The organism is Streptomyces sp. DH41, from assembly GCF_029813785.1.
GTDB lineage: Bacteria > Actinomycetota > Actinomycetes > Streptomycetales > Streptomycetaceae > Streptomyces.
On the sequence record NZ_JARVKY010000013.1, the window covers coordinates 1 to 57127 of the forward strand.

Sequence of the window (57127 nt, forward strand, 5' to 3'; positions counted from 1 at the left end):
CCCCGGGCCGCCGCCCTCTTGCCTGCCCGCCCACGCGATCGCCGTCACCGGGCCCCGGACGGCGCCGGCAGCCGTGCGCCCGGCTTGTGCACCGGGATCTTCTCGCCGTCCGAGCCCACGACCGTCCGGTCGCCGAGCGGCTCGTCCAGCCGCACCGTCCGCTCATACTCCTTGGCGATCAGGATGCAGACCTTCTCCGGACGCGGGGTCTCGGTCACCGTGACCGTCACCTTGCCCCCGCTCTCCTTCGCCGTGGCCTCGTAGTCGGAGCACACCCCGCCCGTGAAGTGCGCGGTCAGCTCCCCGCCCTCGGCCGTGTAGCCGCTCACCCGTACGTCCCGCGGGTCAGCCGGAGCCGAGGACGGCTCGTCGGACGGGGACGGTGAGGGCGAGGCGGGGGCCGCGGTGGTCAGGTACTTCGGGTCGACCGCCGGATAGGTGACCGTGACGGCGTCCTCCGTGCCCGGCGCCCGCACCTCGAACAGCCAGGACGGCACCAGCGTCTGCCGCCCCCGCACCGGATGCGCGGCCAGCCCGAACACCGCGTCCTCGACCGTGACCGTCCGCTTCCGCGGCTTGTCCGGTGTGCCCGTCGGCAGTGCGCAGGGCAGATCCGCGCCGTCCTGGTGCGGGACCGGGCTCGCGCAGCCGCCGATGCCGGACCCGGCACCGCCGCCCGGCGTGTTCAGCAGCGCCAGCGTCTCCTCGGCGCCCAGGACGGGGTACGTGTCCCCCTTGACCGGCGTCTTCACCTGGCCGCTGCCGCCGACCACGTCGCCCCGCGCGCCGACGACCACACCGGTGGTCCAGCCGTACGTGGGCAGCCCGCCGACCTCGGGTTCGGCGTTCACGGCCCGCCGGGCGCCCATGACCTGGCCCGCGTCCAGCTTGGCGTCGTCCTGGCCCAGCGCCTTGAGGACCGGCGCCGCCGCCTTCTTCGCGGCCGCCTCGCTCACCGGGCTCCCGTCGGCGGACGGGGCCTTGCACACGGCGCCCTTCGCGCAGTCGTCGGTGCCGGGCGTGTAGCGGTGGAAGGTCCAGGTGCCCGGCGCCTGCCGGTTCACCGTGAGCAGGGGCCCGGAACCGTCCTTGGCGTTGCCGACCTTCCAGGCCCCGCCCTGGACCCGGGGCGCCCCGTCGACTCCCAGGGCCTCGGCCAGCCGGGCCACCTCCGCCTCGGCGACCTCGCCCTCCGCCCGGTACACGGGCGCCGAGCCGGGCCCCTCGGGGAGGGTGCCGTCGGCGCGGTAGGTGACGCCGTACGGGTCGGGTTCGCCGGGCGCGATGCCGTTCGTGCCGTCCTGGCCGCCCGGGGAGGGCGCCCCGTGGCCGTCCAGGGCGAGCGGCGGGGGAGTGTCGTCGCCCGATGCCCCGGACGCCGTACCGCCGCCCGCGCCGCCACCGGAGGCGGACGCGGCCAGATAGGCCCCGCCGGTCCCCACGAGCAGCACGGCGGCGGCCACGGACGCGACGGCGACGGCCGGACGCCGCCGCGCGGGGCGCCCGGTGCCGGCCTCGTCGGCGGCGGTGGCGTCGTCGTTGTCGGGTCGCTCGGTGTTCACCGCATCGCTCCTTCGGCTGTTACTGGGGACAGCGATGGGACGCGGTGGAGGTGGATCCGGTTCCCGGCGACGCCACGCGTCGCCCGAACGGCCGCGAGGCCGCCCGGCGGCGCTCAGTCGCCGTAGTCCGACATGGCGTCCAGCAACCGGGCCGACGTCTGCGGCACTCGCACGCCGTGCAGGAGCGAGACGGGGACGGGGCGGGCGGAGACCTTCACCGGAGCCTCCCAGCGCGGGGCCATCCGGGCGCAGTCGCCGCGCAGCGACGCCAGGTCGCCGTCCAGGTCGGCCGGGGCGGGGTCGGCGGTCCTCAGGTTCGTCATAACAGAACCGTAGGCACGTTCCGGACCGCGAAGAAAGTTGTACTACCGGGTAGTTTTGCCTGCTTCGGGCCGGGGGCACTCCCGGGTAGCGTGAACTGTCAACCCGCCTCCCCCTCAGGAGAGAGTCCACGCCGTGCGCATCGCAGTCACCGGCTCCATCGCCACCGACCACCTCATGACCTTCCCCGGTCGCTTCTCCGACCAGCTCGTCGCGGACCAGCTGCACACGGTCTCGCTCTCCTTCCTGGTCGACCAGCTCGACGTACGCCGGGGCGGCGTCGCCGCGAACATCGCCTTCGGCATGGGCCAGCTCGGCACCCGGCCGATCCTGGTCGGCGCCGCCGGCTCGGACTTCGACGAGTACCGGGCCTGGCTGGACCGGCACGGCGTCGACACCGGCTCGGTGCGCATCTCCGAGACCCTGCACACCGCCCGCTTCGTGTGCACCACCGACGCCGACCACAACCAGATCGGCTCCTTCTACACGGGCGCGATGAGCGAGGCCCGCCTCATCGAGCTCAAGACCGTCGCCGACCGGGTCGGCGGCCTCGACCTGGTCTCCATCGGCGCCGACGACCCGGAGGCGATGCTCCGGCACACCGAGGAGTGCCGCACGCGGTCCATCCCGTTCGCCGCCGACTTCTCCCAGCAGATCGCCCGGATGAACGGCGACGAGATCCGGATACTGCTGGACGGCGCGACCTACCTCTTCTCCAACGAGTACGAGAAGGGGCTCATCGAGACCAAGACCGGCTGGAGCGACGAGGAGATCCTCGGCCGCGTCGGCCACCGCGTCACCACCCTCGGCGCGCGGGGCGTCCGCATCGAGCGGGCCGGCGAGGAGACCATCGAGGTCGGCGTCCCGGACGAGGAGCGCAAGGCCGACCCCACGGGTGTCGGCGACGCCTTCCGCGCGGGGTTCCTGTCGGGACTGGCCTGGGGAGTGTCCCTGGAGCGGGCCGCGCAGGTCGGGTGCATGCTGGCCACCCTGGTCATCGAGACGGTGGGTACGCAGGAGTACCAGCTGCGGCGGGTGCACTTCATGGAGCGGTTCACCAAGGCGTACGGCGACGAGGCGGCGGCCGAGGTCCAGGGGCACCTGGGCTGAGCCGTCGGTCGCGGGTGCGCGGGGCCGGCCCGGCTCACGCGGCGAAGCCGCGTACGGGCACGGCCCCGCACCCTGGAACACGCCGGGCGGGGTCGGCCCAGGCGCCCACGGGCGGGGTCAGCCGGCCCGGCGCACCACGTAGGCCGTTCCCCGGTCCGCCCGCTCCTCGCCCACGTACTCCTGCCCCCGCATCTCGCACCACGCCGGGATGTCCAGCCGGGCCGCCTCGTCGTCGGACAGGACGCGGACCGTGCCGCCGACGGGTACGTCGCCGATGACCTTGGCCAGTTCGATCACCGGAATCGGGCAGCGCCGGCCCAGCGCGTCCACGACCAGGTCCGCTCCCGCCTCCCGGGGGGCCTCCCCGGCCACCGGCGCCCCCAGCTTCTCCCGCACCGCGGCCACCGTGCCCGGCAGCACCTCCAGGAACCGCTCGACGTCCTCGGCCGGTGTCCCCGGCGGCAGCGACACCCGGACGTTGCCCTCGCTGAGCACCCCCATCGCCTTCAGGACGTGACTCGGCATCAGGGTGCTGCTGGTGCACGACGAGCCTGAGGAGACCGAGAAGCCCGCACGGTCCAGCTCGTGCAGCAGGGTCTCCCCGTCGACATAGAGACACGAGAAGGTGACGGTGCCGGGCAGCCGGCGCACCGGGTCGCCGACCACCTCCACATCCGGGACCAGGGACGGCACCCGGGTACGGATCCGCTCCGTCAGTTCCCGCAGCCGGGCCGCCTCCCCGGCCGCCTCGGCCCGAACCGCCCGCAGCGACGCCGCCGCGGCCACGATCGCCGGCAGGTTCTCGAAGCCGGGAGCACGGCCCGACTCCCGTTCGTCCCCGGGCCCTTGCGGCGCGAACCGCACACCCTTGCGTACGACGAGCAGCCCGACCCCCGAGGGACCGCCCCACTTGTGGGCGCTCGCGGTGAGCAGCGACCAGCCGCCCGCCACCTCCCCCCAGCCCAGCGACTGGGCCGCGTCCACCAGCAGCGGCACGCCCGCCGCCCGGCAGACCTCGGCCACGTCCGCCACCGGCTGCTCGGTGCCCACCTCGTGGTTGGCCGACTGGAGACAGGCCAGCGCGGTGTCGCCGCGCAGGGCAGCCGCGTACGCCCCCGGGTCCACCGCCCCCGTCCGGTCCACGGCGACCTGGGTGAGCGTCCCGCCGCCGGCCTCGTGCGCTTCGGCCGCATGCAGTACGGAGGAGTGTTCGACGGCGGACACGATCAGGTGCGCTCCCGCGCGGCGCCGCCCGGCCAGCGCCCCCGCGACGCCCGAATGCACCGCCCGCGTCCCCGAAGGAGTGAACACCAACTCGTCCGCCCGGCACCCCACCGCCTCGGCCGCCGCCTCCCGCGCCGCGTCGAGCAGCAACCGCGCCCGCCGCCCCTCCCGGTACAGCCGCGCGGGATCGGCCCACCCCTCGTCGAGGGAGGCCAACAGGGCCTGGCGGGCGACGGGGTGGAGGGGAGCGGCGGAAGCAGCGTCGAAGTAGGCCACACGGCAACGCTATGACGTCCGGCGGGGGGATGCCGACCAGGGGCGCCGGACCGCGCCGATGTCCGGCTCCGCCGCGCGGGCGCGAGCGGCCGCGACGCACCGTCAGCCGCCGGACAACCCCCGGTCCCGGCTCCGTGGGCGCCCGAACCCACCCTTGGGAGTGACCGACGGCGCGTATGCCACCCTCCCCGCGAACCCCCGGAGGGCGTCGGCTAGGGTTTGGTCCGCATAAACATCAAACCCCTGCCCGACGCAGGGCGGCGACCGACCAGCGAGAAGGCCGCAGCCGAACAGCGCGGGCGAGACTCTCGGGAAGGCGCTACGTGAGTCCCAACGGCTCCGACCGCTCGCCGCGGCGCCCCATGCGGCGGAAGCTGCTGCAGGCACTGACCGCGGGCCTGGTCCTGGCGACCGCCACCGGTTGCACATGGGAGGACTTCCCCCGCCTCGGCATGCCCACCCCCACCACGGAAGAGGCTCCGCGGATCCTCTCCCTGTGGCAGGGGTCGTGGGCTGCCGCGCTGGTTACCGGCGTGCTGGTGTGGGGCCTGATCCTGTGGAGTGTCTTCTTCCACAGGCGCACCCGCACCAAGGTCGAGGTCCCTCCGCAGAACAGGTACAACCTGCCCATCGAGGCGCTGTACACCATCGTTCCACTCGTCATCGTCTCGGTGCTGTTCTACTTCACCGCCCGTGACGAGTCCGAACTCATGAGCCTGGAGGACAAGCCCGACGTCACGGTCAACGTGGTCGGCTTCCAGTGGAGCTGGTGCTTCAACCACGTCGAGAGCGTCGAAGGTTCCTCCGGCGACGCCAAGACCTCCAAGGAACTGGCCGCTATCCCGGACCGGTTCAAGAAGGACTTCCCGGCGAACGCCGGCGGCGTCTACGACTGCGGTGTCCCGGGCACGCGGAACCCCCAGAACAACAACCCGGGCCCGACCCTCTGGCTCCCCAAGGGCAAGAAGGTCCGCTTCGTCCTGACCTCGCGTGACGTCATCCACTCCTTCTGGGTGGTGCCGTTCCTCATGAAGCAGGACGTCATTCCGGGCCACACCAACGCCTTCGAGGTGACCCCCAACAGGGAGGGCACCTTCATGGGCAAGTGCGCCGAGCTGTGCGGCGTGGACCACTCCCGGATGCTGTTCAACGTCAAGGTCGTCTCCCCGGAGCGCTACGAGCAGCACCTCCAGGACCTCGCGAAGAAGGGGCAGACCGGTTACGTTCCCGCAGGCATCGCGCAGACGAGCCACGAGAAGAACCGGGAGACGAACAACCTGTGAGCATCCTCAATGAACCCCAGGGTGCCTCGGCAGCGGAGGACTCGTACGAGAACGAGCTGCCGGTACGGCGCAAGCAGCCCGGCAACGTCGTGATCAAGTGGTTGACGACCACCGACCACAAGACGATCGGCACGCTGTATCTGGTGACGTCGTTCGCGTTCTTCGTGATCGGCGGCGTGATGGCGCTGCTCATGCGCGCCGAGCTGGCCCGTCCGGGCCTGCAGATCATGTCGAACGAGCAGTTCAACCAGTCGTTCACGATGCACGGCACGATCATGCTGCTGATGTTCGCGACGCCGCTGTTCTCGGGCTTCGCGAACTGGATCATGCCGCTGCAGATCGGCGCACCGGACGTGGCCTTCCCCCGGCTGAACATGTTCGCCTACTGGCTGTACCTGTTCGGCTCGCTCATCGCGGTGGGCGGCTTCCTGACCCCGCAGGGCGCGGCCGACTTCGGCTGGTTCGCCTACTCCCCGCTGTCCGACGCGGTGCACTCGCCCGGCATCGGCGGTGACCTGTGGATCATGGGTCTGGCCTTCTCCGGCTTCGGCACGATCCTCGGCTCGGTCAACTTCATCACCACGATCATCTGCATGCGCGCGCCCGGCATGACGATGTTCCGCATGCCGATCTTCACCTGGAACGTGCTGCTGACCGGTGTGCTGGTCCTGCTCGCCTTCCCGGTGCTGGCCGCGGCCCTGTTCGCCCTGGAGGCGGACCGCAAGTTCGGTGCGCACATCTTCGACTCGGCCAACGGCGGAGCGTTGCTGTGGCAACACTTGTTCTGGTTCTTCGGGCATCCAGAGGTGTACATCATCGCGTTGCCGTTCTTCGGCATCGTCAGTGAGATCATCCCGGTCTTCTCCCGCAAGCCGATCTTCGGCTACATGGGTCTGATCGCCGCGACGATCGCGATCGCCGGTCTGTCGGTGACGGTGTGGGCCCACCACATGTACGTCACGGGCGGCGTGTTGTTGCCGTTCTTCTCCTTCATGACCTTCCTGATCGCGGTCCCGACCGGTGTGAAGTTCTTCAACTGGATCGGCACCATGTGGAAGGGGTCGTTGTCCTTCGAGACACCGATGCTCTGGTCCACCGGCTTCCTGATCACCTTCCTCTTCGGTGGTCTGACCGGTGTCATCCTGGCCTCGCCGCCGCTGGACTTCCACGTCTCGGACTCGTACTTCGTGGTGGCGCACTTCCACTACGTGGTGTTCGGCACCGTGGTGTTCGCGATGTTCGCCGGCTTCCACTTCTGGTGGCCGAAGTTCACCGGCAAGCTGCTGGACGAGCGGCTGGGCAAGATCACCTTCTGGACGCTGTTCATCGGCTTCCACGGCACCTTCCTGGTCCAGCACTGGCTGGGCGCCGAGGGCATGCCGCGCCGGTACGCCGACTACCTGGCGGCCGACGGTTTCACCGCCCTGAACACGATCTCGACGATCAGCTCGTTCCTGCTCGGCATGTCGCTGCTGCCGTTCTTCTACAACATCTGGAAGACGGCCAAGTACGGCAAGAAGGTCGAGGTGGACGACCCGTGGGGCTACGGCCGTTCGCTGGAGTGGGCGACCTCCTGCCCGCCGCCGCGGCACAACTTCCTCACGCTGCCGCGCATCCGCAGTGAATCCCCCGCCTTCGACCTGCACCACCCCGAGATCTCCGCGCTCGACCAGCTCGAGAACGTCGGTCACGGTGAGAAGGCACTCGCCGGCGGCAAGGAGGCCGGGAAGTGAAGATCCAGGGCAAGCTCTTCATCTGGCTGAGCGTCTTCATCCTGGCCGTCGCGATCGTCTACGGCTACTGGTCGATGGAGCCGGTCGGCACCACGGCCCTCTTCATGGCCTTCGGCCTGGCCATCATGATCGGCTTCTACCTGGCCTTCACGGCCAGGCGGGTCGACGCGGGCGCCCAGGACAACAAGGAAGCGGACGTCGCGGACGACGCCGGCGAGATCGGGTTCTTCAGCCCGCACAGCTGGCAGCCGCTGGCGCTCGGGATCGGCGGAGCCTTCGCCTTCCTGGGCGTGGCGGTCGGCTGGTGGCTGCTGTACTTCTCGGCACCGATCCTGCTGATCGGCCTGTTCGGCTGGGTCTTCGAGTACTACCGCGGTGAGAACCGCACCCAGTAGCACGCGCCGAGCGCCGAGGGGCCCGGACACTCCGTCAGGAGCGTCCGGGCCCCTTCGTCTGCCGTGCCCGCCTCACTCGTCCGGGTTACCCGCCGTGCCGCCATTGACGCCGCTCCCTAGCGTGAGGTCATGAGCAACACGGTTCACTTCCAGGCGCGGGGGCGTACGGTCGTCGGCTGCACCCTGCTGGTGATCGCCCTCGGCGCGAGCGTCACCGCCTGCACCGGCGGCGACGACGACCCGCTGTCCGCCGCGCCGTACGACGCGGCCGGGCAGATCTCCTTCAACGGCCCCACCGAGGCCGGGAAGAAGGCCGACCCGGACAAGCCCCTGGAGGTCGTCGCCGAGGGCGCCGACGGGCGCATCACGGACGTCACGGCCATGGACGCGGCGGGCCGCCACGTCGCGGGCGAACTCTCCGCCGACGGAGCCCGCTGGCACAGCACCTCCCCGCTGGCCGCCGGCGCCCGCTACACGGTGCGGGTCAGCACCGAGGACGGCGACGGCGCGCCCGGCCGCAAGGTCCTCACCTTCGAGACCGGCCGGCCCAGCACCAAGAAGACCCTGGACGTCTCCTTCGGGCCCGATGCGGGCGCGTACGGCGTCGGGCAGCCCGTCACCGCCGAACTCAGCCAGCCGGTCCGGGACAGCGCCCAGCGAGCCATAGTGGAGCGTGCCCTGAAGGTGGACTCCACGCCCGCGGTGGAGGGCGCCTGGCACTGGGTGGACGACAAGAAGCTCCACTACCGGCCCAAGGAGTACTGGCCCTCCCACGCCACCGTCCAGGTCCGCAGCACCCTCGACGGCATCAAGATCGGCGACCGGATGTGGGGCGGCACCGCCAAGCCCCTCACCATCACCACGGACGACCGCGTCGTGGCCGTGACCGACGCCGCCGCGCACACGCTCACGCTCTACCGGGACGGCGAGGAGGTCAGGCAGATGCCCGTCACCGCGGGCAAGCCCGGCTTCGAGACCCGCAACGGCGTCAAGGTCGTCCTGGCCAAGGAACCCTTCGTACGCATGCGCAGCAGCACCGTCGGCATCGCCGAGGGCTCCTCCGAGTCGTACGACCTGCCCGTGTACTTCGCCACCCGGGTCACCTGGAGCGGCGAGTACGTGCACGCCGCCCCGTGGTCCGTCGGCTCCCAGGGCGCGGCCAACGTCAGCCACGGCTGCGTCGGCATGAGCACCGCCGACGCGGAGTGGTTCTTCGACGCCGTGCAGGAGGGCGACCTCGTCGAGGTCGTCAACTCCGGTGGCGAGACGATGGAACCCTTCGGCAACGGCTTCGGCGACTGGAACCTCGACTGGACCGAATGGCGCACGGGAAGCGCCCTTACGAGTGGTACCCCGAACGGCCAGGGCACGGCGGAGCAGGCCAGGCTGAGGCCGCAGAGCGTGTGAGCGCGCCCCGGCGGCGGCGCGCCCCCGGCCCCCGCCAGGGGCCCCTAGACGCCCTCCAGCCTCTTCTGGCGCAGCAGTGAGGCCAGCGCGCCCGCGAACTCCACGGGCTCCACCGGCAGCGTCACAGCCGCCTCCGCCCGGCTCCACGTCGCCAGCCACGCGTCCTGCGGCCGGGCGATGAGCAGCAGCACCGGCGGGCACCGGAAGACCTCGTCCTTGATCTGACGGCACAGGCCCATGCCCCCCATGGGGACCGCCTCGCCGTCGAAGACGCAGACGTCGATCCCGCCCTTGTCCAGCTCCTTGAGCGCGGCGGCCGCAGTGGCGCACTCCACGAACTCGACCACGGGCACGTCCGGAGCCGGCCGGCGACCGGTCGCCAGCCGCACCTGCTCGCGGGTGTTGGAGTCGTCGCTGTAGACCAGCACCGTGGCGGTCGGCTGCATGCTTCCTCCGATACGCAGTGAAACAGTCGTAGCCCGTCGCGCCGGATGCTACTCCCTCGAACACCTCGTCAACACTGGTTCGGACAGGGCTTCGACACGGCTTCGAGGGCCCGTTCGATGGGCCATACGGGCAGTACAGACGGTGCGGACACTCCGAACGGCACCCCCCGGGGTGAGGGCGGGATAAGCGACCGACATAATGTCGGTCGTGGCGACAGCAACGACAGTAGAAACCGGGCACGCGCACCCGTCGGTCAACCGGCCGAACCTCACCAGCGTCGGAACCATCATCTGGTTGAGTTCCGAGCTGATGTTCTTCGCGGCCCTCTTCGCGATGTACTTCACCCTGCGATCGGTGACCGGCCCGGACTTCTGGTCCGAGAAGGCCGACGCGCTGAACCTTCCGTTCTCCGCGACGAACACCACGATCCTGGTGCTTTCCTCCCTCACCTGTCAGCTCGGCGTGTTCGCGGCCGAGCGCGGTGACGTGAAGAAGCTCCGGATGTGGTTCATCGTCACCTTCGTGATGGGTGCGATCTTCATCGGCGGTCAGGTGTTCGAGTACACCGAGCTGGTCAAGCACGAGGGCCTCTCGCTCTCGTCGGACCCGTACGGCTCGGTGTTCTACCTGACCACCGGCTTCCACGGACTGCACGTGACGGGCGGCCTCATCGCCTTCCTGCTGGTCCTCGGCCGCACCTACGCGGCCCGGAGGTTCACCCACGAGCAGGCGACCGCCGCCATCGTCGTGTCCTATTACTGGCACTTCGTCGATGTGGTCTGGATCGGCCTGTTCGCCACGATCTACCTGATCAAGTAGTCGCGGCGCGCACCCGCGCAACACCAGAAGCATCGACAGCATCGACGCAGAAGATCCTGACACCGGGGTAATCCGTGAAAAAGCTCTCCGCACGACGACGCCACCCGCTGGCGGCGCTCGTCGTCCTACTCCTCGCGCTGGCATGCACAGGGGGGCTGTACGCCGCGTTCGCACCCGCGAGCAAGGCGCAGGCCGATGAAACCGCCCAGTCCCTCGCCATCGACGAGGGCAAGAAGCTCTACGCCGTCGGCTGTGCCAGTTGCCACGGCACCGGGGGTCAGGGCACCACCGACGGTCCGAGCCTGGTAGGCGTCGGCGCCGCCGCCGTCGACTTCCAGGTGGGCACCGGACGTATGCCGGCCCAGCAGCCCGGCGCACAGGTCCCGCGCAAGAAGGTGATCTACTCCCAGGCCGAGATCGACCAGCTGGCGGCCTTCGTCGCCTCGCTGGGCGCCGGCCCGGCCGTCCCGTCGGCGGAGAAGTACGGCCCCCAGGGCGCGGACATCGCCAAGGGCGGTGAGCTGTTCCGCAACAACTGCGCGCAGTGCCACAACTTCACCGGCAAGGGTGGCGCGCTGACGCACGGCAAGTACGCGCCGAGCCTCGAGGACGTCGACCCGAAGCACATCTACGAGGCCATGCAGACCGGCCCGCAGAACATGCCTTCCTTCCCCGACAGCACGCTGACGGAGCAGAACAAGAAGGACATCATCGCCTACCTGGACGCGGTCAACTCGGACGACACCGTGAACCCCGGCGGTCTCTCGCTCGGCGGCCTCGGGCCGGTCAGTGAGGGCCTCTTCGGCTGGATCTTCGGTCTCGGTGGCTGCATCGCCGTCGCCGTGTGGGTCGCCGCTCGGACCGCAAAGGCCAAGAAGTCATGAGTAGCCAAGACATTCCAGAAGAGAACCTGCCGGCAGAGCAGGGCGGCACGCACGGCGTGCCGAAGCCCGCGGACGAGAAGCACCCGTTCGCGGACCCGGGGCTGCCGCCCCACGAGCACCGGATCCAGGACATCGACGAGCGGGCCGCCAAGCGGTCCGAGCGCACGGTCGCCCTGCTGTTCACGCTGTCGATGCTGGCCACCATCGGCTTCATCGCCTCCTTCGTGGCGATCCCGCACGACAAGTCGATCTACGTCTGGCCGCTCGGGCACATCAACGCGATGAACCTCGCGCTGGGCCTGACCCTCGGCGTGGCGCTGTTCGCCATCGGCGCGGGCGCCGTCCACTGGGCGCGCACCCTGATGTCCGACGAGGAGGTCGCCGACGAGCGGCACCCGATCGAGGCGTCGCCCGAGACCCGCGCGAAGGTCCACGCGGACTTCAAGCAGGGCGCCAAGGAATCCGTGATCGGCCGGCGCAAGCTGATCCGCAACACGATGTTCGGCGCGCTGACGCTGGTGCCGCTCTCCGGCGTCGTCCTGCTGCGCGACCTCGGCCCGCTGCCCGGGACGAAGCTCCGCCACACGCTGTGGTCCAAGGGCAAGCTGCTCGTCAACATGAACACGAACGAGCCGATGCGTCCGTCGGACATCGCGGTCGGTTCCCTCACCTTCGCCAAGCCCGAGGGCCTGGAGGAGCACGACCACGGCTTCCAGAACGAGATCGCCAAGGCGGCCCTGATGATCATCCGGCTGGAGCCGGAGGCCATCAAGGACAAGCAGGAACTCGAGTGGTCGCACGAGGGCGTCGTGGCGTACTCGAAGATCTGCACCCACGTCGGGTGCCCGATCTCCCTGTACGAGCAGCAGACGCACCACGCGCTGTGCCCGTGCCACCAGTCCACCTTCGACCTTGCCGACGGTGCCCGGGTGATCTTCGGTCCCGCCGGCCACCCGCTGCCGCAGCTGCGGATCGGCGTGAACGACGAGGGTTACCTCGAAGCGCTCAGCGACTTCGAGGAGCCCGTCGGTCCTGCATTCTGGGAGCGCGGATGAGTACTGCAGCGAGCAACCCGAACCCGTCCGCCGGCGCGTCGGCGGACCGATCGCGCGGAAAGGCCCCGGCCGGCGAACGTGTCGCCGACTGGGCCGACGGCAGGCTCGGGATCTACTCCCTGGCCAAGGCCAACATGCGCAAGATCTTCCCGGACCACTGGTCCTTCATGCTGGGCGAGATCTGCCTCTACAGCTTCATCATCATCATCCTCACGGGTGTGTACCTGACGCTGTTCTTCCACCCGTCCATGAACGAGGTGGAGTACCACGGCTCGTACGTCCCGATGCAGGGACAGCTGATGAGTGAGGCGTACAAGTCGACGCTCGACATCAGCTTCGACATCCGGGGTGGTCTGCTGATCCGGCAGATCCACCACTGGGCGGCGATCATCTTCCTCGCCGGCATGTTCGTGCACATGATGCGCGTCTTCTTCACCGGCGCGTTCCGCAAGCCGCGTGAGATCAACTGGCTGTTCGGCTTCCTGCTGTTCGTCCTGGGCATGTTCACCGGTTTCACCGGCTACTCGCTCCCGGACGACCTGCTCTCCGGCACCGGTGTCCGCTTCACGCAGGGCGCGATCCTGTCCGTGCCGATCGTCGGTACGTACATCTCGATGTTCCTGTTCGGCGGGGAGTTCCCGGGGACCGACTTCGTCGCCCGGTTCTACTCGATCCACATCCTGCTGTTGCCGGGCATCATGCTCGGGCTCGTGGTCGGCCACCTGATCCTGGTCTTCTACCACAAGCACACGCAGTTCGCGGGTCCCGGCAAGACCAACAAGAACGTCGTCGGCATGCCGCTGCTGCCGGTGTACATGGCGAAGGCCGGAGGCTTCTTCTTCCTGGTCTTCGGTGTGATCGCGGCCATCGCCGGCCTCGTGGCGGTCAACCCGATCTGGGCCATCGGCCCCTACCGGCCCGACATGGTCTCCACGGGCGCCCAGCCCGACTGGTACATGGGCTTCGCCGAGGGTCTGGTCCGGGCGATGCCCGGCTGGGAGATCAACTTCTGGGGTCACACACTGGTCCTGGGTGTCTTCATCCCACTGGTGATCTTCGGTATCTTCCTGATGCTGATCGCGCTGTATCCGTTCATCGAGTCCTGGGTGACCGGGGACAAGCGCGAGCACCACATCCTGGACCGTCCGCGCAACGCCCCGACCCGCACCGCGTTCGGTGTGGCCTGGGTCACCGCCTACATGATCATGCTGATCGGCGGTGGCAACGACATCGTCGCCACCCACTTCCACCTGTCGATCAACGCGGTCACCTGGTTCGTGCGGATCGGGTTCTTCGTCGGACCGGTCATCGCCTTCGTCGTCACCAAGCGGATCTGCCTCGGCCTGCAGCGCCGGGACAAGGAGAAGGTGCTGCACGGCCGCGAGTCGGGCATCATCAAGCGCCTGCCGCACGGTGAGTTCATCGAGGTGCACGAGCCGCTCAGCCAGGAGCAGCTGCACACGCTCACGGCCCACGAGCAGTACAAGCCGGCCGAGATCGGCCCGACGGTCGACGAGAACGGCGTCGAGCGCAAGGTGAAGAGCACCGAGAAGCTCCGCGCCAAGCTCAGCGAGGCCTACTACGGCGAGGACGCGCAGATTCCGAAGCCGACTGTCGAGGAGTACAAGGAGATCACGAGCGGCCACGGCCACCACTGACCCTCCAGCGTCGCCACACGACGGCCGAAGGGCCCCGTCCGTTCCTCGGACGGGGCCCTTCGACGTGCCCGGCGCTGGATAGGGTGGGACCACGGTCCCTTTCCACCACACACACGATGCAGGAGCGGCTCATGAGCGCTGTGACCCCCGCTGGAGGCGACACCGCGGCGGGCCGCTCCTGGCCCGCCGTGCTGAACAAACTGCTGGACGGCCACGACCTCTCCGCGGACGACACCGCGTGGGCGCTGGACGTCATCATGCGCGGCGAGGCGACCGACGCGCAGATCGCCGGCTTCGCGGTGGGCCTCCGGTTCAAGGGGGAGACGGTCGAGGAGATCTCCGGCCTCGTCCGCACCATGTACGCCCACGCCAACGTGATCGAGGTGCCGGGGGAGACGGTCGACATCGTCGGTACCGGTGGCGACGGCGCGAAGACCGTCAACATCTCCACCATGTCGGCGATCGTCGTGGCCGGTACGGGCGCCAAGGTCGTCAAGCACGGCAACCGGGCCGCCTCCTCGGCGTCCGGGGCCTCCGACGTCCTGGAGAAGCTCGGGGTCAACCTGGAGCTGACGCCGAAGCGGGTGGCGGAGGTCGCCGAGGAGGCCGGCATCACCTTCTGCTTCGCCGTGAAGTTCCACCCGTCGCTGCGCCACGTGGCGGCGGCCCGCGGCCAGCTGGGCATCCGCACGGTGTTCAACTTCCTGGGCCCGCTGACCAACCCCGCCAGGGTGAAGTCCCAGGCGATCGGGGTCGCGCACGCCCGGATGGCGCCGATCATCGCCGGTGTCTTCGCCGAGCGCGGCCACTCGTCGCTGGTGTTCCGCGGTGACGACGGCCTCGACGAGCTGACCACCACGGCCACCTCCAGGGTCTGGGTGGTGCGGGACGGCCGGGTGACCGAGGAGAGCTTCGACCCGCGCGACGTCGGCCTCGAACTGGTGCCGGTCGAGGCGCTGCGCGGCGCCGACGCCTCCTACAACGCCGACGTCGCCCGCCGTCTGCTGGCCGGCGAGCGGGGCCCCGTACGGGACGCGGTGCTGCTGAACTCGGCGGCGGCCCTGGTGGCCCTGGCGCCCGGCGAGGCGCCGCTGACCGAGCAGCTCCGGGCCGGCATGGACCGGGCCGCCGAGGCGATCGACTCGGGCGCCGCCAAGCGGGTGCTGGACCGCTGGGTGGCCGTGAGCAACGCGTAACGCCCTCTCGTGTGACGTGCGTCCCGCGATCCGGACTCGGGTTGCGGGGCGCCGATCACTTCCCATAGGTTTTCCGACAGGTCATGAGTGACAGTCATGAGGCCCCGGCCGACTGTCCGGCAACCCTCCGTCCGTGGCGGGGTGCCCCGGGTGAAGACCAGGTCGTGGACAGCAAGGTCCACGGCAAGCGCGGACCCCTCGCACTCTTCCGAGTGATCAGCCCAGGGGTCCTGGTCGTTCGAGGGAGCCTCCCGTGAACCAGCGAATGCGATAGGGCCGCAGAGCCCCGCCTCCGCACCCCCCTTTCTTCTCCGTCCTCACGCTCGAGCCGCCGCGGTTCGCGTGGTGACGGCACCTGCCTTCACGGGAGTACACCCATGTCCGTCTCCACCGCTGCCGTCGACCAGTCCCTTTGTGCCCCTCTGCCGGTTCTGGGACGAGATGTCACCGTCCCGCTCGTCACCGGCGGCGAGGTCACGTACGCCGCGCTCGACTACGCCGCCAGCGCGCCCGCGCTCCAGCGGGTCTGGGACGACGTGGCGGCCTACGCCCCGTACTACGGCAGCGTGCACCGGGGCGCCGGATACCTGTCGCAGCTGTCGACCGACCTGTTCGAGAACGCCCGGACGACCGTCGCCGGGTTCCTCGGCTGCCGGGAGGGGGACCAGGTGGTCTTCACCCGGTCCACCACCGACTCCCTCAACCTGCTCGCGGGCGCGCTGCCCGCCGGCTGCCGGGTCTTCGTCTTCGAGACCGAGCACCATGCCTCGCTGCTGCCCTGGCGCGGGGCCGACGTGACCTGTCTGGACGCCCCGCGCACCCCGGCGCAGGCCGTGGAGACGCTGGAGCGCGCCCTCGCCGCCCGTGAGCCGTACGGGCCCGCCCTGGTCTGCGTCACCGGCGCCTCCAACGTCACCGGTGAGCTGTGGCCGGTGCGCGAACTGGCCGCCGCCGCGCACGCGCACGGCGCCCGGATCGTCCTGGACGCCGCCCAGCTCGCCCCGCACCACCCGGTTTCCGTGGCCGACCTGGACGTGGACTGGGTCGCCTTCTCCGGACACAAGCTGTACGCCCCCTTCGGCTCCGGGGTGCTGGCCGGCCGCGCCGACTGGCTGCGCGAGGCGGAGCCCTACCTCGCCGGGGGCGGCGCCAGCCGCAGCGTCACCCGGCGCGCCGACGGGGGCGTGGACGTCGAGTGGCACGACAGCGCCGCCCGGCACGAGGCCGGGTCGCCCAACGTCATCGGCGCCTACGCCGTCGCCTCCGCCTGCAAGGCGCTCACCGAGGCCGGGTTCGACACCCTGGTCGCCCGCGAGGAGCAGCTGATCCGGAGGGTACGGGAGGGTCTCGCCGAGGTGCCCGAGGTGCGGATCCTCTCCCTCTTCGGAGACGACGCCCCCCGCGTCGGTGTGCTCTCCTTCGTCGTCGAGGGCTGGAACAGCTCGCACTTCGCCGCCGCGCTCTCCGCCGAGTACGGCATCGGTGTGCGCGACGGTCTGTTCTGCGCCCACCCGCTGGTGCGCACCCTGCTCGGCGGCGACCCGCAGGCGCAGGGCGAGTGCGGCGCCCCCGAGGCGGCGCCCGGCGAGAAGTCCCTCAACGCCATCCGCGTGAGCTTCGGCGCGGGCACCCCGGACGAGCACGTCGAGCGGTTCACGCACGCCGTGCGGGAGCTGGTGAGCGAGGGTGCCCGGTGGAACTACCGCACCGAGGACGGCCGTTGCGTGCCCGACACCACCTCCGCCGACACCACCTCAGCCGACACCACCTCTGCCGACACCCTCTCCGAAGCGGCCGGCGCCTCCGCCGGCTGAGCGGCCCGGCCCGGCAGCCGTGACCCCAGCACGATCATGCGCAGCGCCCGCTCCGTGGCGTCCGTGAGCAGCTCGGCGGCGCGCAGCAGCGCGTCCGCCAGGGCCATCGGCGCCGGCATGATGCCGTGGCAGGCGTCCACCCCCGGCACGTCGTGGGCGCCCTCGCCGAGCGTGCCGGCCAGGGCGAGGACGGGACGGCCGTAGAGCTTGGCGCGGCGGGCCACCTCGGCGGGGACCTTGCCGCGCGGCGTCTGGTGGTCCAGCGCCCCCTCGGCGGTGAGCACGAGGTCGGCGCGGGCCAGGCGGGCGTCCAGGTCGAGGTGGTCGAGCAGCACGTCGAAGCGGGGCAGCAGCCGGGCCCCGACGGCGGCCAGCCCCGCGCCCAGCCCGCCGGAGGCGCCGGTGCCGGGGCCGTGGCGCAGGTCGGTGCCGGTGACACCGAGGTCGCGGGTCAGGACGCGCGCCCAGTTCTCCAGCCCGGCCGACAACTCCTCGACCTGTGCGGGCGTCGCCCCCTTCTGCGGGCCGAACACCCGGGCCACGCCGCGTTCTCCGCACAGTACGTTGAACGGGTTGCAGGCGACGAGCAGTTCGGTGTCCTTCAGCCGGGAGTCCAGCCCCGACGGGTCGATGCGGGCGAGGCGGGTCAGCTCCCGTCCGCCGGGCGGCAGTTCGAAGCCGTCCGCGTCCAGCAGCCGGGCCCCGAGCGCCTGGAGCGCGCCCGCGCCCCCGTCCGACGTACCCGAGTCGCCGCAGCCGATCAGGATCCGCCGCACGCCGGTGTCGAGCGCGGCGCGGAGCAGCTCGCCGACGCCGTACGTCGTCGTGGCGCCCGGGTCGCGCAGGGCGCGGGGGACCAGGGACAGTCCCGCTACGGCCGCCATCTCCACCACCGCCGTGTCCCGGGCGCCGAGCAGCGCGAAATGGGTGCCGACGGGTTCGCCGACCGGCCCGGTGGCGGCCAGCGCGACCAGCCGCCCACCGGTCGCGGCGGCCAGCGCGACGGCCGTGCCCTCGCCGCCGTCGACGAGCGGGATCAGGTCGATCTCGGCATCCGGCAGGACCCGGCGGACGCCCGCCGCGATGGCGTCGGCGGCGGCCTGGGCGGACAGGGACTCCTTGAAGCCGCTGGGGGCCACCACGACACGGTTCAGCACGGAGGGCACGGAGGGCACGGCGGGCACAGCGGTCACGGCCGACACGGCGGGCACAGCGGTCACGGCCGACACGGCGGGCACAGCGGTCACGGCGGGCACGGCGGATACAGCGGGTACGGCGGGTACGGCGGATACGGCGGGCATGGCGGACATGAAGGGCTCCTTCAACGGGTCACGGGTACGCCGAGCAGCGGCCAGACGGCGGCGGCGAAGAACAGCACGAGCGCGGCGGTCAGCGGTGCCAGGACGGCGGACAGCCGCAGCAGGTCGCGCGGGGTGTAGGTGGGGGTGCCGGGGATGTCGGAGAAAAGCGTGACCGGCTTGGCGGAGGCCGGGAGGGTGTGGCAGAAGCCGGCGGCGGCGGTGGACGCGAGCGCGGCGGTGACCGGGTTGACCCCGGCGCCCACGGCCGCGGCGATGACCAGCGGGACCAGCACGGAGGAGCGGGCCGAGCGGGACTGGAGGACCAGGTGGGCCGCCGTACTGACCGCGATCACGATCCCGAGGAAGACGGCCGGCGCGACCCCCGCGGGCAGCCCCGACACCAGCCACTTCGCCGCGCCGGAGTCGGCGAGCGCGACGCCCATCGCCATGGTCGCCGCCATGAACAGCAGCAGCGACCAGGGGACGGTCTTCAGCGCGTCCTTGAGCCGCACGGTGCCGAGCGCGGGGGAGGAGGCGACGACCGCACCGATCAGCGCCACCACAGCGGGCGAGACATGGTGCAGGGGCTCGCTGCACCACAGGGTCACCACCGTGGCCAGCAGCGCGGCGCAGCGCTTCTCCGCCTGCGTCCAGGGGCCGGTGACCGGGCTCTCGGTGTGCCGCTGTATCTCCTCGGCGGTGATGCGCACCGGGCCCTTGCGCTCCGCCCGCCGGGTGGTCGTCAGCAGGACCGTCTCGGCGGCCAGATGGGAGGAGGTCACCGCCAGCGGCAGACCGAGCAGCAGCCACTGGGTGAAGCCGATCCGGTCGCCGGTCGACTCCCACAGCACCGACACGGTGATCAGATGGGCGCCCGCGCCGATCAGGGTCGCCACCGCCGACAGAAGGATCACGGTCGGAAACAGCAACGCGAGCATCACGACCAGTCGCTTCCGGTCGGCGAGGGCCTTGGCGAGGGCGAGGAACACCGGCAGCGCGAGCGCCGCCCGGCCCGACGTGGCCGGCACCGCGAACGCGGTGACGACCAGCGCGGCCGTCGTCAGGTGCACCAACTGCCGTACGTTGCGCGCCCCGCCGACCAGGAAGGCCGCCGCCCGCCCCGCGAGCCCGGTCCGGGCCACCGCCGCCGCCAGCACGAAGGCGCAGATCAGCAGCCACACCGTGTCGTCGCCGAGGGTGCCGAAGAGGGTGTCGCTGCTGATCACGCCGGTCGCGGTCAGCGCCAGTCCGGCGCCCAGCGCGATGTAGGTGTCGTCGATCGGCGTACCGATCCAGGCGCAGGTGGCCAGCGCGAACACGGCGAGGGTGAGGCGCGCGTCGCCGCCGAGGGCGGGGAAGTTGGCGGGTACCGCCAGCAGCGCGCACAGGGACAGCGCCACGCACAGGGCCGCCGCGAGGCGGAGGTTCAACGTCACGTCATCGAGGGTTCTCCCGGGCGGTGAGCCCTCAATGAGTCCGACATGAAGGAAACTTCACCAAATGCCGCCCGGTGGGCCGATACGTACGTCAGCCCGGCAGCCGGTACCCCATGCCCCGTACCGTCTGCACCCGCTGCGCCCCCAGCTTCTTGCGCAGCGCCCGCACGTACACGTCCACGATGTTGGAGCCGGGGTCGAAGTCGTAGCCCCACACGTGCGACAGGATCTGCTCCCGGGACAGGACCTGTCCCGGATGCCGCAGGAACAGCTCGAGCAGCACGAACTCACGGGCCGTCAGGTCCACCAGCCGGTCCGCGGCACGGGCCCGGCGGGTACGCAGGTCCAGGGAGAGGTCGCCCGACCTCAGCACCGTCACCTCGGGCGCCCTGGCCGCCGTACGCAACCGCAGCCGTACCCGGGCGAGCAGTTCCTCGAACCGGAACGGCTTGGTCATCCAGTCGTCGGCGCCGCCCTCCAGGCCGGCCACCGTGTCCCGTACGGAGTCCCGCGCGGTCAGCACGATCACCGGGGTCGTCACCCGGGACTCGCGCAGCTCGCGCAGGACCGTGAAGCCGTCCCGGCCGGGGAGCCCGATGTCCAGGACGACCAGGTCGAAGCCGCCGGTGAGGGCGTACTCGTAGGCGGCGTCGCCGTCGGCGACGGCGGTGGTGGTGAAGCCGTTGGCGCGCAGGCCCTTCTCGACGAAGGAGGCGATGCGCTCCTCGTCCTCGACGATGAGGATGCGGTTCATGGGCGTGCCTCTTCCGGAGTCAGTCCAGTGTCAGTACGAAGGTGGCGCCGCCACCCTCGGTGGTGCGCAGGGCGACCCGCCCGCCGTGGCCCTCCGCGATCGCCTTGACGATCGACAGTCCGAGCCCGGCACCGCTCCCGCGCGCCCCGCGCCGGGCCGTGCCGCGCCGGAACCGCTCGAAGACGACCTCGGCGTCCTGCGGCTGGACGCCGGGCCCGGAGTCGGCGACGTACAGCTCGACGCGGGTGCCGTCGGCGCGGGAGCCGATGCGGATGGTCTGGCCGGTGGTGGTGTGCTGCACGGCGTTCTGCGCGAGCTGCACCATGGCCTGCGTGATCCGCTGGGGGTCCAGCCGGGCCTCGCGGTCGGCGACCCCGTCCAGCACCCAGTCCCGGTCGCCGAGGGTGCGGGCCTTGACGTAGACGTCGGCGGTGAGTTCGGCGAGCTGGACCGGCTCGGGCGTGACGAAGTCGGGGCGTTCGGCCTTGGCGAGCAGCAGCAGGTCCTCGACGATGCGGCTCATCCGGTCCAGTTCGTCGGTGACGAGGCGGACGGTCTCCTCGCGTTCCGCCGGGTCGTCGCCCATCAGTTCCAGGTGGCCGCGGACGATGGTGATCGGGGTGCGCAGTTCGTGGCTCGCGTCGTCGACGAACCGGCGCTGGGTGGCGAAGGCGCGTTCCAGCCGGTCGAGCATGGCGTTGAACGTCTCGGCGAGCGCGGCCACGTCGTCGTGTCCGTGCACCGGGATGCGCCGCGTCAGGTCCTGCTCGGTGAGCTGCGCGGCGGTGGTCCGCACCAGCCGGACCGGTTTGAGGATCCGGCCCGCGACCACCCAGGCGATGCCGGTGGTCATCAGCAGGGCGACTCCGGAGATGGCGAGCAGGACGCGGAACACCTCGTTGGCGCGCGCCTGTTCCCGCCCGGGATGGAAGGCGACCACGAACGCGGCCGCCGGTTCGCCGCCGTACCGGGCGACGGTGACCTTGGCCCAGCGGATGTCCCCCTGCGGCCGCTCCAGGGTGCCGGTGGAGTCGGGCGAGGCGTAGATGCGGCGCCTGGCGTCGGCGTCCTTGTGCAGGGGCAGGGCGACCGGGATCTCGCGCTGCTGGATGATCTGGGTGGGCCTGCTGCCCTTCTCGCCCACCAGGCCGACCAGTTCCTCGTCCAGGTCGGCGTACTGCCTCTCCAGGAAGACCCGCAGCAGCCGCCCCGGGTCGGTGAACGGGCGGCCGGTCTCCGGGTCGAAGCCCTGCTCCTCGAAGTTGGCGAACTCGCCGGCCTCCTGCGCGAGCAGGCCGTTGATCCGCTGGTCGGTGTCGTGCAGCAGGATCGACCGGGTGGTCGCGGCCACCGAGGCGAGGGCGACCGCCATCACGAGCAGCAGCCAGAGCAGGATGCGGACACGGGCCGAGATCCGGCGGCGCTCGCGGTCAGCCGTCGTCGCCGGATCCGTCGTCGGCGCCCGAGTCGTCCCCGGTGTCCCTGGTGTCCTGGCCTCGGTCGTCGTCATCGTCGTCATCCGGAGGGCTGTCGGTCACCGGTGGCCGGGTCACCACCTGGTCGCTGGGCGTCGGTGCGGGCGAGGAGGAGGTGGGGGTCGGCGTCGGGGAGCCGCTCTCCAGCTCCACCTTGGCCGGGACCTTGGGTTCCTGCGGACTGTCGGTGAGGGCGAAACTGGTCGCGGCGATGCCGAGCGGGATCAGGACGACGGCCGCCAGGGCCGCCATCCGGCGAGAGAAGACCATGTCCCCGATCCTGCGCCCGGTACCCGTCGTCCCGGATGAGTCCGCGATGAAGAACTCTTCATCAGCGTCCGCCGGACGTCGGTACCGGTCGTCAGTTGTCGAGCCCGATGGCGAACGCCGCCTCCAGGTCGTGCTGTGAGTACGTCCGGAACGCCACGTGCGTGTCCGTGCCCTCCACGCCCGGGATCTTGCTGATCCGGCCGGGGATGACCTCTGCCAGGTCCTCGTGTTCGTTCACCCGCACCATGGCGATCAGGTCGTAGGTGCCGGTGACGGAGAAGACCTCGCTGACGCTCTCCAGCGCGGCGATCTGCTCCGCGATCTCTGGGATCCGGTCCACGCTGGTCTTGATGAGGACGATCGCGCTGATCACGGCTGTTTCTCTCCCTCGGGGGCCGCCACTGGAACGCTCTTCACTTTAGAGCCTCCCCGGCGGACCATGCCGCGGGCGCGGGGTCTGGCACACACATCTGCGGCGTTGTCGTCACTCTCCCCCACTCTCGGCTTCGCTCGAGCGGGAGGGGCCCCCATCGCTCCGCGTCGACTCCCTCCTCCGCCTTGCAGCTGCACGCACCAGACCCCGCTCACCGGCGCGGACAGGCTTCCGTTGCTTACCCGCGGCCTGGTCCGCCGGGCAGGCTCTAGTCGTACGCCCGAACCGCACCCACGCGAAGACGAAGCCCAGCCCGAAGCCCACCAGGTGTGCGAGGTACGCCACCCCCGGGCCGTCGCCGGCCTGCCCCGCCGCCAGCCACTGCAGGGCCGCCCAGAACGGCAGCACGACCCAGGCGGGGAAGCGCAGCGGCAGGAAGAAGAGGAAGGGCAGGAGGCTGGTCACCCGGGCGTGCGGGAAGAGGAAGAGGAACGCACCGAGGATCGCGGAGATCGCCCCCGAGGCGCCGACCAGGGACTGCTGGGAGTGGGCGTTGGCCCCCGCGTAGCCGAGCAGGGCCAGGTAGCCGCAGCCGAGGTAGAACAGGGCGAACTGGAGCCGGCCCATCCGTTCCTCGGTCATCGCGCCGAAGACGTAGAGGAAGAGCATGTTGCCCAGCAGGTGCACCCAGCTGCCGTGGACGAACAGTGCCGTGGCGGGGGTGAGCGCGGACCCGGGGGAGTCCTCGAACAGTTCTGCGGGGATCACGCCCCACCGCCGGAAGTGGGCGCGCTGCGCGGCCAGCAGTTCCTCCCCGGTGCCGTACGCCGGATTCAGACCCGCCGCCGGGCTGAGCAGGAACAGCAGGCAGCACAGGGTGATCAGCCCGTACGTCACCGGCGCGGACCGGCCTCGGGCCGTGCGGGCCGTGCGGGCCGTGCCGAGCGTCCTGACCGTGCCGAGGGCCGCCGTGCGCCAGTTGCGGATCATGTACACAGAGCATGACGTAACGGGACGCAACCGCCCAGGCCGCCTCGCCGCCGTGGACACGCGGGCGTCGGGTACCCGCCAGGCCGTAGGGTTACGAGCCACACGCGCCGGGAAGACCGGCGGGTCACCGACACCGGAAGAGAGCGAACAGCCACGATGACGGTTCCCCAGCCGACCGACACGACGCGGTGGCGCTGCACCCTCTGCGGCAACCTCACCCGCTTCGACGTGACCCGGGCCTCGAAGGTCGTCGAGTACGTGCACCTCGATCTGGCCGGTGAGCCGAAGGTCGAGGAGCGCGAGGTACTCAGTGAGACCATCGAGTCGGTGCGGTGCCGCTGGTGCAACGCCGTGGACCAGGTGGAACTCGTGGACAGGCCGGGTGCCGCCTCCTGATGACGGGAGCGGCCCCCGCATGAGGTGATCCCGAGCGGGATCGCGCAGAGGCATTGGGGTGACGGATGGTGGAGACACAGGGCGGGGAGCCGGGCGACGGCGCCGCCGAGGTGCTCGACCGGCCGCTGCCCGACGGCGTACGCCGCAGGGTCGTGCAGATCGTGTCCGACGGCTTCGGCGGACTCACCCTCGGCGAACTGCCCGCACAGCTGAGACAGTACGCCCGGTTCACCCCGAACCGCAGGGCCAAGTTCGCCGGCAACGCCATGGCCGCCGCCGTGGAGAGCGACCCCCTGTTCCGCCAGCGCATCGGCGAGAAGCTCCGGGAGGCCCAGGCCGAACTGGCCGGCGCCCTGGACGCGGGTTCCCCGCCGCCGGCCGCGGACCCGCTCGACGTGGCGGCGGCGGCCTACGTGCTGCGACCGCACGGCTGGGTCAAGCTGGTGACCGCCGCCGGCGAGGAGGCGCAGCGCGCCGACGCCGAGCGTGCCGGTGAGGAGAGCCGCGCGGAACTGGAGCGGCTGCACGAGGAGCTGGCCCGGGCCCGGGAACACACCAGGACCGAGACCGAGCGGCTGCGCGCCGAACTGGACGCGGCGAAGAAGGAGGGCGAGTCTCTGCACCGCAAGCTGCGCTCCGCCCTCAGCGACGTCAAGCGCGGTGAGGCCGCGCTGCGCAGGATCCGGTCCGAGATCGACGCCGTCCGCGCCGAGGGGCACGCCCAGGTGTCCGCCGCCGAGAGCGAGACCCGGCGGCTCAAGACCCGGCTCGGGGAGGCGGAGGCCGCCCTGGAGGCCACCCGCAAGGCTGCCCGCGAGGGACGCAGCGTCGAGGACATGCGGGTGCGGCTGCTGCTGGACACCCTGCTGGACGCGACGCAGGGGCTGCGCCGGGAACTCGCGCTGCCCCCGGTGTCGGTGCGGCCCGCCGAGACGGTGGACGCGGTCGAGCCCGGCCGGATGACCCCCAAGGACATCGCCGCCCGCGCCCTGTCCGAGAACGACCCCGCGATCCTCGACCAGTTGCTCGCACTGCCGCAGGCGCACCTGGTCGTCGACGGCTACAACGTCACCAAGACCGGCTATCCGCAGATGCCGCTGGAGAAGCAGCGGCTCAGACTGCTCGGCCAGCTCTCCCAGCTCGCCGCGCAGACCGGCGCCGAGATGACCTGCGTCTTCGACGGCGCCGAACTGGCGGCGCCGGTGCTGCTCGCGCCGCCGCGCGGGGTGCGGGTGCTGTTCTCCAAGCCCGGCATCACCGCCGACGAGCTGATCCGCCAGCTGGTGCGGGCCGAACCGCCGGGCCGACCCGTCATCGTCGTCTCCACCGACCGGGAGGTCGCCGACGGCGTGGCCCGGGCGGGCGCGCGGCCGGTGGCGTCCGTAGTGCTCCTGAAGCGGCTTTCCTAGCCTCTGCGTCACTTCCGTCCCAAGCGCAACGTAGGGGCTCTATGCCCCAATTGACGGAACCGTCACGCAACGTAGCGTCAGGAGAGGGTCACCGCAGGTGAGTTGTGGCAAAGAATGCGGTGCGTAACCGGCCTTTTTCGGCGGAGGATTTGAACTGATCACGAGTGGGTCACTAGGGTCAGCCATCGAACCCTCGAACGGGTGATCCCTCTCAAGAAGGAGCTCGTCTCCGTGGCGTCCCACCGTCGTCCCAAGCAGCCGAGCCGCACGCGTGTGACCGTGCTCACCACCGCTGCCGCCGCCGCCGTCGCTCTCAGCTCGCAGGCCGCCAACGCCGCTCCGAGCGAGAAGCCGAGCAAGGACGAGGTCAAGGCCAAGGTCGACAAGCTCTACACGGAGGCCGAGCAGGCCACCGAGAAGTACAACGGAGCCAAGGAGAAGCAGGAGAAACTCCAGAAGGAGATCTCCACCATCCAGGACAACGTCGCCCGCGGCCAGGAGGAGCTCAACGAGCTGCGCGACGGCCTCGGTTCGATGGCCAGCTCCCAGTACCGCTCCGGCGGCATCGACCCCTCCCTCCAGCTGTTCCTGTCGGCCGACCCGGAGAACTACCTGGACAAGGCCTCCGCGCTCGACCAGCTCAGCGGTCAGCAGGTCGAGACGCTGAAGAAGGTCCAGGAGAAGCAGCGCGACCTCGCCCAGCAGCGTGCCGAGGCCGGCGAGAAGCTCAAGGACCTCGCCTCCACCCGCACCGAACTGGGCAAGAAGAAGAAGGAAGTCCAGGGCAAGCTCTCCTCCGCGCAGAAGCTGCTCAACACGCTCACCGCGGCGGAGAAGGCGGCCCTCCAGCAGGAGGAGCAGCGCTCCACCCGCAGCAGCGAGCGCGAGGTCCTCTCCAGCTCCGGGACCCCCTCCGGGAAGCCCGCCTCCGGCCGGGCCGCCGCCGCCTTCGCCGCCGCCCAGAGCAAGATAGGCACGCCCTACGTCTACGGCGCCACCGGCCCGTCCTCCTTCGACTGCTCGGGTCTGACCTCCTGGGCCTACGCCCAGGCCGGCGTCGGCATCCCGCGCACCTCCGAGGCGCAGACCGGCGCCGGGACGCGCATCTCCTCGATGAGCCAGCTGCAGGTCGGCGACCTGGTCTTCTTCTTCAACGACCTGCACCACGTCGGCCTCTACGCCGGCAACGGCCAGGTCCTGCACGCGCCGCGCACCGGCACGGTCGTCCGCTACGAGTCGATGAGCACCATCGGCGGCCCGTTCATGTTCGGCGTCCGGGTCTGACCCGAGGCCGCCGAACCCGACGGGCAGGCCTGCCCCGCACCCCGCACACGATCCGAAGTCGTCCTCGTCGTACCGCCCGTTCGGGCGAATCACGGCACGGCCTTCTGACCCCCCGCCCCGCCGGTGACCTGCGTCAGCGGCGGGGCGTCGTGCTGCGCGGCCCCCGAGGTCGTTGGCCGGTGCCCCGCCACGGGGTTACTGTCTGCCGCGTTTCCCTGTCCGCCAGCGGAAGGAGTGCGGCTTCCCGTGGGGTCCCATCGCCGCCTTGCACCAACCGGGTTCGACCGCGGCGCCGTCGCCGCCGTCGGCCTGCTGTCCGTCGCCGCCGCAGTCCTGGGCGCCGTACCGGCCACGGCCACCCCGCACGACGACCGGCGGGCGGAGGTGGACCGGCTCCACACGGAGGCGGAGCAGGCGACCGAGGCCTACAACAAGGCGGACGCGCGCACCGACGCCCTGCGCGAGGAGGTCAGCGCCGCGCAGGACGACATCGCGCGGCAGCAGGGGCGGATCAACACCATGCGGGACGCGCTCGGTTCGCTCGCCGGTGCCCAGTACCGCTCCGGCGGCATCGACCCGTCACTGGCGCTGCTGCTCTCCGCCGACCCGGACGACTACCTGGACAAGGCCTCCGTGCTCGACCGGATCACCACCCACCAGGCCGGTGAGCTGAAGAAGCTCCAGGGGGCCATGGTCGACCTCGCCCAGGACCGCGCCGAGGCCGGCCGGAAACTCACCGAGCTGGAGAAGGGCCGCAAGGCCGTCGCCGCCCACAAGAAGACCGTGGAGCAGAAGCTCGCCAAGGCCCGCGAGCTGCTCAACGCCCTCCCGGACGAGGAGCGCGCCGCCTACGACCGCGGTTCCCGCTCCGGCCGCACCGACCTGACCGGTGCCGGTCCGGGCTCCGGTCCCGGCGAGGCCGCTCCCGCCTCCGGCCGCGCGGCGGCGGCCGTCGCCGCCGCCCGCTCCGCCCTCGGCAAGCCCTACGTCTGGGGCGCCAACGGGCCCACCGGCTTCGACTGCTCGGGCCTGACCCAGTGGTCGTACGCCCAGGCCGGCATCGGCCTGCCGCGCACCTCGCAGGCGCAGTCCGGCGCCGGGCAGCGGGTGTCCCTGGCCCAGGCGCGACCCGGGGACCTGGTCGCCTACCGGGACGACGCCAGCCACATCGGCATGTACGTCGGCAACGGCCAGGTGATCCACGCGCCCTATCCCGGCGCGCCCGTGCGCTACGACCCGGTCGGCATGATGCCGGTCTCCTCGGTCACCCGGGTCTGACCTTCGCCTCCCCGGTCCCCTGCCCCCGGCGGTCCGGCGCCCGTACGATCGGGAAGATGGCTGGTCGAACGCGGGTGTCGGGTTCCTCGGTGGTGGCGCTGTGCCTGCTGCTCGTCTCCCTCGTGGCCTGCGGCGGCCGGACCGCCGCCGACCCCGCCCGCGCTCAGGTGCAGCGGGTGCTGGACCGGCGGGCGGCGGCCGTCCTCGACCAGGACCGGACCGCCTACGCGCGCACGGGCACCGGCGTCGGCTTCGACAACCTGAGCGCGGTGCCGCTGGCCGCGTGGTCGTACCGGGTGACCGACGTGGACCGCACCGGTGACACCGCCACCGCCGGCGTCGAACTCCGCTACCGCGTCGAGGGCTACGACCGGGGCCCCGTCACCGCCGCCCGCACCGTGCGGCTGAGCAGGGACGGCCCGGAGGGGCGGTGGTCCGTCGACTCCGAGAGGCCCGCGAAGGAGTCCGGCCAGCAGCCGTGGGACCAGGGCGTGGTCGAGGTCGTCCGGGGGACGCACAGCCTCGTGCTCGGCGTCGGGCAGTCCACAGGGGCGCTGCGCGGCTACGCGGACCTGGCCGACCGGGCGGTGCCCGCCGTGTCGGACGCCTGGGACGGCGACTGGGCCCGCCGGGTCGTCGTACTGGTCCCGAAGTCGCTGGAGGGGATGGCGGGCCTGCTCGGGTCCCCCGCCTCGTCCTACCGGGGCATCGCCGCCGTCACCACCGGCGAGACGGGCGGCCGGGAGCGGGCCCCGGCGGACCGGATCATCGTCAACCCCGACGCGTACGGGCTGCTCGGCAGCCTCGGCAAGCAGGTCGTGCTCACCCACGAGACCACCCACGTCGCCACCCGCGCCGACACCACCGCCGCCACCCCGCTGTGGCTGTCCGAGGGCTACGCCGACTGGGCCGGCTACCGCGACAGCGGCCGTACCCCCGCCCAGGCCGCCCCCGAGACGGCTGGCGCGGTCCGGGAGGGCCGGCTCCCCGCGGGGCTGCCGACCGACGAGGACTTCGGCTTCACCGCCGACGCGGACGAGCTCGCCCGCGCCTACGAGGGCGGCTGGCTGGCCTGCCGGATGATCGCCGACCAGTGGGGCGAGGACCGCCTGGACGCCTTCTACCGCGCCGTGGGCGCGCACGACGACCGCGCGGGTGCGGTCGAGGACGCGATGAACGAGGTGCTCGGGACGGAGCCGGAGGACTTCACGGCGCGGTGGCGGGAGTATCTGCGGGCGGAGTTCGACTGAGCCGCCCCGACCGTCCGGCGCGCCCGGACCGACCGGGCCGCTCGGGGTGCCCGCGCGGCGCGGTGTCGCGCCACAGGGCGTGGGCCGCGACGAGCGCCGCGGTGACCAGCAGGCCGTTGCGGACGGACAGCAGCGCGATGCCGAGCGGGTCACTGGCGACGACCCGGGCGAAGAAGACCGGGAACTCCAGCGCCGTCACCGGGCTCGCCGTCAGCACCAGGGCGACCGGCACCCGCATCCGGCTCGCCCGAAAGCACCGGCAGACCGCCGCGAGGCCGATCAGCCACACCATGTACTGCGGGCTGATCACCCGGCTCGTGACCGTGAACACCAGCACCGCCACGAAGGCCGCGTCCGCGGCCGTGTGCGCCGCGAAGCGCGAGGCCGCGAGCCGCCACAGCAGCAGCCAGCCCAGCGCCAGGGCGGTGAGTACGAGGGCGACCGTGCTCACCGTGCCCACGTACGGGCCGAGGAACTCGACCGAGCCGTAGTTGAGCAGCACCTCGCCGTCCCAGCCGAAGTGCCGGCCGACATGGAAGACCAGCGAGCCCAGCGACTCCACCTCGGTACCCCGCTCGCGCTGGAACGTCAGGAACGCGAACGCCCCCGGCATGGTCACGGCGAACAGCGCCGCCAGCCCTGCACCGCTCAGCGCGGCGGCGACCCACGGCGCGCGCCCGCGCATCCCGATCAGCACCAGCGCCGGCCACACCTTCAGCAGCGCCCCGAACGCCGCCAGGCCCCCCGCCACGCGCGGATGCCGGCCGGCGGCGAGCAGTGCCGCCACCGCGACGGCGGTGACCATCACGTCGTAGCGGGCGTACACCGTCGGCCCGAGCAGCGGTACGCCCACCACCCACACCCACGCGCCACGCGAGGAGCGGCCGCCACCGCGGCCCGCCCGCCACAGCAGCGCGAGGACGGCCAGGTCCGCGGCACAGGCCAGGGCGAAGAAGGCCGTCGGGTACGAGAGGAAGGGCAGCAGCGCGGGGGAGAGGATCGCGAGGGCCGCGGCGGGCGGGTACTGCCAGGTGACGTCGTCCAGCGGGAACGTTCCTGTGCGCAGGACCTCGTACCAGTCCCGGTAGATGACGGACACGTCACCGGTGACGTCCGGCCCCGGGAAGACCAGCACCTTCAGCACGAACAGCAGCAGCACCAGCCGCGTGGCGCCCCAGACCACCGGCAGCCACACCGGTGACCGTCTCGCGCCCGCCGTCTCGTCCACCTGCTCCCCGCCCGTCCGCGTCTCGTGCCGGTGGGCCCATGGTGACCCGGGCACCTGCGCGTCTGCCACCGGACGCGGCCGGGCCCCGGCCCGTGCGGCGGATTCGGTAGGGTCGGCGGCGTGCGCAAGACCTTGATCGTGACGAACGACTTCCCGCCCCGTCCGGGCGGCATCCAGGCCTTCCTGCACAACATGGCGCTGCGGCTGGAGCCCGAGCGCCTCGTCGTCTACGCCTCCACCTGGAAACGCGGCCAGGAGGGCGCCCGGGCCACCGCCGCCTTCGACGCCGAGCAGCCCTTCACCGTCGTACGGGACCGTACGACGATGCTGCTGCCCACGCCGGGCGCGACCCGGCGGGCCGTCGGGCTGCTGCGCGAGCACGGGTGCACGTCGGTGTGGTTCGGGGCGGCCGCGCCGCTGGGCCTGATGGCGCCGGCGCTGCGGAGGGCGGGGGCCGAGCGGCTCGTCGCCACCACCCACGGCCACGAGGCCGGGTGGGCCCAGCTGCCCGCGGCCCGGCGACTGCTGCGCCGGATCGGGGAGTCCACGGACACGATCACCTACCTCGGCGAGTACACCCGCTCCCGGATCGCCGGCGCGCTGACGCCCGAGGCCGCCGCCCGGATGACGCAGCTGCCGCCCGGCGTCGACGAGAAGACCTTCCACCCGGACAGCGGTGGCGAGGAGGTGCGGGCCCGGCTCGGACTTTCCGAGCGTCCCGTGGTGGTGTGCGTCTCGCGGCTGGTGCCGCGCAAGGGGCAGGACACGCTGATCCGGTCCATGCCGCGCGTCCTCGCCGCCGAGCCCGACGCCGTCCTGCTGATCGTCGGCGGCGGCCCCTACGAGAAGGACCTGCGCCGCCTCGCCGCCGACACCGGCGTCGCCGCCTCCGTCCACTTCACCGGCGCCGTCCCCTGGTCCGAGCTGCCCGCGCACTACGGCGCCGGCGATGTCTTCGCCATGCCGTGCCGCACCCGCCGGGGCGGCCTCGACGTCGAGGGCCTCGGCATCGTCTACCTGGAGGCCTCCGCGACAGGCCTGCCCGTCGTCGCCGGCGACTCGGGCGGCGCCCCGGACGCGGTGCTCGACGGAGAGACGGGATGGGTCGTACGCGGCGGCGACGAGGAACAGGCCGCCGACCGCCTCGTCACGCTCCTGGGCGACGCCGAGCTACGCCGCCGCATGGGAGAGCGGGGCCGGGCGTGGGTCGAGGAGAAGTGGCGCTGGGACCTGCTGGCGGAGCGCCTGAAGGCGTTGCTGTAGCACGGGGCGCCTTGAGAACGGGCAGGGCCGGCACGCCCATGAGGGGCGCGGGGCCGTGCTCATATGCGGCTCCGCCGCGTGGGCGCGAGGAACCACGGCGCACCCGCCCACGGCGCACTCGCCCACGGCGCACCCGCACCCGCCCACGGCGGCAAAGGGGCACCCCGGAAGGCGCCGCTACTTGGCGTAGATCGCCTCGACCTCGTCCGCGTAGTCCTTCGCCACCACGTTCCGCTTCAGCTTCAGCGACGGCGTCAGATGCCCCGACTCCTCGGTGAACTGAGCGGACAGCACCCGGAACTTCCGCACCGACTCCGCCTTGGAGACCGCCGAGTTGCCGTCGTCGACGGCCGACTGGATCGCGGCGAGCAGATCCGCGTCCCCCCGCAGCGACGCCGCCGTCGAACCGGCCGGCTTGCCGTTGTCCGCGCACCAGCGGGCGAGGAACTCCTCGTCGATGGTGACCAGCGCGCCCACGAACGGCCGCCCGTCGCCGACCACCATGCACTCCGCGACCAGCGCGTGCGCGCGGATGCGGTCCTCGATCACGGCCGGGGCGACGTTCTTGCCGCCGGCGGTGACGATGATCTCCTTCTTGCGGCCGGTGATCGAGAGGAAGCCGTCCTCGTCGAGGGTGCCGATGTCACCGGTGTGGAACCAGCCGTCGGCCAGCGCCTCGGCCGTCGCGTCCGGGTTGTTCCAGTACTCCTTGAACAGGTGCTCGCCGTGCAGCAGCACCTCCCCGTCGTCCGCGATGCGCACCACGGAGCCGGGCAGCGGCTGGCCGACCGTGCCGATCTTCTGCCGGTCCCACGGGTTGAAGGCGGTGGCCGCGCAGGACTCGGTCAGGCCGTAGCCCTCCAGGACCGTGAAGCCGATGCCGCGGAAGAAGTGGCCGAGGCGCTCGCCCAGCGGGGCGCCCCCGGAGATGGCGTACTCGCCGCGTCCGCCGAGGACCGTGCGGAGCTTGCCGTAGACGAGCTTGTCGAAGACCTTGTGCTTGATCCTCAGACCGAGGGACGGGCCGGACGGGGTGTCCAGGGCCCTGCTGTAGGCGATCGCCGTGTCGGCGGCCTTGTCGAAGATCCTGCCCTTGCCGTCGGCCTGCGCCTTGGCGCGCGCCGAGTTGTACACCTTCTCGAAGACGCGCGGCACGCCGAGGATCAGCGTGGGCCGGAACGCGGCCAGCTCGTCGGTGAGGTTCTTGATGTCGGGGACGCAGCCCAGCTTGATCGGCGCGATCATCGGCGCGACCTGCACCAGGCGCCCGAAGACGTGCGCGAGGGGAAGGAAGAGGAGGACCGAGCACTCGCCCGTGCGGAAGAGCGGACGCAGCCGCTCGACGACGTTGCCGCACTCGGCGAAGAAGCTGCGGTGGGTGAGCACACAGCCCTTGGGACGGCCGGTCGTGCCGGAGGTGTAGACGATGGTCGCCGGGTCGTCGGCCTTCGCGATCGAGCCGCGTTCCTCGACGGTCCGGTCCGTGACGTCCTGGCCCAGGCGCCCCAGCTCCTCCACGGCCCCGGTGTCGATCTGCCAGACGTGCTTGAGGGCGGGCAGCCGCTCGCGCACCGACTCGACGGCGGCCAAGTGCCCGGCCGACTCCACGACACACGCCGTGGCGCCCGAGTCACCGAGGATCCACTGCACCTGCTCGGCCGAGCTGGTCTCGTACACCGGCACCGTGATCGCGCCCGCGCTCCAGATCGCGAAGTCCAGCAGGGTCCACTCGTAGCGCGTACGGGACATCAGCCCGACCCGGTCGCCGGGCTGGACACCGGAGGCGATGAGGCCCTTCGCGGCGGAGCACACCTCGGCGAGGAAGTCGCGGGCGCTCACGTCCTGCCACACGCCTCCCACCTTGCGGGAGATGACGGCGACGTCCGGGTGCTGCGCGGCGTTTCTCCGGACGATGTCGGTCAGGTTTCCGTCCGTGGGGACCTCGTACAAAGCCGGAAGGCTGAACTCGCGCAAGACTGCTGCTCCTCATAAGGCGCCGGCGCCACGACGTTGTGCGATGCGACGGTGCGGTCCAAGGCTCGGGCAAGTGCTGAGGACAACTCATGCGGGATTCACATGTTGAAATCCAGAGCACGAATGGACTGCCCGGACGTTACCCGCCGGTATGGCTTCTCCGACAGGGGGTCCCCGCGAGATGTTCGCTGCGTCACACGGAAGGGGTTTGCTTTGCGCACAGTAGTCGACGGATCAACCGACCAGCCAGTAACCGCAGGTCCGACCGCTACTGTTCACAAGAGGCACGCGCTGCTTACGCTTGATCGCCATGGCACCCACACCCGCCGGTAATACGACGACCCGCGTCCACGTGATCAGCGACGTCCACGGCAACGTCCGCGATCTGGCCAGGGCCGGCGAGGGCGCCGACGCCCTGGTCTGCCTCGGGGACCTGGTCCTCTTCCTCGACTACGCCGACCACTCGCGCGGCATCTTCCCCGACCTGTTCGGCACGGCCAACGCCGACCGCATCGTCGAGCTGCGCACCGCCCGCCGCTTCACGCAGGCGCGGGAGTTCCAGGCGCGGCTGTGGGCGGGCGTCGGCGGGGACCGGCGGGCACTGATCGAGGGGGCGGTGCGCAAGCAGTACGCCGAGATGTTCGCCGCCTTCCCCACCCCCACGTACGCCACCTACGGCAACGTCGACGTGCCGCCCCTGTGGCACGAGTACGCCCGCCCCGGCACGACCGTGCTCGACGGACAGCGGGTGGAGATCGGCGGCCGGGTCTTCGGCTTCGTCGGCGGCGGACTGCGCACCCCGATGAGCACGCCGTACGAGATCGGCGACGAGGAGTACGCCGCGAAGATCGAGGCCGTCGGCGAGGTGGACGTGCTGTGCACGCACATCCCGCCGGAGGTGCCGGAACTGGTCTACGACACGGTGGCGCGGCGCTTCGAGCGGGGCAGCCGCGCGCTGCTGGACGCGATCCGCCGCACGCGCCCCCGCTACGCCCTGTTCGGGCACGTGCACCAGCCGCTGGTACGGCGGATGCGGATAGGGGCGACCGAGTGCGTGAACGTCGGGCACTTCGCGTCGACGGGCCGGCCGTGGGTCCTTCAGTGGTGAGCGGGGGCGCGCCCGGGGCGGCCGGGCGGGAGCCGGACTTGCGCAGGTAGGTGGTGACATCCGCCCTGCCCGTGCGCGATAGCCTGCACGCGGCACACGTGCGCACGACGGCGCACGACCACCTCAGTACCGGCCCGCATCTGGAGGAGCCACAGCGATGGCGGAACACACCAGCTCGAGCATCATGATCGAGGCGGCACCGGCCGACGTCATGGCGGTGATCGCCGACTTCGCCCGTTACCCGGACTGGACCGGCGAGGTGAAGGAGGCGAAGGTCCTCGCGACCGACGCGCGGGGGCGTGCCGAGCAGGTCCGACTCGTCATGGACGCCGGGGCGATCAAGGACGACCAGACGCTGGGGTACACCTGGACCGGCGAGCACGAGGTGTCCTGGACGCTGGTGAAGTCTCAGATGCTCCGCTCCCTCGACGGCTCCTACCTGCTCCGGCCGGCGGGCACGGGCACGGAGGTCACCTACCGGCTCACGGTCGACGTCAAGATCCCGATGCTCGGCATGATCAAGCGCAAGGCCGAGAAGGTCATCACCGACCGCGCCCTGGCAGGCCTGAAGAAGCGAGTGGAGTCGGGCGAGAAGTAGCTCCCGCCCCCCCAGCTGCGGGCAGGCGTGAGTAGTTCCCCCCCCCCCCCGAGCTGCGGGCAGTCGTGCCTCCCCCAGTGCCTGAACGGCCTGGGAGGTACCCCCAGGGGCGGCACGGGTGGGCGGTGGGGGTGCCCCCGCTCGAGCGAAGCCGAGAGCGGGGGAGGCACCCGGCCAGCGCCGGGCCGCGTCACGCCGTGCGGTGCCCGGGACGCCGGGTGCCCCGTATCTCCGAGGCACCCCGCGCCGAGGCAACCGCACCCGAGGACTCGCGACCGCGTCACCCCCCGCCCACGCGGGTACCGTTCACCCCCATGCGCACCATCCTGATCACCGGCCCCGGCGGCAGTGGCCGTACCACCGTCGCCGCCGCCACCGCGCTCGCCGCCGCCCGCCGGGGCACCCGCACCCTCCTCCTCGGCGCCGACCGCGACGACAGCCTCGGCGCCGTGCTCGGAGTGCGCACGGGCCCCGCACCGAGCACCGTCGAGCCCCGCCTCACCGTCTGGCGGCCCGACCCCGCCCAGGGCTTCCGGGACGGCCTCACCGCCCTCCAGGACCGCGCCGCCTCCGCCCTCGACCTCCTCGGCGCCGCCCGCCTCGACCCCGAGGAACTCACCCCCCTGCCCGGCGCCGACGAACTCGCCCTGCTGCGCGCCCTGCGCGACGCCGCCCTCGCCGACGGCCGCGACGACCACGAACTCCTCGTCGTCGACCTGCCGGCCGCGCCCAGGGCCCTCGCCCTGCTCGCCCTGCCCGAGGAACTGCGCCGCTACCTGCGCCGCCTCCTCCCGCCCGAGCGGCAGGCGGCCCGCGCCCTGCGCCCCGTCCTAGGCCGGCTCGCCGGCGTCCCCATGCCCGCCGAGGCGCTGTACGAGGCCGCCGCCCGCTGGGACCTGGAACTCGCCGCCGCCGAAGCCGTCCTCGCCGACCGGAACACCGTCGTACGGCTGGTCGCCGAACCCGGCCCGGCCGGCGCCGACGCCGTCCGCTCGGCCACCCTCGGTCTCGCCCTGCGCGGCCTGCGCACCGACCTGCTGGTCGCCAACCGCGTCCTGCCCGAGGACACCCCGGCGGACAGCTGGCTCACCGGGCCCCTCACCCAGCAGCGCAAGGCACTGGAGGAGTGGCAGGGCACGTACGACGTCCGCACCGTCGCCCACCTCGGGCGCGACCCGCGCGGCGCCGACGACCTCGCCGCGCTCGCCGCACCGGGCGTCAACCCGGACGTCACCCCGGTCGAGTGGCCCGTCACCGACCGGCTGGCCGAGGACGGCGTGCTGGTCTGGCACATCCCGCTGCCCGGCGCCATACGCGACGAACTCGATCTGATCCGCCGCGGTGACGAACTGGTCGTCACCGCCGGGCCGTTCCGCCGGATCGTTCCGCTTCCGTCGGCGCTGCGCCGCTGCACCGTCGCCGGGGCCGCCCTGCGCGAGGGCGTCCTCGCCGTCCGGTTCACGCCGGACCCGCGGCTGTGGCCGCAGAGCCGCTGAACGCGCCGCACCCGTTCGGGTAACGTCGTAAGGACGAGCCGTAGTCAGGAGTCCGTCATGAGTGAAGAGCTCCCCCCGTCCGAGGCCGCTCGCCCCGACGAGGCCGACGCGGTCGACGAGGTGCGTGCCACCGACGCCGACGCCTGGGCGACGGCGTGCGCCGAGGACCTGGAGGCGGAGAAGGCCCGCCGCCGTGCCGAGTACGGGCCACCGCCCGGCTCGGCCGCCGAGGAGCTGCGCCGGCTCGTCGACACCGTCGCGGACAAGCTGTCCGGCCTCCAGTCCCCGCTGCTCGGCCAGGTCGCCGGGCCGGCCGCCCAGCAGGTGGTCCGGCAGGTCGTGCAGCAGGCCAAGGCCGCCGTCGAACCGGTCATCGAGCGCAACCCGGACGTCTTCGACCACCTCGCGGCCGCCGGCGGTGAACTCCTCGCCGCCTACCGTTCCGCCGTCCAGAACCAGGAGAGCCGCTGGACCACCGGGGCCTCCGGAGCTCCCGGGACTTCCGCGGACGACCCCCGCGACCCTCGTGACCTGGACGAACCGCGCGACGGCCAGAGCGACACCGGACGCGAGACCGGACGCGACGAAGGACGCGACGACGGCGACGAGGGCACCGGCCCGGGCCAGCGCATCGACTTGGACTGACACCGCCCTCGGGTACGGTTGGCCGTAGCGGGGCTCGACCGAAACTGAGGGATTCATGGGACTCACCATCGGCGTCGATATCGGCGGCACGAAGATCGCGGCGGGCGTGGTCGACGAGGAAGGCAACATCCTCTCGACCCACAAGGTGCCCACCCCGGGCACGCCCGAGGGCATCGTGGACGCCATCGCCTCCGCGGTGGAGGGCGCGCGCGCGGGTCACGAGATCGTCGGCGTCGGCATCGGCGCCGCCGGATACGTCAACCGCCAGCGCTCCACGGTCTACTTCGCGCCCAACATCGACTGGCGCCAGGAGCCGCTCAAGGAGAAGGTCGAGGCCCGCGTCGGCCTCCCGGTCGTCGTGGAGAACGACGCCAACGCCGCGGCCTGGGGCGAGTACAAGTTCGGTGGCGGCAAGGGCCACCGCAACGTCATCTGCATCACCCTCGGCACCGGCCTCGGCGGCGGCATCATCATCGGCAACAAGCTGCGCCGCGGCCACTTCGGCGTGGCCGCCGAGTTCGGCCACATCCGTATGGTGCCGGACGGCCTGCTGTGCGGCTGCGGCTCGCAGGGCTGCTGGGAGCAGTACGCCTCCGGCCGCGCCCTCGTGCGCTACGCCAAGCAGCGCGCCAACGCCACCCCCGAGCGCGCCGAGGTGCTGCTCGCGCTCGGTGACGGCACGCCGGACGGCATCGAGGGCAAGCACATCTCGGTCGCCGCCCGCCAGGGCTGCCCGGTCGCCGTCGACTCCTACCGCGAGCTGGCCCGCTGGGCCGGCGCCGGCCTCGCCGACCTGGCCTCCCTCTTCGACCCGTCCGCCTTCATCGTGGGCGGCGGCCTCTCCGACGAGGGCGACCTGGTGCTCGACCCGATCCGTAAGTCGTACAAGCGGTGGCTGGTCGGCGGCAACTGGCGCCCGGTCGCCGACGTGGTCGCCGCCCAGCTCGGCAACAAGGCCGGTCTGGTGGGCGCGGCCGACCTGGCCCGGGAGCCCGACCCGATCATGTAGGCGTACGGCGCTCCGACGCTCCCGAGGGGCGCGGGACTCTGTGAACACGCGGCCCGGCCGCGTGCGCGACGAGCCGGCCACGACCGGCGGTCGCCCGCAGACCTCGCGCCCCGAGCTGTTGGACGTACAGCGACGCTGTGGACGTACAGCGACGCTGTGGGGCGTACATTGATCCACATGGAGCCGCTCCCCAACTCCCGCACCGAATCCGACGGTTCCGCCGTCGTCCGGGTCCTCAGCTACAACATCCGCTCGATGCGCGACGACACCGACGCCCTCGCCCGGGTGATCGCCGCCTGCGCTCCCGACCTGGTCCTCCTCCAGGAGGCCCCCCGGTTCTTCCGCTGGCGCAAGAAGCTCACCCGGCTCGCCGCCGCCTCCGGGCTGGTCCTCCTCTCCGGGGGCGGCACCGCGGCGGGGCCCGCGCTCCTGTGCTCCCTGCGCGCCACCGTCGAGCGCACTCAGGACGTGCTGCTCCCCCTCACCCCCGGTCAGCACCGCCGCGGCTTCGCGACCGCCGTGGTCCGGATCGGCGGGGCCCGCCTCGGCGTCCTGAGCTGCCACCTGTCACTGCGGGCGGACGAGCGGTACGAGCAGGCGGGCCTGCTCCTCGACCGGCTCGCCGGGCTCGGTGTGACGCACGCGGTGGCGGGCGGCGACCTGAACGAGCGCCCAGGGGGCCGCACCTTCCGGCGGCTCGGCGACGGCCTGCGGGACTGCTGGACCGCCGCACCCTGGGGCGGCGAGTACACCTTCTCCCCGGCCGCCCCCGACCGGCGCATCGACGCGGTCTTCGTCACGGAGGGCGTCGAGGTACTGGGCTGCGGGGTGCCGGTGGGCCTGCCCGGGGTGGCCGAGGACGACCTGAGGGCGGCCACGGACCATCTCCCGGTCCTGACCGCCCTCCGCGTGCCCGCCTGCGCGAGCTGATCCGCCGGACCCCCCTGACACTGCCCAGGGGGGTGTCCGAACGGCACTCCCTAGACCACCGCGCCCCGCCCCGGGTCGTCGTCGTCCTCGTCGCCCGTCCGCATCCGCATGACCAGGGTGGCGAAGCCGCCGAGGAAGCCGCCGATGCTCGCGGTCGTCAGCCACCAGCTCATGTCCCAGCCGAGCACCACCGCCAGCAGCAGCAGGACGGGCCCGCCGAGCACTCCCAGCCACGCGAACTTCGCGGTGGTGTCCCCCTCCGGCAGCGGCGGCGGCTCGGGCGGCACGAAGTGGCCCTCGTCGTCCTCGCCGAAGTCGTCGTCCGACGGCTCGGCCGGCGTGTGGTCGCGGGGACCGGGACCGACGCCGGGGGCGAAGGCGACCGAGCCGCCCAGCGGCCGGGCCGAGGCGGGCCGGTCGGCCCCGGGCTTGTCGTCGTTGGTCTCGGGCTCCAGGAGCGCCAGGTCCTCCACCGACTTGAACGGCTTCGCGCCCGGCGGGTCCGGCGGCTCGTCCCCGTAACCGGCGACGATCGCGTCCCACGCGGCGTCCTCGTCGAAGGGCGCACCCTGCTCCTCGGGCCCGCGGTCCACCGGGCCCTCCCGTCCCTCGCGGTGCTCCCGCTCCCGCGCCACGTCCCGTCCCAGGTCCCCACCCAGGCCCCGTTCCAGGTCCCGCTTCTCGCGTTCCTCGCGTTCCTCGCGGTCGGAGTCGTACTCAGCCACCTGCGGCCGTCCCTTCCTTGCCGAGACCGGGCTCCGGTTCCCTGACGGAACCGGGCGCGAGCCGGCCGATGAACGCGACACTCTCCGCGAAGATCCGGTCCGCGTCGTGGTCCAACGTCGCCACGTGGTAGCTCTGTTCCAGCAGGACCTCCGTGACATCCGTCGAGGACACCCGGCCGAGGACGCGGGCCGAGTCGGCCGGCGGCACCACGTGGTCCTGCGGACTGCGCAGCAACAGCAGCGGCTGCGTCACCTGCGGCAGGTCGCCGTCGGTGAGACGGAAGAACGTGCGCAGCGAGTGCGCCGCGTGCAGCGGCACCCTGTCGTATCCCAGCTCCGTGCCGAGCGGCTTGGCGATGTCACTGGCGATGCCCTTCGTCGCGGGCAGCAGGTGACGCAGGACCGGGAGGGCGTGCTGGGCCACCCCGTGCATCCGGTTCGCCGGGTTGACGACCACGACGCCCGACACCGCGTCCCCCTGCTTGGCCGCGAGCCGCAGCGCCAGCGCACCGCCCATGGACAGGCCGGCCACGAAGACGCGCCCGCACCGCTCCCGCAGGGCACGCAGCTCGCGGTCCACCTCGGCATACCAGTCCTGCCAGCCGGTGACCTGCATGTCCTGCCAGCGCGTGCCGTGCCCGGGCAGCAGCGGCAACGCGACGGTCAGACCGCGCGCGGCGAGATACCGGGCCCAGGGGCGCAGCGACTGCGGGGACCCGGTGAACCCGTGGCAGAGGAGGACGCCGACCTCACCGCCCTCGTGGCGGAACGGCTCGGCTCCGGGCAGGACCGGCACGTCTCGGTCTCCTGTCGTCAGGGGGCCGGCACAGCCGGCACGTCGGGTGCGGTACATGCGGGTGCGGTACTTGCGGGAACTTCACCGTACGCGACCGCACTGACACCGACCAGGGCCGTCGGGGCCATTGACGGTGCCCCGGGATAGGGTCTGTCCGGTGGAGCAGGCCGCAGGTCAGCCACGGCGCCTCGTCAGAACCCGCGTCTGCGGCGTGATCCGCCGGGCAGACCCTAAGGTCTGACCCACAGACACAGGAGGCACTCGCTTGTTGTACGGCGCCATGAAGGTCACCGTCGGGGGTTCGCTGAAGCTCGCCTTCCGGCCCTGGGTGGAAGGCCTGGAGCACATCCCGGCCGACGGCCCCGCCATTCTGGCGAGCAACCACCTGTCGTTCTCCGACTCGTTCTTCCTGCCCGCCGTCCTCGACCGCAAGGTGACCTTCATCGCCAAGGCCGAGTACTTCAACACCCCCGGGGTCAAGGGCAGGCTGACGGCCGCCTTTTTCAAAGGGGTCGGCCAGCTGCCCGTGGACCGCTCCGGGGCACGCGGCGCGGGCGAGGCCGCCATCAAGAGCGGCATAGAGGTACTGGAGCGGGGCGAGCTGTTCGGCATCTACCCCGAGGGCACCCGCTCCCCGGACGGCCGGCTCTACCGGGGCAAGCCGGGCGGCCTCGCGCGCGTGGCGCTCGCCACCGGCGCGCCCGTCGTCCCGGTCGCCATGATCGACACCGAGAAGATCCAGCCGCCCGGCAAGGTGATGCCGAAGCTGATGCGGCCCGGCATCCGCATCGGCAAGCCCCTCGACTTCACCCGCTACCAGGGGATGGAGCACGACCGCTTCGTGCTCCGCGCCGTGACCGACGAGGTCATGTACGAGATCATGAAGCTCTCCGGCCAGGAGTACGTCGACATGTACGCGACCGCCATGAAGCGGCAGATCGCGGACGCGGCGAAGGCCGAGAAGGAGGCGGGCAAGGCAGCGAAGGCCGCGCTCGCGCAGGCGGAGAAGGAACAGGCCGCCAAGGAGAAGGCGGCGGCCGAGCAGGACCGCCCCGCCGACGACCGGTAGCGGCCGGACGGGGCAGCGGCCGGACAGGGGTGCGGTCGGACCAGGCAGCGGAACGTACTGGCAGCCGGGGGACGGGGGAGACATGGCCAGGCGCGAGAGAGTCATGAGGATGTCGGTCGAGCAGCCGCTGTGGCGCGCGCTCGCCGGCTACCGCGTGCTCACCATGTTGTACGCGATCGGCTTCTTCACCACCGCCTACTCCGGCTTCGCCCGCCCCTGGCTCGCCGTCGCCTACTACGCCGTCCTCTTCGTCTGGACCCTGGCCACCCTCCCCAAGGTCTCGAGCGCGGCGAGCTGCACCAAGCGGTTCCTCACCGCCGACCTCACCATCGCGCTGACCGGCATCCTGCTCACGCCGTTCGCCGACGCCCACGAACGGGTCATGGACGGCGGCCCGACGCTGCCGTCGATATGGACCGCCGGCTCCGTCCTCGCCTTCGCCGTCAAGGGCGGCTGGCGCTGGGCGGCCGTCGCCTCCACCCTCGTCGCCGTCGCCAACCTGGTCGAACGCGGCAGCCCCGCCCGCGACACCGTCCACAACGTCATCCTCGTCTGGGTCGCCTCCATCGCCATCGGCTACGTCGTCGAGGTCGCTCGCGCCTCCGAACGCACCCTCGCCCGCGCCCTGGAGATCGAGGCGGCGACCAGGGAGCGGGAGCGGCTCGCCCGGGACATCCACGACAGCGTGCTCCAGGTGCTGGCGATGGTGCAGCGGCGCGGCGCCGTCATCGGCGGCGAGGCGGCCGAGCTGGGCCGGATGGCCGGTGAGCAGGAGGTGGCACTGCGCACCCTGGTCTCCGGCGGCCTGGTGCCCGTCTCCCGCGTCTCGGAGGACACCGCCGAGGGCGCGGTCGTACGGGCGGTGGACGAACCGGAGGGGAACGATCCGGAGGGGAACGATCCGGAGGGCCCCGTCGACCTGCGGGCCCTGCTCGCCCCGTACGCCGGCTCCCTCGTGAACCTCGCCGAGCCGGGCGCGCCGGTCCCGCTGGCCCCCCTCGCGGCCCGGGAGCTCGCGGCCGCCGTGGGCGCCGCCCTGGACAACGTGCGCAAGCACGTGGGTGAGCACGCGCGCGCGTGGATCCTGGTCGAGGACGAACCGGACGAGGTGATCGTCACCGTCCGCGACGAGGGGCCCGGCATCCCGGAGGGGCGGCTCGCCGAGGCGGAGGGCGAGGGGCGCCTCGGCGTGGCCCTGTCGATCCGGGGCCGGCTGCGCGAGCTGGGCGGCACGGCCGAGCTGATCTCGGTGCCCGGTCAGGGCACGGAGGTCGAACTGAAGGCACCGAAGAAGACGACCAGCAGTACCACCGCACGGGGGAAGGCAGCGGAGTGATGACCGAACGACAGGAACCGATCAGGGTCATGGTGGTCGACGACCACCCGATGTGGCGCGACGCCGTCGCCCGGGACCTCGCCGAGTCCGGCTTCGACGTGGTCGCCACCGCCGGCGACGGCGACCAGGCGGTGCGCCGCGCGCGGGCCGTCGCGCCCGACGTCCTCGTCCTCGACCTCAACCTGCCCGGCAAGCCCGGCGTGCAGGTCTGCAAGGAGGTCGTCGGCGCCGACCCGAAGCTGCGTGTCCTCGTGCTCTCCGCGAGCGGGGAGCACGCCGACGTGCTGGAGGCGGTGAAGTCCGGCGCGACCGGATACCTGCTGAAGTCGGCCTCCACCGAGGAGCTGCAGGACGCGGTGCGCCGCACGGCCCTCGGCGACCCGGTCTTCACCCCGGGGCTGGCCGGACTGGTCCTCGGCGAGTACCGCCGCCTCGCCTCCGAACCGGCCCCCGCCGCGGAGACCGGTGAGCCCGGGGCGCCCCGGCTCACCGACCGCGAGACCGAGGTGCTGCGCCTGGTCGCCAAGGGACTCAGTTACAAGCAGATCGCCGAACGCCTCGTCATCTCCCACCGCACCGTGCAGAACCACGTCCAGAACACCCTGGGCAAGCTCCAGCTGCACAACCGCGTGGAACTCGTGCGGTACGCGATAGAGCGCGGCCTCGACGACGAGTGAGCGACGCGCGACACCGACATCGTCCGCGTCCCCGTCCCCGTCCCCGTCCCCGTCGCCGACGCCACGGCCCGGCCCGGCCCGGCCGAAGACGGTCGCCCCGAAGCTGTACGACGAGGTCGGGGTCTTCTCCGGCTGACCGGCGGCCGACGGCGCGGCGCCGTATATTCGGCCCGGAGCCCCGGCAGCGGTCCGGAGCCCCGCGGCAGCCCGGAGTCCGGCAGAAACGGGAGCGGTCATGGAGATCCTGGTCTTCGGTGCCCAGGCCGACGAGAAGCCCCTGATCGAGCAGGCTTTCCAGGGCCACGACGAGGTCCGCTGCCTCGACGTCTTCCTCAACGAGGACACCGCCCCCATCGCGGCCGGCCACGAGATCGTCTCCACGTCCGTCAACGCCGACCTCGGCGCCGGCGTACTGGAGATCCTCGCGGCCGGCGGCACCCGGATGGTGGCCCAGCGCTCCACCGGTTTCAACAACATCGACCTCGACGCGGCCGAGCGGCTCGGTCTGACCGTGGCCCGGGTCTCGTACTACTCGCCCCACTCGGTCGCCGAGTTCACCTGGACCCTGGCCATGGCCGTCAACCGCCGGATCGTGCGCGCCGCCACCCGCACCCGCGACTTCGACTTCCGCCTGCACGGCCTGATGGGCCGGGACATGCACGGCCGCACCGCCGGCGTCATCGGCACCGGCAAGATCGGCGAGGCCTTCGCCCGGATCGCCCACGGTTTCGGCATGCGGCTCCTCGGCTGGGACGTCGCCGAGAACCCCGCCTGCATGGAACTCGGCATGAGCTACGTCCCGAGGGAGGAACTGCTCGCCCGGTCCGACCTGATCACCCTGCACGTCCCGCTGATGCCCGAGACCCGGCACCTGATCGACGCGACCGCCCTCAAGTCGATGCGGGACGACGCCATCCTGGTCAACACCAGCCGCGGTGGCCTGATCGACACCACCGCGCTCGTCGGCGAACTGCGCGCGGGGCGCTTCAGCGGCGTCGGCCTGGACGTGTACGAGGCGGAGGCGGGCCTGTTCTACCTCGACAAGTCCCTGGAGGTCATCGTCGACGACACCCTGGCCCGCCTCGTCACCTTCCCGAACGTCCTGGTGACCTCGCACCAGGCGTACTACACCGAGGACGCCGTCGGTCAGATCGTCGACGCCACGGCCCGCAACGTCCTCGACTACCGCGAGGGCCGCCGCTCGGAGAACGTGCTCGTACCGCGCAGCTGACCGGCCAGCTCGCGCACGATCGCCGCGCCGTCGAGCGTCAGCACGGACTCCGGGTGGAACTGCACCCCCGCGAAGCCCGGACCGCGCAGGGCGTGCACCTCGCCGGTGGCCGAGCGGCTCACCTCGACGCCGTGCGCGGCCAGCTCCGCGGCCGCCCCGTCGTCGCAGCGGGCGGTGAAGCTGTTGTAGAAGCCGACGGTCTCGCGCCGACCGAACAGGTCGATCTCCGTCTGCGCCCCCTGGTACGGCACCTCCTTGCGGACGATGTCCAGCCCCAGCTCCGCCGCGATCAGCTCGTGCCCGAGGCAGACGCCGAGGACACCGTGCCGGTTCTCCCGGAGCACCTCGGAGGTCAGGGCGCGCAGGAAGGCCATCTTGGGATCGGCGGGGTCGCACGGATCACCGGGGCCGGGCCCCAGCACCACCGGCCCGTCGTGCCCGAGCACCGCTTCCCGCAGCCCCGGCTCGCTGTACCGCCGCACGCTCACGGTGAGCCCCGACGAACGCAGTACGTGCGCCAGCATCGCCGTGAAGGTGTCCTCGGCGTCGACGACCAGGGCGTGGCCCTCCAGCGCGTGGGACGGCTCCTGCATCCGCAGCCAGAACGGCGCCAGGGAGGAGCGGCGCCCGTCCAGCGCCGCCCGCACGCGCGGGTCGTCGGCCAGCTTCGGCCGCCCGGCCTCCGTACGCGGCCGGGAGGGACGTACGCCCAGCGCCGCCAGCACCCCGGCCGCCTTGGCGTGGGTCTCCGCGACCTCGCCGGCCGGGTCCGAGCCCCGCACCAGCGTGGCGCCGACCGGCACCCGCAGCCGTCCGGCGGCGTCGATGTCGGCGGTGCGGATGAGGATGGGGGAGTCGAGGGTCTGGGCGCCGCCGGAGTCCCTGCCGAGCAGCGCCAGGGCGCCCGCGTAGTAGCCGCGCCCTCCGACCTCGTGCCGTTCGATGACCCGGCAGGCGTTCTGCACCGGCGAGCCGGTGACCGTCGCCGCGAACATGGTCTCCTTCAGCACCTCCCGCACGTCCAGCGAGGAACGGCCGCGCAGCTCGTACTCGGTGTGCGCGAGGTGCGCCATCTCCTTCAGCCGCGGCCCGACGACCACACCGCCCATGTCGCCGACGGTGCACATCATCTTGAGCTCCTCGTCGACCACCATCGACAGCTCCTCGATCTCCTTGCCGTCCGCGAGGAAGCCGAGCAGGTGGTCGGGGGTCGGTCCCTCGGCGGGGTAGCGGTACGTCCCGCTGATCGGGTTCATGACGACCGTGCCGCCGGACATCCGCACATGCACCTCGGGGCTGGCCCCGACCAGCGTGCGGTCGCCCGTGTGCACCACGAACGTCCAGTACGCGCCCCGCTCGCCCGCCAGCAGCCGACGGAACAGCGCCAGCGCGTCGGCCCGCCCGAAGCCGGGGATCAGCCCCCCGTACGTCCGCCGGATCACGAAGTTGGCGCCCTCGCCGCCGCCGATCTCCTCGTCCAGCACGCGCCCGACGATCTCCGCGTACTCCTCGTCGTCCACGTCGAAGCCGCCGTCCTCGACGTGGACGTCGTGCGCGGGGAGCCTGTCGAGGGCCTCGGCGAGCGGGATGTCGTACCGCTCCTCGGGGGTCAGCACCAGCAGGGGCGTGCCGTCGTCGCGGACGTCGAAGCCGCGCTCGCGGATCTGCCGGAAGGGGACCAGCGCCAGCCCCTCCTCGGGCAGGCCGGCGAGTCTGTCGTGCTCCGTGACCGGACCGAGCAGCAGTTCCACGGTGTCGTGATCATGGCCCGGCGTACGGCGGCGGAGCAGGGCGAACGGGCGGGAGTCGTCCAGAAGGCGGTCGATCGGTGCCATGGGGGCGATCGGTGTCATGGGTCCGTGTCCCTCTCGGTCTCTCGGCGAGAATCTCGGTGGGAGGAACGGCCCGGTCGCGAAAACACGAAGGCCGCCCCTCGGGCGGCCTTCGCGAAGTCTTGCGTACGCGCAGTCAGTGGGCCGCCGGAAGAGCGGTCCACCACCAGTTCTGGATCGAGTGCGCGAACATACGGCGCAGCGTACCGCACGGCGGCCCGTCCGCAGGGCGTTGTGCGCGTCTCATTCCCTGGGCACGGGGCGGGAGCGGCGGTCCGACCCCGTAATGTTGGGGCCGTGACCGTGAACGCTAAGACCAGCGCGAGCGCTGGCAACACCTGGCGAGACCTGCCCGCGGCGCAGCAGCCCGAGTACCCCGACACCGAGGCTCTGCGCGCAGTGATCGCGGACCTCGAGTCGTATCCGCCGCTCGTCTTCGCGGGCGAGTGCGACCAGCTGCGCGCCCGGATGGCGGCCGTCGCCAAGGGAGAGGCGTTCCTCCTTCAGGGAGGCGACTGCGCCGAGGCCTTCGACGCCGTGTCCGCGGACCACATCCGCAACAAGCTCAAGACGCTGCTTCAGATGGGCGCCGTACTCACGTACGCGGCGTCCGTGCCCGTGGTGAAGGTGGGCCGGATCGCCGGCCAGTACTCCAAGCCGCGTTCCAAGCCGACCGAGACCCGCGACGGCCTGACGCTGCCGACCTACCGCGGCGACTCCGTCAACGGCTTCGACTTCACCGAAGAGGCCCGGATCCCGGACCCCGAGCGGCTCAAGCGCATGTACCACGCGTCGGCGTCCACGCTGAACCTGGTGCGCGCCTTCACCACCGGCGGCTACGCCGACCTGCGCCAGGTGCACGCCTGGAACCAGGACTTCGTGAAGTCGTCGCCGTCCGGCCAGCGCTACGAGCAGCTCGCCCGGGAGATCGACAACGCGCTGAACTTCATGCGGGCCTGCGGGACGGACCCGGCCGAGTTCCAGACGGTCGAGTTCTTCTCCTCGCACGAGGCGCTGCTGCTCGACTACGAGTCGGCGCTCACCCGCGTCGACTCGCGCACCGGGCAGCTGTACGACGTCTCCGGGCACATGGTGTGGATCGGTGAGCGCACCCGGCAGCTGGACCACGCGCACATCGAGTTCGCCTCCCGGATCCGCAACCCGATCGGCATCAAGCTCGGCCCGACCACCACGGCCGAGGAGGCGCTGCAGTACATCGAGCGCCTCGACCCCGAGCGCGAGCCCGGCCGGCTGACCTTCATCGTCCGCATGGGCGCGGACAAGATCCGCGACAAGCTCCCCGAGCTGGTGGAGAAGGTCACCGCGTCCGGCGCGACCGTCGCCTGGATCACCGACCCGATGCACGGCAACACCTACGAGGCGGCCTCCGGCCACAAGACCCGCCGCTTCGACGACGTGCTCGACGAGGTCAAGGGCTTCTTCGAGGTCCACAAGTCGCTCGGCACCCACCCGGGCGGCATCCACGTGGAGCTGACCGGCGACGACGTCACCGAGTGCGTGGGCGGCGGCGACGAGATCTTCGTCGACGACCTGCACCAGCGCTACGAGACGGCCTGCGACCCGCGGCTGAACCGCAGCCAGTCGCTCGACCTGGCGTTCCTGGTGGCGGAGATGTACCGGGACCAGTGACGACCCGCCCGTCGGACGAGGTCGGACGGGCGCTGGGGACATGGAATGGGGCGCGGGTCACATACGATCCGCGCCCCCTTCTCTTTTGCCGCCCCCGCGTGATGGGTAAGGTTAGGTTTGCCTCACCGAACAGTCGGAGTCTCCGGTCGTCGGTACGGCACGACCCTGTACCCCGCCCGGGAGGTGAACCACGTGTTCGTCTGCAGCTGCTTCGGTGTCACCGAGGAACAGGTGAAGAGCCACGCGGACGCCGGTGCCTGCACTCCCCGGCAGATCGCCTCCGCCTGCAAGGCGGGCACCGACTGCGGCGGCTGCGTACGCCGCATCCAGGCGCTGCTCGGTCGTGGCGCCTGTCCCCGCCGGCAGTCGGCCGACCAGAACGAACCGGTCCTCGCGAAGCTCCCGGAAGCGGCCTGACCCGAGCGGCACGGCCCCGGCCGGAGCGTGAGCGGTCCGGCTAGAGCGAGCCGGGGCCCGACGGATCCGGCTGGGTCTGCTCGATGACCGTCGACAGGTAGAGCGACTCGCCCAGCTTCTCGATCAGCTCCAGCTGGGTGTCCAGGTAGTCGATGTGGTGCTCCTCGTCGGCGAGGATGGCCTCGAAGACGTTGGCCGACGTGATGTCGTTCTTGGCCCGCATCACCTCGACGCCCCGGCGCAGCCGGTCGATCGCCTCGACCTCGATCTCCCGGTCGGCCTGGAACATCTCGGTCACGCTCTGGCCGACCCGCACGTGGAAGAGCCGCTGGTAGTTCGGCAGGCCGTCCAGGAGCAGGATGCGGTCGGTCAGCACCTCGGCGTGGCGCATCTCGTCGAAGGACTCCGCGCGCGTGTACTTCGCGAGCTTGGTCCAGCCCTTGTGGTCCTGCAGCTTCGCGTGCAGGAAGTACTGGTTGATCGCCGTGAGCTCGGCGGTCAGCTGCTCATTGAGGAACTCGATGACCTCGGGGTCGCCCTGCATCGCTTGACGCTCCTTCGAACGGGAACTGGCGTGTTGCGCCGCATGATTGCACCGGCTCCGAAGATCGTCCAGTAAGTCTCTACTTAGTAAGTAAGTACAGGCTTAGTCCACCTTGTGCCTGTTTGACCGAATGTAAGTGGGGTGGGTCAGGGGTATCGGTCCGGGTCTGTCAGGATGGAGGCATGGGTCAGCCGGTGGGAAACGAATCGGGAGAAGGCGGTTCGGAAGGAGCGTCTCGGTTCGAGCTCCCGCCGGGTCAGCGACTGCAGCGCGGCTGGCCGGTCACGCACTACGGACCGGTCCCCAAGTTCCGCCCCGAGCGCTGGGAGTTCCGGGTCTTCGGCACCACCGCGGACGGTGGGAAGCGCGGCTGGAGCCACGAGGAGTTCACGGCCCTGCCGTACACCACGGTCGTCGCCGACCTGCACTGCGTCACGAAGTTCAGCATGCTCGGCTCCGAGTGGGGCGGCGTGCCGACCGCCGCGATCCTGGACCTGGCCCCGCCCGCGCCCGCCGTCACCCATGTGATGGTGTGGGCGGAGTACGGCTTCAGCTCCAACCTCCGGCTGTCCGACTTCGCCGCCGACCGCACCCTGTTCGCCACCCACAAGGACGGCGAGCTGCTCACCGCCGAGCACGGCTTCCCGCTCCGGCTGGTCGTCCCGCACCTGTACGCCTGGAAGGGCCCGAAGTGGGTCCGCGGCATCGAGTACATGACCGCCGACCGCCGCGGCTTCTGGGAGGAGCGCGGCTACCACAACATCGGCGACCCGTGGCGGGAACAGCGCTACTCCTACCAGGAGGAGCCCGGGGACGGCCCCGAGCTCTGAGCCGCCGTACGCCGGGCCGTACGCATGGCGTACCGCCTGACCTCCGGTGTCAGCCGTCGCGCAGCTTCTTCAGCCGCTCCACGTCGGCCGCGTGCCCCTCCTTGCCGCCCGGCGTCTCGATGACCAGCGGCACCCCCTCGGTCGCGGGGTGGGCCATCAGTGCCCGGAACGGGTCCTCACCGATGTGACCGGCGCCGATGTTCTCGTGCCGGTCCTTGTGCGCGCCGGCCACGTCCTTGGAGTCGTTGGCGTGGATCAGCTTCAGCCGGCCCTCGCCGACCGTGTCCACCAGCAGGTCCAGCGTCTGGTCCATGCCCGTCGGGCCGGTCAGGTCGTGCCCCGCCGCGAAGATGTGGCAGGTGTCCAGGCACACGCCGAGCTTCGGATGGGCGTCCAGCGCCTCGAAGTACGGCCCGAAGTCCCAGGTCCGCGAGCAGAGCGAGGCACCCTGTCCGGCGGTCGACTCCAGGAGCAGGTACGGGTCGTCGTCGTGGGTGAGCTCCTCGAGCAGCGGCAGCATGTACTCCCGTACCTGCTTCAGCGCCACCGACCGGTCCCGTCCGCCGGTCGCGCTGCCGGTGTGCACGACCACGCCCAGCGCCCCGATCGCCCGCGCGCGCCGCAGCGAGTGCCGCAGCGACTCGACCGACCGCTCCACCGTCGCCTCGGTGTGCGAACCGAAGTTGATCAGGTACGGCGCGTGCACGTACGCGGGGACCGACCCGGCCGCGCAGGCCTCCCGGAACGCCTCGTCCTGCTTCGGGTTGCCGGCCGGCGTGGCCCAGCCGCGCGGGTTGGCGACGAAGACCTGCACGGCCTCCGCCCTCAGGTCACGGGCGTAGGACAGACCCACGGAGTGCAGACCGCCGGCCACGGGGACATGACCGCCGACGGGGTTGCGGGGGAGTGTGGGGGAGGGGGCGGACTGTTGACTGTTCACCCATTCAGGGTGTCATGCGGGGGTACGCGTCCGGACCGTGAGAGCCGTCACCTGATGGTGATCCTGATGGTGGAGCCCTTGGGCGCCGTGTCCCCGCCGTCCACCGACTGGTCCTTCACGGTGTCGCCGAACAGCCCGAGCAGACCGCGGTCCTCGTCCACCTGGAAGCCCGCGTCCCTCAGCTCCCGCTTGGCGTCGTCCACGCTGTCACCGACGACGTCCGGGACCTCGATCATCTCGGGGCCCTTGGACACCGTGAGCGTCACCGTGTCGCCCTTGGCCGCCCGGCTGCCCGGATCCGGCGTCTGCCGGGCGACCCGGCCCTTGTCGTGCTCCGAGTTCACCTGCTCGGTGGCGACCTCCACCTTCAGGCCGGCCTCCGTCAGGTCGGCCCTGGCGTCGGCCAGGTCGTCGCCGGTGACGTCCGGGACGTCCACCGGGCTGCCCTTGCTGACGACCAGCGCGACCGCCGAGCCCGCGCGCACCGTGGTGCCCGTCGCCGGCTTGGTGGAGACCACGAAGCCCTGGGGCACGTCCTCGCTGAACGCCCGGGTCACCATGCCCGGCTCCAGCCCCTCGTCCTTCAGCAGCTTCCGCGCCCGGTCCAGCTTGTAGCCCTGGATGTCCGGCAGCTTCACGGTGTCGGGGCCGTCGGAGACCGTGAACGACACGGAGTCGTTCTTGCGGATGCGGGTGCCCACGCCGGGGTCGGTGCTGATGACCTTGCCGCGCTCCACGGTGTCGCTGTAGGCGTGCCGGACCTTGCCGACGTCCAGGCCGGCGTCGTCCAGCCGGTCCCGGGCCTGCGCCTCGGTCTTGGAGAGCACCGGCGGCACCTTGGTGAACTGGCCGGAGTTGATGTACCAGACGCCCGTACCGACGCCGAGCACCAGCAGGACGGCGACGACGATCGCCAGCGGGCCGCGACGCAGCTCCGGCAGGCGCCGCCGCCGGGGCGGGGCCTGCGGGGGAGCCGCCAGACGGCTGGTGCGGTTGACCCCGTCGGCGGGGAACCCGGCGCCCGTGCCCTCGTCCTCGTTCACGGGCAGCGGCCGGGGCATGGTGAGCGCGCGCGGGATCACGCTCGTGCGGTCCTCGGCGTTGTCGTGCTCCGCGGCGAGCGCCTGCGGCGGCACCGCGTCCAGCTGGTCGACGCTCAGCGCCCCGCGCGTCTCACGGGCCCGCGCGAACAGTGCCACGGCGTCGTGCGGACGGATCTCCGGGTTGCGCGCGGTCGCCGAGGCGACCAGCTCGTCCAGCTCGTACGCCATCCCCGGCACGGCGGCCGACGGCGGCGGCACGTCCTCGTGCAGGTGCTTGTAGAGCACCTGGGCGGGGGAGTCCCCGTCGTGCGGCTTGCCGCCGGTCAGCATCTCGTACAGCACGACACCGCACGCGTACACGTCGACCCTCGGATCGGCGGTGCCGTGCTCGATCTGCTCGGGTGCCAGGTAGGAGACGGTGCCGAGGACGGACCCGGTGGTGTTCGTGACCGTGTCCACGGCCCGGACCAGGCCGAAGTCGGCGACCTTGACCCGGCCGTCGTCCCCTATCAGGACGTTCTCCGGCTTCATGTCCCGGTGCACGAACCCGGCCCGGTGCGCGGCGCCGAGCGCGGCCAGCACCGGCTCCAGGATGTCCAGCGCCGCCCGCGGCCTCAGCGCCCCGCGCTCGCGCAGCACGTCGCGCAGGGTGCAGCCGGCGATGTACTCCATGGCCAGGTAGACGTACGCCCCCTCGGCCCCCTGGTCGAAGACCTGCACGACGTTGGGGTGGTCGAGCCGGGCCACCGACTTCGCCTCGCGGATGAACCGCTCCACGAAGGTGGCGTCGGTCGCGAGCGTCGGGTGCATCACCTTCAGCGCGAGCACGCGGTCCAGGCGGGTGTCCACGGCCCGGTAGACCGTGGCCATCCCGCCGACCGCGATCCGCGCCTCGACGCGGTACCGGCCGTCGAGCACCTGCCCGACGAGAGGGTCCTGAAGGGTCGTGTCCACGCAGCGAGTCTACGAGTCACCACGGACACCCGGCGTCGCCGCCGACGATCGGGGGCGGTACTGCAGCGGACCTGTGACGCTTCTTACGCACGGTCGGCCGCCGACGGCGATGAGCCCCCACGGGCGAGGTCCACCTCCTGCCCGACTGGAAACGGTGGTGCGTGGGTGGGAGAAGAAGGCGGCAGGACAGCCCGGGCTCACCGAAAAGCGGGCCGCTCCGGATCAAGAACCGCCAGGCCCTCCGCGGGGGACGACGCCTCGGCGAAGTGCCGTCGCGGAATCCGCCCCGCCCGCCGCGCGAAGCGCCCCGCCTCCACCGCGCACCGCATCCCCTCCGCCATCAGCACCGGCTCCTGCGCCCGCGTCACCGCGGAGGCGAGCATCACACCCGCACACCCCAACTCCATCGCCAGCGTCACGTCCGACGCCGTACCGGCCCCCGCGTCCAGGATCACCGGCACGCGCGCGTGCTCCACGATCAGCTCGAAGTTGTGCGGGTTGCGGATGCCGAGCCCCGACCCGATCGGTGAGCCGAGCGGCATGATCGCGGCGCACCCGACGTCCTCCAGCTTGCGCGCGAGGACCGGGTCGTCGTTCGTGTACGGCAGGACCGTGAACCCGTCGTCGACCAGTGTCTCCGCCGCGTCCAGCAGCTCGATCGGGTCCGGCAGCAGGGTGCGCTCGTCGGCGATGACCTCCAGCTTGACCAGGTCGGTACCGAGGGCCTCGCGCGCGAGGCGGGCGGTGAGGACGGCCTCCCCGGCGGTGAAGCAGCCGGCCGTGTTCGGCAGCACACGGATGCCGAGCCTCTCCAGCACCGACAGCACGGACCCGTGCACCGAGGCGTTCACGCGCCGCATCGCGACGGTCGTCAGCTCCGTCCCGGAGGCGACCAGCGCCCGCTCCAGCACGTCGAGGCTGGGCGCCCCGCCGGTACCCATGATCAGGCGGGACCCGTACGTCGTACCGCCGAGGACAAAGGGATCGTCGGCCATGGTCAGCCTCCTTGGACGGCGGTGAGGACTTCGACGCGGTCGCCGTCGGCCAGCGCGGTGGCGGACCACCGCGCGCGCGGGACGACGGTTTCGTTCAGGGCGGCGGCCACGCCGGACGGTGCCGCGGTGAGCGTGCCCACCAGGGCGTCCAGGGCGGTGCCGGGAGCCACCTCGCGCGGCTCGCCGTTGACGGAGATGTTCATGCGGGCTGCTCCGAGAGGTTCGGGAGTGCGGGGGCGGCGGCGAAGCGCCGGGGGCTGAAGGGCAGCGCCTCGGCCGGAAGCTCCCCGGTGGTCAGGGCGTCCGCCATGACGTCGCCGGTGACCGGGGTGAGCAGGACGCCGTTGCGGAAGTGTCCGGTGGCCAGCAGCAGGCCTTCCAGCCCGGTCGGGCCGAGCAGCGGGGCGTTGTCCGGGGAGCCCGGTCGCAGACCCGCCAGCGTCTCCTTCAGGGGCAGCTCGGTGATCCCGGGCACCAGCTCGTGGGCGTCGCGCAGCAGCTCGTAGACGCCGCCCGCGGTGACCGTCGTGTCCCAGCCCAGTTCCTCGCTGGTGGCGCCGACGACCAGCTCGCCGCTCTCCCGGGGCACCAGGTAGAGGGGGTTGCCGCGCACCACGGCACGCACCGTCCGGTTCAGCAGCGGACCGTGCGTCCGCTCCATCGCCAGCCGCAGCACCTGCCCCTTCACGGGCCGTACCGGCGGCAGTACGTCGTCCGGGACGCCCGTGAGCCGCCCGCTCAGGCTGCCCCCGGCCAGCACCACCTGCCCGGCCTCCAGCGCGGTGCCGTCGGCCGTGACGACGCCCGTGGCCCGCTCGCCGCCGCGCCCGACGGTGAGCCGGTCGGCCCACACCCGGTGGAAGACGACACCCGCGCGTTCGCAGGCGGCCACCAGCGCGCCCGCCAGGCGCCGGGGGTCGATCTGGTGGTCGCCGTCCACCCGGAGCCCACCCCGCACGCCCGGCGCGAGCATCGGCTCCAGACGCCGGCACTCGCGCCCCGACAGCCACTCGGACTCCAGGCCCGAGCGCTGCTGGAACGCGTGCAGTTCCCGCAGGTGGGCGCGGTCGTCGGTGTCCAGCGCGACGGCGAGGGTGCCGCACCGGCGGTAACCGAGGTCGTGGCCGGTGAGGTCGGCCAGCTCGGCCGCGAACTCCGGGTAGCGGCGGGCCGAGGCGAGATTCAGCGCGAGCAGCGTCTGCTCGCCGTAGTGCAGTTCCGTGACGGCGGCCAGCATCCCGGCGGCCACCTGGGCGGCCCCGCCACCCGGTTCGGGGTCCACGAGTGCCGTGACGAGCCCGCGCTGCGCGGCCCGCCAGGCCGTGACCAGGCCGATGATCCCGCCCCCGACGACGAGGACGTCGGGTGTGTGTGACGGCGTGCGCGACGTCGTGTGCGGCGTCGTGTGCGACGGTGACGACATGGGCGTCCAGCCCCTCCCTTCGCCGGCATGACCCGGATCAGGTTCGTACGGTCGGAGGCCGCCAGCCTCCCTCTCAGCCCGGTGCGTCCGGGCTCCCGCGAGTGCCTTGCGCCGGCCAGCCTAGCCCGCGGAACGTCGCACCCGTAAGGGGAGTCGCCCCGCGCCCGCGTACGGCCCGTACAGCCCGTACGGCCGGGCGGTGTGGAGCAGGTCACCGCGCACGACCCCTGACTGACGACAGGCCGGTGTCTAAGGTGATCACGTGAGCGAGCAGACGCAGGAGCGGGCCCGGGAACGGGAAGCGGACGCGGAACGCCGCGTGGTCGTCGTCGGCGCGGGCATGGCGGGCGTGCAGACCGCCGTCGCCCTGCGGGAGCAGGGCTTCACCGGCCCCGTGACCCTGATCGGCGCGGAGCCGCACCAGCCGTACGACCGCCCTCCGCTGTCCAAGGCCGTCCTGCTCGGCACGGCCGAGGGCTCCGCCTTCGACGTCGACTTCGAGGCGCTCGGCATCACCCTGCGGCTCGGCTGCGAGGCCCTGGGCGTCCGACCCGCGGAGCACGTCCTCGACACCTCCGCGGGGCCCGTGCCGTACGACGTACTCGTCCTCGCCACCGGCGCCGAACCGCTCCGCCTGCCCGGCACCGAGGGCGTGCCGGGCGTACATCTGCTGCGCACCCTGGACGACGCCGAACGGCTGCGCCCGGTGCTCGCCCGGCAGCACGACGTCGTGGTCGTCGGCGCGGGCTGGATCGGCGCCGAGTTCGCCACCGCCGCGCGCGAGGCGGGCTGCGCCGTGACCGTCGTGGAGGCCGCCGACCGGCCCCTCGCCGGCGCGCTGCCCGACGAGGTCGCCGCGCCGATGACCGCCTGGTACGCCGACGCGGGTGCCGTACTGCGCACGCACACGCGCGTGGAGCGCGTCGAGCCGGGTGGCCCCGCGGAGCCCGGGCACGTCGTCGTCCTGGACGACGGCTCACGGCTGCCCGCCGGCGCGGTCGTCGTCGGCATCGG

General features: G+C 72.0%; 54 protein-coding genes and 2 riboswitches (1 of these 56 cut by a window edge). Of the genes, 31 read left to right on the forward strand and 23 right to left on the reverse strand.

Going from position 1 to position 57127, the window contains the following annotated elements; genetic code table 11:
• Window positions 1-44: 44 nt before the first annotated feature.
• Both QC283_RS21305 and QC283_RS21310 read right to left on the reverse strand, forming a co-directional pair.
• Window positions 45-1562, reverse strand: coding sequence for a hypothetical protein (locus tag QC283_RS21305; RefSeq protein ID WP_279563200.1), 1518 nt, complete (start codon window positions 1560-1562; stop codon window positions 45-47).
• A 113-nt stretch (window positions 1563-1675) separates the two neighbouring features.
• A complete protein-coding gene (locus QC283_RS21310) occupies window positions 1676-1885 on the reverse strand; it encodes a hypothetical protein (protein ID WP_279563201.1) in 210 nt (69 codons plus the stop codon).
• Between the two features lie 133 nt (window positions 1886-2018).
• On the opposite strand from QC283_RS21310, the gene QC283_RS21315 reads away from it, so the two are divergent.
• Window positions 2019-2993, forward strand: a complete 975-nt coding sequence (locus QC283_RS21315) for a carbohydrate kinase family protein (protein ID WP_279563202.1) — start codon at window positions 2019-2021, stop codon at window positions 2991-2993.
• 117 nt (window positions 2994-3110) lie between these two features.
• Here the strand turns inward: QC283_RS21315 and QC283_RS21320 are convergent, their stop codons facing one another.
• On the reverse strand, window positions 3111-4493 hold the full coding sequence (locus tag QC283_RS21320; protein ID WP_279563203.1) for a cysteine desulfurase/sulfurtransferase TusA family protein: 1383 nt from the start codon (window positions 4491-4493) through the stop codon (window positions 3111-3113).
• A gap of 323 nt (window positions 4494-4816) precedes the next feature.
• Here QC283_RS21320 and ctaC point away from each other — a divergent pair, with 323 nt between their 5' ends.
• The 4 genes from ctaC (at window position 4817) to QC283_RS21340 (ending at window position 9311) form a co-directional block, all read left to right on the forward strand.
• Window positions 4817-5776, forward strand: a complete 960-nt coding sequence (gene ctaC / locus QC283_RS21325; RefSeq protein ID WP_279563204.1) for an aa3-type cytochrome oxidase subunit II — start codon at window positions 4817-4819, stop codon at window positions 5774-5776.
• The gene (ctaD, locus tag QC283_RS21330; RefSeq protein ID WP_279563205.1) at window positions 5773-7509 is read left to right on the forward strand and encodes an aa3-type cytochrome oxidase subunit I; all 1737 of its coding nucleotides are present in this window, start codon (window positions 5773-5775) and stop codon (window positions 7507-7509) included. Before ctaC ends, ctaD begins: the two co-directional genes overlap by 4 nt.
• Complete coding sequence (locus tag QC283_RS21335; RefSeq protein WP_279563206.1) at window positions 7506-7904, forward strand: cytochrome c oxidase subunit 4; 399 nt, start codon at window positions 7506-7508, stop codon at window positions 7902-7904. Before ctaD ends, QC283_RS21335 begins: the two co-directional genes overlap by 4 nt.
• A 129-nt stretch (window positions 7905-8033) precedes the next feature.
• Window positions 8034-9311 carry a L,D-transpeptidase gene (locus QC283_RS21340; RefSeq protein WP_279563207.1) on the forward strand — a complete coding sequence of 426 codons (1278 nt, stop codon included), beginning with the start codon at window positions 8034-8036 and terminating at the stop codon, window positions 9309-9311.
• A gap of 44 nt (window positions 9312-9355) precedes the next feature.
• On the opposite strand, the gene QC283_RS21345 is transcribed toward QC283_RS21340, so the two are convergent.
• Window positions 9356-9757: a hypothetical protein gene (locus QC283_RS21345; protein ID WP_279563208.1), complete on the reverse strand. Its 402-nt coding sequence runs from the start codon at window positions 9755-9757 to the stop codon at window positions 9356-9358.
• Between the two features lie 199 nt (window positions 9758-9956).
• Here QC283_RS21345 and ctaE point away from each other — a divergent pair, with 199 nt between their 5' ends.
• From ctaE to QC283_RS21375, 6 genes are all read left to right on the forward strand, one after another.
• Entirely contained in the window at window positions 9957-10577 is a 621-nt protein-coding gene (gene ctaE / locus QC283_RS21350; RefSeq protein WP_279563209.1) for an aa3-type cytochrome oxidase subunit III, read from the forward strand.
• A gap of 74 nt (window positions 10578-10651) precedes the next feature.
• Window positions 10652-11461, forward strand: coding sequence for a cytochrome bc1 complex diheme cytochrome c subunit (gene qcrC, locus QC283_RS21355; RefSeq protein WP_279563210.1), 810 nt, complete (start codon window positions 10652-10654; stop codon window positions 11459-11461).
• On the forward strand, window positions 11458-12516 hold the full coding sequence (qcrA, locus tag QC283_RS21360; RefSeq protein WP_279563211.1) for a cytochrome bc1 complex Rieske iron-sulfur subunit: 1059 nt from the start codon (window positions 11458-11460) through the stop codon (window positions 12514-12516). Before qcrC ends, qcrA begins: the two co-directional genes overlap by 4 nt.
• Window positions 12513-14174 carry a cytochrome bc1 complex cytochrome b subunit gene (qcrB, locus tag QC283_RS21365; protein ID WP_279563212.1) on the forward strand — a complete coding sequence of 554 codons (1662 nt, stop codon included), beginning with the start codon at window positions 12513-12515 and terminating at the stop codon, window positions 14172-14174. The genes qcrA and qcrB overlap by 4 nt, the downstream gene beginning before the upstream one ends.
• Window positions 14175-14305: 131 nt before the next feature.
• Window positions 14306-15370: an anthranilate phosphoribosyltransferase gene (gene trpD / locus QC283_RS21370; RefSeq protein ID WP_279563213.1), complete on the forward strand. Its 1065-nt coding sequence runs from the start codon at window positions 14306-14308 to the stop codon at window positions 15368-15370.
• Window positions 15371-15449: 79 nt separating this feature from the next.
• A riboswitch (SAM riboswitch) is annotated at window positions 15450-15566 on the forward strand.
• A gap of 181 nt (window positions 15567-15747) precedes the next feature.
• Window positions 15748-17184, forward strand: a complete 1437-nt coding sequence (locus QC283_RS21375; RefSeq protein ID WP_279563214.1) for an aminotransferase class V-fold PLP-dependent enzyme — start codon at window positions 15748-15750, stop codon at window positions 17182-17184.
• Here QC283_RS21375 and QC283_RS21380 read toward each other — a convergent pair.
• The 7 genes from QC283_RS21380 to QC283_RS21410 all read right to left on the reverse strand — a co-directional run bounded on the left by QC283_RS21380 (window position 17070) and on the right by QC283_RS21410 (window position 23783).
• Window positions 17070-18341, reverse strand: coding sequence for a glycerate kinase (locus QC283_RS21380; RefSeq protein WP_279563380.1), 1272 nt, complete (start codon window positions 18339-18341; stop codon window positions 17070-17072). The genes QC283_RS21375 and QC283_RS21380 overlap by 115 nt on opposite strands.
• A gap of 164 nt (window positions 18342-18505) precedes the next feature.
• Window positions 18506-19921 (reverse strand): SLC13 family permease, encoded by a 1416-nt coding sequence (locus QC283_RS21385; protein ID WP_279563215.1) that lies wholly within the window; start codon window positions 19919-19921, stop codon window positions 18506-18508.
• 91 nt (window positions 19922-20012) lie between these two features.
• Window positions 20013-20675, reverse strand: a complete 663-nt coding sequence (locus QC283_RS21390) for a response regulator transcription factor (RefSeq protein WP_279563216.1) — start codon at window positions 20673-20675, stop codon at window positions 20013-20015.
• A gap of 19 nt (window positions 20676-20694) precedes the next feature.
• Complete coding sequence (locus QC283_RS21395; protein ID WP_279563217.1) at window positions 20695-22185, reverse strand: sensor histidine kinase; 1491 nt, start codon at window positions 22183-22185, stop codon at window positions 20695-20697.
• A complete protein-coding gene (locus QC283_RS21400; RefSeq protein WP_279563218.1) occupies window positions 22106-22420 on the reverse strand; it encodes a small secreted hydrophilic protein in 315 nt (104 codons plus the stop codon). Before QC283_RS21400 ends, QC283_RS21395 begins: the two co-directional genes overlap by 80 nt.
• Window positions 22421-22511: 91 nt before the next feature.
• Complete coding sequence (locus tag QC283_RS21405; RefSeq protein WP_279563219.1) at window positions 22512-22793, reverse strand: Lrp/AsnC family transcriptional regulator; 282 nt, start codon at window positions 22791-22793, stop codon at window positions 22512-22514.
• Between the two features lie 111 nt (window positions 22794-22904).
• Window positions 22905-23783: a rhomboid family intramembrane serine protease gene (locus QC283_RS21410; RefSeq protein ID WP_279563220.1), complete on the reverse strand. Its 879-nt coding sequence runs from the start codon at window positions 23781-23783 to the stop codon at window positions 22905-22907.
• 156 nt (window positions 23784-23939) lie between these two features.
• Between QC283_RS21410 and QC283_RS21415 the strand changes: the two genes are divergently transcribed.
• From QC283_RS21415 to QC283_RS21435, 5 genes are all read left to right on the forward strand, one after another.
• A complete protein-coding gene (locus QC283_RS21415; protein ID WP_279563221.1) occupies window positions 23940-24179 on the forward strand; it encodes a hypothetical protein in 240 nt (79 codons plus the stop codon).
• A gap of 65 nt (window positions 24180-24244) precedes the next feature.
• On the forward strand, window positions 24245-25588 hold the full coding sequence (locus QC283_RS21420; RefSeq protein WP_279563222.1) for an NYN domain-containing protein: 1344 nt from the start codon (window positions 24245-24247) through the stop codon (window positions 25586-25588).
• Between the two features lie 231 nt (window positions 25589-25819).
• Window positions 25820-26872, forward strand: a complete 1053-nt coding sequence (locus QC283_RS21425) for a C40 family peptidase (protein ID WP_279563381.1) — start codon at window positions 25820-25822, stop codon at window positions 26870-26872.
• Between the two features lie 246 nt (window positions 26873-27118).
• Window positions 27119-28150: a C40 family peptidase gene (locus QC283_RS21430; protein ID WP_279563223.1), complete on the forward strand. Its 1032-nt coding sequence runs from the start codon at window positions 27119-27121 to the stop codon at window positions 28148-28150.
• 56 nt (window positions 28151-28206) lie between these two features.
• Window positions 28207-29400, forward strand: a complete 1194-nt coding sequence (locus tag QC283_RS21435; protein WP_279563224.1) for a hypothetical protein — start codon at window positions 28207-28209, stop codon at window positions 29398-29400.
• Here QC283_RS21435 and QC283_RS21440 read toward each other — a convergent pair.
• A complete protein-coding gene (locus tag QC283_RS21440; RefSeq protein WP_279563225.1) occupies window positions 29357-30628 on the reverse strand; it encodes a glycosyltransferase 87 family protein in 1272 nt (423 codons plus the stop codon). The two genes, QC283_RS21435 and QC283_RS21440, sit on opposite strands and share 44 nt — an antisense overlap.
• 120 nt (window positions 30629-30748) lie before the next feature.
• On the opposite strand from QC283_RS21440, the gene QC283_RS21445 reads away from it, so the two are divergent.
• Window positions 30749-31891 carry a glycosyltransferase family 4 protein gene (locus tag QC283_RS21445; protein WP_279563226.1) on the forward strand — a complete coding sequence of 381 codons (1143 nt, stop codon included), beginning with the start codon at window positions 30749-30751 and terminating at the stop codon, window positions 31889-31891.
• 177 nt (window positions 31892-32068) lie between these two features.
• Here the strand turns inward: QC283_RS21445 and QC283_RS21450 are convergent, their stop codons facing one another.
• Window positions 32069-33865, reverse strand: a complete 1797-nt coding sequence (locus tag QC283_RS21450) for an AMP-dependent synthetase/ligase (RefSeq protein ID WP_279563227.1) — start codon at window positions 33863-33865, stop codon at window positions 32069-32071.
• A 310-nt stretch (window positions 33866-34175) separates the two neighbouring features.
• On the opposite strand from QC283_RS21450, the gene QC283_RS21455 reads away from it, so the two are divergent.
• The 6 genes from QC283_RS21455 to QC283_RS21480 all read left to right on the forward strand — a co-directional run bounded on the left by QC283_RS21455 (window position 34176) and on the right by QC283_RS21480 (window position 39651).
• Window positions 34176-34973, forward strand: coding sequence for a metallophosphoesterase family protein (locus QC283_RS21455; protein WP_279563228.1), 798 nt, complete (start codon window positions 34176-34178; stop codon window positions 34971-34973).
• Between the two features lie 157 nt (window positions 34974-35130).
• Window positions 35131-35571 (forward strand): SRPBCC family protein, encoded by a 441-nt coding sequence (locus QC283_RS21460; protein ID WP_279563229.1) that lies wholly within the window; start codon window positions 35131-35133, stop codon window positions 35569-35571.
• Window positions 35572-35885: 314 nt separating this feature from the next.
• Window positions 35886-37067: an ArsA family ATPase gene (locus tag QC283_RS21465; protein WP_279563230.1), complete on the forward strand. Its 1182-nt coding sequence runs from the start codon at window positions 35886-35888 to the stop codon at window positions 37065-37067.
• 57 nt (window positions 37068-37124) lie between these two features.
• Window positions 37125-37712, forward strand: a complete 588-nt coding sequence (locus QC283_RS21470; RefSeq protein ID WP_279563231.1) for a DUF5304 domain-containing protein — start codon at window positions 37125-37127, stop codon at window positions 37710-37712.
• A gap of 55 nt (window positions 37713-37767) precedes the next feature.
• A complete protein-coding gene (locus tag QC283_RS21475; protein WP_279563232.1) occupies window positions 37768-38721 on the forward strand; it encodes an ROK family glucokinase in 954 nt (317 codons plus the stop codon).
• A 177-nt stretch (window positions 38722-38898) separates the two neighbouring features.
• Window positions 38899-39651 carry an endonuclease/exonuclease/phosphatase family protein gene (locus QC283_RS21480; protein ID WP_279563233.1) on the forward strand — a complete coding sequence of 251 codons (753 nt, stop codon included), beginning with the start codon at window positions 38899-38901 and terminating at the stop codon, window positions 39649-39651.
• A gap of 50 nt (window positions 39652-39701) precedes the next feature.
• Here the strand turns inward: QC283_RS21480 and QC283_RS21485 are convergent, their stop codons facing one another.
• A complete protein-coding gene (locus QC283_RS21485) occupies window positions 39702-40376 on the reverse strand; it encodes a hypothetical protein (RefSeq protein ID WP_279563234.1) in 675 nt (224 codons plus the stop codon).
• On the reverse strand, window positions 40369-41172 hold the full coding sequence (locus tag QC283_RS21490; RefSeq protein WP_279563235.1) for an alpha/beta hydrolase: 804 nt from the start codon (window positions 41170-41172) through the stop codon (window positions 40369-40371). The genes QC283_RS21485 and QC283_RS21490 overlap by 8 nt, the downstream gene beginning before the upstream one ends.
• 280 nt (window positions 41173-41452) lie before the next feature.
• On the opposite strand from QC283_RS21490, the gene QC283_RS21495 reads away from it, so the two are divergent.
• From QC283_RS21495 to QC283_RS21510, 4 genes are all read left to right on the forward strand, one after another.
• On the forward strand, window positions 41453-42241 hold the full coding sequence (locus tag QC283_RS21495; RefSeq protein ID WP_279563382.1) for a lysophospholipid acyltransferase family protein: 789 nt from the start codon (window positions 41453-41455) through the stop codon (window positions 42239-42241).
• An 82-nt stretch (window positions 42242-42323) separates the two neighbouring features.
• On the forward strand, window positions 42324-43577 hold the full coding sequence (gene macS, locus QC283_RS21500) for a MacS family sensor histidine kinase (RefSeq protein ID WP_279563236.1): 1254 nt from the start codon (window positions 42324-42326) through the stop codon (window positions 43575-43577).
• Window positions 43577-44254, forward strand: coding sequence for a response regulator transcription factor (locus QC283_RS21505; RefSeq protein ID WP_279563237.1), 678 nt, complete (start codon window positions 43577-43579; stop codon window positions 44252-44254). Before macS ends, QC283_RS21505 begins: the two co-directional genes overlap by 1 nt.
• A gap of 235 nt (window positions 44255-44489) precedes the next feature.
• Window positions 44490-45485, forward strand: a complete 996-nt coding sequence (locus QC283_RS21510) for a 2-hydroxyacid dehydrogenase (RefSeq protein WP_279563238.1) — start codon at window positions 44490-44492, stop codon at window positions 45483-45485.
• Here QC283_RS21510 and QC283_RS21515 read toward each other — a convergent pair.
• Window positions 45437-47320, reverse strand: a complete 1884-nt coding sequence (locus QC283_RS21515) for an anthranilate synthase family protein (protein WP_279563383.1) — start codon at window positions 47318-47320, stop codon at window positions 45437-45439. The genes QC283_RS21510 and QC283_RS21515 overlap by 49 nt on opposite strands.
• Before the next feature lie 133 nt (window positions 47321-47453).
• The gene (locus tag QC283_RS39640; protein ID WP_398011060.1) at window positions 47454-47564 is read right to left on the reverse strand and encodes a trp operon leader peptide; all 111 of its coding nucleotides are present in this window, start codon (window positions 47562-47564) and stop codon (window positions 47454-47456) included.
• Window positions 47565-47614: 50 nt separating this feature from the next.
• Between QC283_RS39640 and QC283_RS21520 the strand changes: the two genes are divergently transcribed.
• Window positions 47615-48967 (forward strand): class II 3-deoxy-7-phosphoheptulonate synthase, encoded by a 1353-nt coding sequence (locus QC283_RS21520; protein WP_279563239.1) that lies wholly within the window; start codon window positions 47615-47617, stop codon window positions 48965-48967.
• Between the two features lie 183 nt (window positions 48968-49150).
• Complete coding sequence (locus QC283_RS21525; protein WP_279563240.1) at window positions 49151-49384, forward strand: (2Fe-2S)-binding protein; 234 nt, start codon at window positions 49151-49153, stop codon at window positions 49382-49384.
• A 40-nt stretch (window positions 49385-49424) separates the two neighbouring features.
• Here the strand turns inward: QC283_RS21525 and bfr are convergent, their stop codons facing one another.
• Window positions 49425-49928, reverse strand: a complete 504-nt coding sequence (bfr, locus tag QC283_RS21530; protein ID WP_217165737.1) for a bacterioferritin — start codon at window positions 49926-49928, stop codon at window positions 49425-49427.
• Window positions 49929-50110: 182 nt separating this feature from the next.
• Here bfr and QC283_RS21535 point away from each other — a divergent pair, with 182 nt between their 5' ends.
• On the forward strand, window positions 50111-50758 hold the full coding sequence (locus QC283_RS21535) for a sulfite oxidase-like oxidoreductase (protein WP_279563241.1): 648 nt from the start codon (window positions 50111-50113) through the stop codon (window positions 50756-50758).
• A gap of 49 nt (window positions 50759-50807) precedes the next feature.
• On the opposite strand, the gene QC283_RS21540 is transcribed toward QC283_RS21535, so the two are convergent.
• From QC283_RS21540 to thiO, 5 genes are all read right to left on the reverse strand, one after another.
• Window positions 50808-51698: a deoxyribonuclease IV gene (locus tag QC283_RS21540; RefSeq protein WP_279563242.1), complete on the reverse strand. Its 891-nt coding sequence runs from the start codon at window positions 51696-51698 to the stop codon at window positions 50808-50810.
• A 47-nt stretch (window positions 51699-51745) separates the two neighbouring features.
• Complete coding sequence (gene pknB / locus QC283_RS21545; protein WP_279563243.1) at window positions 51746-53695, reverse strand: Stk1 family PASTA domain-containing Ser/Thr kinase; 1950 nt, start codon at window positions 53693-53695, stop codon at window positions 51746-51748.
• Window positions 53696-53892: 197 nt separating this feature from the next.
• Window positions 53893-54690: a thiazole synthase gene (locus QC283_RS21550; RefSeq protein WP_279563244.1), complete on the reverse strand. Its 798-nt coding sequence runs from the start codon at window positions 54688-54690 to the stop codon at window positions 53893-53895.
• 2 nt (window positions 54691-54692) lie between these two features.
• Window positions 54693-54893 (reverse strand): sulfur carrier protein ThiS, encoded by a 201-nt coding sequence (thiS, locus tag QC283_RS21555; protein WP_279563245.1) that lies wholly within the window; start codon window positions 54891-54893, stop codon window positions 54693-54695.
• Window positions 54890-56113 (reverse strand): glycine oxidase ThiO, encoded by a 1224-nt coding sequence (gene thiO / locus QC283_RS21560; RefSeq protein ID WP_279563246.1) that lies wholly within the window; start codon window positions 56111-56113, stop codon window positions 54890-54892. The genes thiS and thiO overlap by 4 nt, the downstream gene beginning before the upstream one ends.
• Window positions 56111-56222, reverse strand: a riboswitch (TPP riboswitch). Its footprint overlaps the gene before it by 3 nt.
• Before the next feature lie 153 nt (window positions 56223-56375).
• Here thiO and QC283_RS21565 point away from each other — a divergent pair.
• Window positions 56376-57127, forward strand: the 5' portion of a protein-coding gene (locus tag QC283_RS21565) for an NAD(P)/FAD-dependent oxidoreductase (protein WP_279563247.1). The gene runs 523 nt beyond the window's last position; 752 of the gene's 1275 nt are visible here — the first part of the coding sequence; the start codon lies at window positions 56376-56378; the stop codon falls past the right edge of the window.

Excerpts from the sequence above, each read along its gene's own strand:
- QC283_RS21310 (WP_279563201.1), bottom strand. The coding sequence starts at position 1,885 with ATGACGAACCTGAGGACCGCCGACCCCGCCCCGGCCGACCTGGACGGC.
- QC283_RS21340 (WP_279563207.1), top strand. The coding sequence starts at position 8,034 with ATGAGCAACACGGTTCACTTCCAGGCGCGGGGGCGTACGGTCGTCGGC.
- QC283_RS21345 (WP_279563208.1), bottom strand. The coding sequence starts at position 9,757 with ATGCAGCCGACCGCCACGGTGCTGGTCTACAGCGACGACTCCAACACC.
- ctaE (WP_279563209.1), top strand. The coding sequence starts at position 9,957 with ATGTCGGTCGTGGCGACAGCAACGACAGTAGAAACCGGGCACGCGCAC.
- qcrA (WP_279563211.1), top strand. The coding sequence starts at position 11,458 with ATGAGTAGCCAAGACATTCCAGAAGAGAACCTGCCGGCAGAGCAGGGC.
- qcrB (WP_279563212.1), top strand. The coding sequence starts at position 12,513 with ATGAGTACTGCAGCGAGCAACCCGAACCCGTCCGCCGGCGCGTCGGCG.
- trpD (WP_279563213.1), top strand. The coding sequence starts at position 14,306 with ATGAGCGCTGTGACCCCCGCTGGAGGCGACACCGCGGCGGGCCGCTCC.
- QC283_RS21375 (WP_279563214.1), top strand. The coding sequence starts at position 15,748 with ATGTCCGTCTCCACCGCTGCCGTCGACCAGTCCCTTTGTGCCCCTCTG.
- QC283_RS21390 (WP_279563216.1), bottom strand. The coding sequence starts at position 20,675 with ATGAACCGCATCCTCATCGTCGAGGACGAGGAGCGCATCGCCTCCTTC.
- QC283_RS21395 (WP_279563217.1), bottom strand. The coding sequence starts at position 22,185 with ATGACGACGACCGAGGCCAGGACACCAGGGACACCGGGGACGACTCGG.
- QC283_RS21400 (WP_279563218.1), bottom strand. The coding sequence starts at position 22,420 with ATGGTCTTCTCTCGCCGGATGGCGGCCCTGGCGGCCGTCGTCCTGATC.
- QC283_RS21410 (WP_279563220.1), bottom strand. The coding sequence starts at position 23,783 with ATGATCCGCAACTGGCGCACGGCGGCCCTCGGCACGGTCAGGACGCTC.
- QC283_RS21415 (WP_279563221.1), top strand. The coding sequence starts at position 23,940 with ATGACGGTTCCCCAGCCGACCGACACGACGCGGTGGCGCTGCACCCTC.
- QC283_RS21420 (WP_279563222.1), top strand. The coding sequence starts at position 24,245 with ATGGTGGAGACACAGGGCGGGGAGCCGGGCGACGGCGCCGCCGAGGTG.
- QC283_RS21435 (WP_279563224.1), top strand. The coding sequence starts at position 28,207 with ATGGCTGGTCGAACGCGGGTGTCGGGTTCCTCGGTGGTGGCGCTGTGC.
- QC283_RS21455 (WP_279563228.1), top strand. The coding sequence starts at position 34,176 with ATGGCACCCACACCCGCCGGTAATACGACGACCCGCGTCCACGTGATC.
- QC283_RS21460 (WP_279563229.1), top strand. The coding sequence starts at position 35,131 with ATGGCGGAACACACCAGCTCGAGCATCATGATCGAGGCGGCACCGGCC.
- QC283_RS21465 (WP_279563230.1), top strand. The coding sequence starts at position 35,886 with ATGCGCACCATCCTGATCACCGGCCCCGGCGGCAGTGGCCGTACCACC.
- QC283_RS21470 (WP_279563231.1), top strand. The coding sequence starts at position 37,125 with ATGAGTGAAGAGCTCCCCCCGTCCGAGGCCGCTCGCCCCGACGAGGCC.
- QC283_RS21475 (WP_279563232.1), top strand. The coding sequence starts at position 37,768 with ATGGGACTCACCATCGGCGTCGATATCGGCGGCACGAAGATCGCGGCG.
- QC283_RS21480 (WP_279563233.1), top strand. The coding sequence starts at position 38,899 with ATGGAGCCGCTCCCCAACTCCCGCACCGAATCCGACGGTTCCGCCGTC.
- QC283_RS21495 (WP_279563382.1), top strand. The coding sequence starts at position 41,453 with ATGAAGGTCACCGTCGGGGGTTCGCTGAAGCTCGCCTTCCGGCCCTGG.
- macS (WP_279563236.1), top strand. The coding sequence starts at position 42,324 with ATGGCCAGGCGCGAGAGAGTCATGAGGATGTCGGTCGAGCAGCCGCTG.
- QC283_RS21505 (WP_279563237.1), top strand. The coding sequence starts at position 43,577 with ATGACCGAACGACAGGAACCGATCAGGGTCATGGTGGTCGACGACCAC.
- QC283_RS21510 (WP_279563238.1), top strand. The coding sequence starts at position 44,490 with ATGGAGATCCTGGTCTTCGGTGCCCAGGCCGACGAGAAGCCCCTGATC.
- QC283_RS21515 (WP_279563383.1), bottom strand. The coding sequence starts at position 47,320 with ATGGCACCGATCGACCGCCTTCTGGACGACTCCCGCCCGTTCGCCCTG.
- QC283_RS39640 (WP_398011060.1), bottom strand. The coding sequence starts at position 47,564 with ATGAGACGCGCACAACGCCCTGCGGACGGGCCGCCGTGCGGTACGCTG.
- bfr (WP_217165737.1), bottom strand. The coding sequence starts at position 49,928 with ATGCAGGGCGACCCCGAGGTCATCGAGTTCCTCAATGAGCAGCTGACC.
- QC283_RS21535 (WP_279563241.1), top strand. The coding sequence starts at position 50,111 with ATGGGTCAGCCGGTGGGAAACGAATCGGGAGAAGGCGGTTCGGAAGGA.
- QC283_RS21550 (WP_279563244.1), bottom strand. The coding sequence starts at position 54,690 with ATGGCCGACGATCCCTTTGTCCTCGGCGGTACGACGTACGGGTCCCGC.
- thiS (WP_279563245.1), bottom strand. The coding sequence starts at position 54,893 with ATGAACATCTCCGTCAACGGCGAGCCGCGCGAGGTGGCTCCCGGCACC.
- thiO (WP_279563246.1), bottom strand. The coding sequence starts at position 56,113 with ATGTCGTCACCGTCGCACACGACGCCGCACACGACGTCGCGCACGCCG.